The sequence below is a fragment of the Streptomyces arenae genome, assembly GCF_022343545.1.
In the GTDB taxonomy this organism is placed as follows: domain Bacteria; phylum Actinomycetota; class Actinomycetes; order Streptomycetales; family Streptomycetaceae; genus Streptomyces; species Streptomyces humi.
The window spans coordinates 55,750-112,240 of the sequence record NZ_JAKQYH010000089.1 but is presented as its reverse complement, the minus strand read 5'-3'; the positions used below and the strand labels follow the sequence as shown (position 1 = coordinate 112,240).

52 protein-coding genes and 1 pseudogene (2 of these 53 running past the window's edge) are annotated in these 56,491 nt (G+C 72.6%); 27 read left to right on the top strand and 26 right to left on the bottom strand.

Going from position 1 to position 56,491, the window contains the following annotated elements:
* The 3 genes in view from MB828_RS41915 to allB are tightly spaced (at most 52 nt apart) and all read right to left on the bottom strand, a layout consistent with a single transcriptional unit that may run on beyond the window.
* Positions 1-440 carry the 5' portion of an AIM24 family protein gene (locus MB828_RS41915; RefSeq protein ID WP_133026339.1) on the bottom strand. Its footprint begins 373 nt before the window's first position, so the window shows 440 of its 813 coding nt (coding positions 1-440); it begins with the start codon at positions 438-440; its stop codon lies beyond the left edge, outside the window.
* 44 nt (positions 441-484) lie between these two features.
* Positions 485-1,597, bottom strand: a complete 1,113-nt coding sequence (alc, locus tag MB828_RS41910; RefSeq protein WP_301652744.1) for an allantoicase — start codon at positions 1,595-1,597, stop codon at positions 485-487.
* A 52-nt stretch (positions 1,598-1,649) separates the two neighbouring features.
* Positions 1,650-2,990 carry an allantoinase AllB gene (allB, locus tag MB828_RS41905; protein ID WP_301652743.1) on the bottom strand — a complete coding sequence of 447 codons (1,341 nt, stop codon included), beginning with the start codon at positions 2,988-2,990 and terminating at the stop codon, positions 1,650-1,652.
* Between the two features lie 275 nt (positions 2,991-3,265).
* Between allB and MB828_RS41900 the strand changes: the two genes are divergently transcribed.
* Entirely contained in the window at positions 3,266-4,057 is a 792-nt protein-coding gene (locus MB828_RS41900; RefSeq protein WP_301652742.1) for an IclR family transcriptional regulator, read from the top strand.
* A gap of 110 nt (positions 4,058-4,167) precedes the next feature.
* Here the strand turns inward: MB828_RS41900 and MB828_RS41895 are convergent, their stop codons facing one another.
* On the bottom strand, positions 4,168-4,482 hold the full coding sequence (locus tag MB828_RS41895) for a DUF5955 family protein (RefSeq protein WP_301652741.1): 315 nt from the start codon (positions 4,480-4,482) through the stop codon (positions 4,168-4,170).
* Between the two features lie 157 nt (positions 4,483-4,639).
* On the opposite strand from MB828_RS41895, the gene MB828_RS41890 reads away from it, so the two are divergent.
* Both MB828_RS41890 and aceB read left to right on the top strand, forming a co-directional pair.
* Positions 4,640-5,239 (top strand): nucleotidyltransferase family protein, encoded by a 600-nt coding sequence (locus MB828_RS41890; RefSeq protein ID WP_301652740.1) that lies wholly within the window; start codon positions 4,640-4,642, stop codon positions 5,237-5,239.
* A 185-nt stretch (positions 5,240-5,424) separates the two neighbouring features.
* Positions 5,425-7,047: a malate synthase A gene (gene aceB / locus MB828_RS41885; protein WP_301652739.1), complete on the top strand. Its 1,623-nt coding sequence runs from the start codon at positions 5,425-5,427 to the stop codon at positions 7,045-7,047.
* A 172-nt stretch (positions 7,048-7,219) separates the two neighbouring features.
* Here the strand turns inward: aceB and MB828_RS41880 are convergent.
* From MB828_RS41880 to MB828_RS41855, 6 genes and pseudogenes are all read right to left on the bottom strand, one after another.
* A pseudogene (locus tag MB828_RS41880) lies at positions 7,220-7,508 on the bottom strand (SelT/SelW/SelH family protein).
* The gene (locus MB828_RS41875; RefSeq protein WP_301652738.1) at positions 7,505-8,422 is read right to left on the bottom strand and encodes a HipA family kinase; all 918 of its coding nucleotides are present in this window, start codon (positions 8,420-8,422) and stop codon (positions 7,505-7,507) included. The pseudogene MB828_RS41880 and the gene MB828_RS41875 overlap by 4 nt, the downstream one beginning before the upstream one ends.
* Positions 8,416-9,807, bottom strand: coding sequence for an MFS transporter (locus MB828_RS41870; protein ID WP_301652737.1), 1,392 nt, complete (start codon positions 9,805-9,807; stop codon positions 8,416-8,418). Before MB828_RS41870 ends, MB828_RS41875 begins: the two co-directional genes overlap by 7 nt.
* A gap of 26 nt (positions 9,808-9,833) precedes the next feature.
* Complete coding sequence (locus MB828_RS41865; RefSeq protein ID WP_301652736.1) at positions 9,834-11,081, bottom strand: acyltransferase family protein; 1,248 nt, start codon at positions 11,079-11,081, stop codon at positions 9,834-9,836.
* Positions 11,082-11,124: 43 nt separating this feature from the next.
* Positions 11,125-12,813, bottom strand: coding sequence for an FAD-binding oxidoreductase (locus MB828_RS41860; protein ID WP_301652735.1), 1,689 nt, complete (start codon positions 12,811-12,813; stop codon positions 11,125-11,127).
* A 475-nt stretch (positions 12,814-13,288) separates the two neighbouring features.
* Positions 13,289-14,359, bottom strand: coding sequence for a VOC family protein (locus MB828_RS41855; protein WP_301652734.1), 1,071 nt, complete (start codon positions 14,357-14,359; stop codon positions 13,289-13,291).
* Positions 14,360-14,784: 425 nt separating this feature from the next.
* Here MB828_RS41855 and MB828_RS41850 point away from each other — a divergent pair, with 425 nt between their 5' ends.
* The 6 genes from MB828_RS41850 to MB828_RS41825 all read left to right on the top strand — a co-directional run bounded on the left by MB828_RS41850 (position 14,785) and on the right by MB828_RS41825 (position 19,741).
* The gene (locus MB828_RS41850; RefSeq protein ID WP_046734646.1) at positions 14,785-15,228 is read left to right on the top strand and encodes a MarR family winged helix-turn-helix transcriptional regulator; all 444 of its coding nucleotides are present in this window, start codon (positions 14,785-14,787) and stop codon (positions 15,226-15,228) included.
* Positions 15,229-15,679: 451 nt separating this feature from the next.
* Entirely contained in the window at positions 15,680-16,936 is a 1,257-nt protein-coding gene (locus MB828_RS41845) for a sedoheptulose 7-phosphate cyclase (protein ID WP_301652733.1), read from the top strand.
* Complete coding sequence (locus MB828_RS41840; RefSeq protein ID WP_301652732.1) at positions 16,933-17,850, top strand: cupin domain-containing protein; 918 nt, start codon at positions 16,933-16,935, stop codon at positions 17,848-17,850. The genes MB828_RS41845 and MB828_RS41840 overlap by 4 nt, the downstream gene beginning before the upstream one ends.
* Positions 17,847-18,233 (top strand): cupin domain-containing protein, encoded by a 387-nt coding sequence (locus MB828_RS41835; RefSeq protein WP_301652731.1) that lies wholly within the window; start codon positions 17,847-17,849, stop codon positions 18,231-18,233. Before MB828_RS41840 ends, MB828_RS41835 begins: the two co-directional genes overlap by 4 nt.
* Before the next feature lie 14 nt (positions 18,234-18,247).
* Positions 18,248-19,156 carry an NADP-dependent oxidoreductase gene (locus MB828_RS41830; RefSeq protein WP_301652730.1) on the top strand — a complete coding sequence of 303 codons (909 nt, stop codon included), beginning with the start codon at positions 18,248-18,250 and terminating at the stop codon, positions 19,154-19,156.
* Between the two features lie 108 nt (positions 19,157-19,264).
* Positions 19,265-19,741 (top strand): MarR family winged helix-turn-helix transcriptional regulator, encoded by a 477-nt coding sequence (locus tag MB828_RS41825; RefSeq protein WP_301652729.1) that lies wholly within the window; start codon positions 19,265-19,267, stop codon positions 19,739-19,741.
* Between the two features lie 42 nt (positions 19,742-19,783).
* Here the strand turns inward: MB828_RS41825 and MB828_RS41820 are convergent, their stop codons facing one another.
* Complete coding sequence (locus tag MB828_RS41820; RefSeq protein ID WP_301652728.1) at positions 19,784-20,392, bottom strand: TetR/AcrR family transcriptional regulator; 609 nt, start codon at positions 20,390-20,392, stop codon at positions 19,784-19,786.
* Between the two features lie 86 nt (positions 20,393-20,478).
* Between MB828_RS41820 and MB828_RS41815 the strand changes: the two genes are divergently transcribed.
* Both MB828_RS41815 and MB828_RS41810 read left to right on the top strand, forming a co-directional pair.
* Positions 20,479-21,246 (top strand): SDR family oxidoreductase, encoded by a 768-nt coding sequence (locus MB828_RS41815; RefSeq protein ID WP_301652727.1) that lies wholly within the window; start codon positions 20,479-20,481, stop codon positions 21,244-21,246.
* A 97-nt stretch (positions 21,247-21,343) separates the two neighbouring features.
* A complete protein-coding gene (locus MB828_RS41810) occupies positions 21,344-21,736 on the top strand; it encodes a hypothetical protein (protein ID WP_301652726.1) in 393 nt (130 codons plus the stop codon).
* A gap of 93 nt (positions 21,737-21,829) precedes the next feature.
* On the opposite strand, the gene MB828_RS41805 is transcribed toward MB828_RS41810, so the two are convergent.
* Complete coding sequence (locus MB828_RS41805; protein ID WP_301652725.1) at positions 21,830-23,356, bottom strand: IucA/IucC family protein; 1,527 nt, start codon at positions 23,354-23,356, stop codon at positions 21,830-21,832.
* A 94-nt stretch (positions 23,357-23,450) separates the two neighbouring features.
* On the opposite strand from MB828_RS41805, the gene MB828_RS41800 reads away from it, so the two are divergent.
* The 3 genes from MB828_RS41800 (at position 23,451) to MB828_RS41790 (ending at position 27,166) form a co-directional block, all read left to right on the top strand.
* A complete protein-coding gene (locus tag MB828_RS41800) occupies positions 23,451-24,956 on the top strand; it encodes an IucA/IucC family protein (protein WP_301652724.1) in 1,506 nt (501 codons plus the stop codon).
* Positions 24,957-25,103: 147 nt separating this feature from the next.
* Entirely contained in the window at positions 25,104-26,369 is a 1,266-nt protein-coding gene (locus MB828_RS41795; protein ID WP_301652723.1) for a VWA domain-containing protein, read from the top strand.
* Positions 26,369-27,166, top strand: a complete 798-nt coding sequence (locus tag MB828_RS41790) for a hypothetical protein (RefSeq protein ID WP_301652722.1) — start codon at positions 26,369-26,371, stop codon at positions 27,164-27,166. Before MB828_RS41795 ends, MB828_RS41790 begins: the two co-directional genes overlap by 1 nt.
* Positions 27,167-27,220: 54 nt before the next feature.
* On the opposite strand, the gene MB828_RS41785 is transcribed toward MB828_RS41790, so the two are convergent.
* The gene (locus tag MB828_RS41785; protein ID WP_133026362.1) at positions 27,221-27,847 is read right to left on the bottom strand and encodes a winged helix-turn-helix transcriptional regulator; all 627 of its coding nucleotides are present in this window, start codon (positions 27,845-27,847) and stop codon (positions 27,221-27,223) included.
* An 81-nt stretch (positions 27,848-27,928) separates the two neighbouring features.
* On the opposite strand from MB828_RS41785, the gene MB828_RS41780 reads away from it, so the two are divergent.
* From MB828_RS41780 to MB828_RS41765, 4 genes are all read left to right on the top strand, one after another.
* Positions 27,929-29,137, top strand: coding sequence for a pyridoxal phosphate-dependent aminotransferase (locus MB828_RS41780; RefSeq protein ID WP_301652721.1), 1,209 nt, complete (start codon positions 27,929-27,931; stop codon positions 29,135-29,137).
* A gap of 559 nt (positions 29,138-29,696) precedes the next feature.
* Positions 29,697-30,311 (top strand): histidine phosphatase family protein, encoded by a 615-nt coding sequence (locus MB828_RS41775; RefSeq protein WP_301652720.1) that lies wholly within the window; start codon positions 29,697-29,699, stop codon positions 30,309-30,311.
* Positions 30,312-30,685: 374 nt separating this feature from the next.
* Complete coding sequence (locus MB828_RS41770) at positions 30,686-31,306, top strand: hypothetical protein (RefSeq protein WP_133026365.1); 621 nt, start codon at positions 30,686-30,688, stop codon at positions 31,304-31,306.
* Positions 31,307-31,377: 71 nt separating this feature from the next.
* Positions 31,378-31,800 (top strand): acyl-CoA thioesterase, encoded by a 423-nt coding sequence (locus MB828_RS41765; protein ID WP_133026366.1) that lies wholly within the window; start codon positions 31,378-31,380, stop codon positions 31,798-31,800.
* 38 nt (positions 31,801-31,838) lie between these two features.
* On the opposite strand, the gene MB828_RS41760 is transcribed toward MB828_RS41765, so the two are convergent.
* Positions 31,839-32,240, bottom strand: coding sequence for a winged helix-turn-helix transcriptional regulator (locus tag MB828_RS41760; RefSeq protein ID WP_301652719.1), 402 nt, complete (start codon positions 32,238-32,240; stop codon positions 31,839-31,841).
* A gap of 133 nt (positions 32,241-32,373) precedes the next feature.
* On the opposite strand from MB828_RS41760, the gene MB828_RS41755 reads away from it, so the two are divergent.
* Positions 32,374-33,807 (top strand): MFS transporter, encoded by a 1,434-nt coding sequence (locus MB828_RS41755; RefSeq protein WP_430381506.1) that lies wholly within the window; start codon positions 32,374-32,376, stop codon positions 33,805-33,807.
* 34 nt (positions 33,808-33,841) lie between these two features.
* Here the strand turns inward: MB828_RS41755 and MB828_RS41750 are convergent, their stop codons facing one another.
* On the bottom strand, positions 33,842-34,696 hold the full coding sequence (locus tag MB828_RS41750; protein WP_430381505.1) for an SDR family NAD(P)-dependent oxidoreductase: 855 nt from the start codon (positions 34,694-34,696) through the stop codon (positions 33,842-33,844).
* A gap of 102 nt (positions 34,697-34,798) precedes the next feature.
* Here MB828_RS41750 and MB828_RS41745 point away from each other — a divergent pair, with 102 nt between their 5' ends.
* Positions 34,799-35,674, top strand: coding sequence for a helix-turn-helix domain-containing protein (locus tag MB828_RS41745; RefSeq protein ID WP_301652717.1), 876 nt, complete (start codon positions 34,799-34,801; stop codon positions 35,672-35,674).
* Here MB828_RS41745 and MB828_RS41740 read toward each other — a convergent pair.
* The 8 genes from MB828_RS41740 to polX form a co-directional block, all read right to left on the bottom strand.
* On the bottom strand, positions 35,589-36,917 hold the full coding sequence (locus MB828_RS41740) for a nucleobase:cation symporter-2 family protein (RefSeq protein ID WP_301652758.1): 1,329 nt from the start codon (positions 36,915-36,917) through the stop codon (positions 35,589-35,591). The genes MB828_RS41745 and MB828_RS41740 overlap by 86 nt on opposite strands.
* Positions 36,918-37,191: 274 nt before the next feature.
* Complete coding sequence (locus tag MB828_RS41735; RefSeq protein ID WP_133026370.1) at positions 37,192-38,568, bottom strand: 8-oxoguanine deaminase; 1,377 nt, start codon at positions 38,566-38,568, stop codon at positions 37,192-37,194.
* Between the two features lie 114 nt (positions 38,569-38,682).
* Complete coding sequence (gene pucL / locus MB828_RS41730) at positions 38,683-39,576, bottom strand: factor-independent urate hydroxylase (protein ID WP_301652716.1); 894 nt, start codon at positions 39,574-39,576, stop codon at positions 38,683-38,685.
* A 7-nt stretch (positions 39,577-39,583) separates the two neighbouring features.
* Positions 39,584-39,979 carry a hydroxyisourate hydrolase gene (uraH, locus tag MB828_RS41725; RefSeq protein ID WP_301652715.1) on the bottom strand — a complete coding sequence of 132 codons (396 nt, stop codon included), beginning with the start codon at positions 39,977-39,979 and terminating at the stop codon, positions 39,584-39,586.
* A 4-nt stretch (positions 39,980-39,983) separates the two neighbouring features.
* Positions 39,984-40,496, bottom strand: a complete 513-nt coding sequence (gene uraD, locus MB828_RS41720; RefSeq protein ID WP_301652714.1) for a 2-oxo-4-hydroxy-4-carboxy-5-ureidoimidazoline decarboxylase — start codon at positions 40,494-40,496, stop codon at positions 39,984-39,986.
* Between the two features lie 116 nt (positions 40,497-40,612).
* Positions 40,613-40,981, bottom strand: a complete 369-nt coding sequence (locus MB828_RS41715; protein WP_133026374.1) for a helix-turn-helix domain-containing protein — start codon at positions 40,979-40,981, stop codon at positions 40,613-40,615.
* Positions 40,978-41,232: a hypothetical protein gene (locus MB828_RS41710; protein ID WP_133026375.1), complete on the bottom strand. Its 255-nt coding sequence runs from the start codon at positions 41,230-41,232 to the stop codon at positions 40,978-40,980. Before MB828_RS41710 ends, MB828_RS41715 begins: the two co-directional genes overlap by 4 nt.
* Positions 41,233-41,279: 47 nt before the next feature.
* Positions 41,280-43,019: a DNA polymerase/3'-5' exonuclease PolX gene (gene polX, locus MB828_RS41705; RefSeq protein WP_301652713.1), complete on the bottom strand. Its 1,740-nt coding sequence runs from the start codon at positions 43,017-43,019 to the stop codon at positions 41,280-41,282.
* A 134-nt stretch (positions 43,020-43,153) separates the two neighbouring features.
* Between polX and MB828_RS41700 the strand changes: the two genes are divergently transcribed.
* The 3 genes from MB828_RS41700 (at position 43,154) to MB828_RS41690 (ending at position 45,567) form a co-directional block, all read left to right on the top strand.
* Positions 43,154-44,002, top strand: a complete 849-nt coding sequence (locus MB828_RS41700; protein ID WP_301652712.1) for a TIM barrel protein — start codon at positions 43,154-43,156, stop codon at positions 44,000-44,002.
* 41 nt (positions 44,003-44,043) lie between these two features.
* Positions 44,044-44,934, top strand: a complete 891-nt coding sequence (locus tag MB828_RS41695; RefSeq protein ID WP_301652711.1) for a 2-hydroxy-3-oxopropionate reductase — start codon at positions 44,044-44,046, stop codon at positions 44,932-44,934.
* Between the two features lie 387 nt (positions 44,935-45,321).
* Positions 45,322-45,567, top strand: coding sequence for a hypothetical protein (locus MB828_RS41690; protein ID WP_046726847.1), 246 nt, complete (start codon positions 45,322-45,324; stop codon positions 45,565-45,567).
* A gap of 207 nt (positions 45,568-45,774) precedes the next feature.
* Here MB828_RS41690 and gcl read toward each other — a convergent pair whose 3' ends face one another.
* Positions 45,775-47,559: a glyoxylate carboligase gene (gcl, locus tag MB828_RS41685; RefSeq protein WP_301652710.1), complete on the bottom strand. Its 1,785-nt coding sequence runs from the start codon at positions 47,557-47,559 to the stop codon at positions 45,775-45,777.
* A gap of 199 nt (positions 47,560-47,758) precedes the next feature.
* Here gcl and MB828_RS41680 point away from each other — a divergent pair, with 199 nt between their 5' ends.
* Complete coding sequence (locus MB828_RS41680) at positions 47,759-48,430, top strand: hypothetical protein (RefSeq protein WP_301652709.1); 672 nt, start codon at positions 47,759-47,761, stop codon at positions 48,428-48,430.
* A 62-nt stretch (positions 48,431-48,492) separates the two neighbouring features.
* Here the strand turns inward: MB828_RS41680 and MB828_RS41675 are convergent, their stop codons facing one another.
* Together MB828_RS41675 and MB828_RS41670 are read right to left on the bottom strand one after the other, a co-directional pair.
* Positions 48,493-50,109 (bottom strand): AMP-binding protein, encoded by a 1,617-nt coding sequence (locus tag MB828_RS41675; protein WP_301652708.1) that lies wholly within the window; start codon positions 50,107-50,109, stop codon positions 48,493-48,495.
* The gene (locus tag MB828_RS41670; protein WP_301652707.1) at positions 50,106-51,779 is read right to left on the bottom strand and encodes an AMP-binding protein; all 1,674 of its coding nucleotides are present in this window, start codon (positions 51,777-51,779) and stop codon (positions 50,106-50,108) included. The genes MB828_RS41675 and MB828_RS41670 overlap by 4 nt, the downstream gene beginning before the upstream one ends.
* 128 nt (positions 51,780-51,907) lie before the next feature.
* Here MB828_RS41670 and MB828_RS41665 point away from each other — a divergent pair, with 128 nt between their 5' ends.
* The 3 genes from MB828_RS41665 to MB828_RS41655 form a co-directional block, all read left to right on the top strand.
* Entirely contained in the window at positions 51,908-52,741 is an 834-nt protein-coding gene (locus tag MB828_RS41665) for a helix-turn-helix transcriptional regulator (RefSeq protein ID WP_301652706.1), read from the top strand.
* 235 nt (positions 52,742-52,976) lie between these two features.
* Positions 52,977-55,784 carry a helix-turn-helix transcriptional regulator gene (locus MB828_RS41660; RefSeq protein WP_301652705.1) on the top strand — a complete coding sequence of 936 codons (2,808 nt, stop codon included), beginning with the start codon at positions 52,977-52,979 and terminating at the stop codon, positions 55,782-55,784.
* 204 nt (positions 55,785-55,988) lie between these two features.
* Positions 55,989-56,491, top strand: the 5' portion of a protein-coding gene (locus MB828_RS41655; RefSeq protein WP_046726840.1) for a S1 family peptidase. 289 nt of this gene lie beyond the right edge of the window; the window shows 503 of its 792 coding nt (coding positions 1-503); its start codon is at positions 55,989-55,991; its stop codon lies beyond the right edge, outside the window.

The window sequence follows — 56,491 nt, the reverse complement described above, 5'->3', positions numbered from 1 at the left end:
CCGGTGCGGCCGCCGGCGAAGGCGATGCCGAACTCGACGCTGGACTCGGCGGCGACGAAGGCGTCCTTCTCCGCGAACCACGCGCGCGTGCCGTCGAGTTCCAGCGCGCGCATCTCGCCGGGGAGCACGCCCGCGAAGCCGACGGTGCCCTCGCCGCCCTGGGAGGTGAAGTACTGGAACGCCAGGGACTCACCGGCGAGCATGCGCTGGCCGACCTGCATGGCGGTGCCCATGGCCTGGCGGAGCATGCCGCCCATGCCGCCGCCACCGCCCTGCGGCTGGCCGCCGTTGCCCGACGGGCCGCTCAGCCGCGTCTCCATGGTCACGTTCGTCGTCTTGAACAGGAACTTGCCGGCCTCGCAGTAGACGGTCTGGCCGGGGTGCAGGTTGACGACCGCCATCTGCATGGCGTTGCCGACGATCTCTTGCTGAAGGGTCACGGGTGAAGAACGTAGCCGACGGCCCGCCGGTTCCCTCCGGCCGGTCAGGACAGTTCGCGGTACCCGACGGCGAGCACCGCAGCCCCGGCCTCCGTCGGCGAGCCGAACAACCGCAGCCGCGAGATCCCGCCGTCCGGGAAGATGTCCACGCGCGCGTGCGTGCCGACGGCGGGAGAGGCGAGTACGAACCGGTGGTTCGTGTCGGGCTGGAGCCGGGTGCGCGGGAGGATCTCCGTCCAGGCGCCGTCCTCGCCGTCCCGCACCGACACCGAGGCCCAGCCCGCGCTGTTGCCCTTCAGGTAGGCCGTGTCGATCTCCAGCGCACGGATCTGGGACTGGGTCACCAACCGGTAGCGGATCCAGTCGTGGCCCTGGTCGCGGCGGCGGCGTGTCTCCCAGCCGTCGTCCATCTTGCGGGAGCGGCCCGGCTGGATGGTGTTGGTGGCCGGTGAGTAGAAGAGGTTCGAGGCGTCCTCGACCCGGCCGCCGTTCTCCAGCGCGGCCACGTCGAAGGTGCCGAGCGCGGCCAGCCACCCGGGGTCCGGCACGACGTCGCCGTACACGCGCAGGCGCGCGATGCCGCCGTCCGGGTGCTGGTTGACGCGCAGGTGCGTGAAGCGCTGTTCGACGGAGACCGCGAAGCCGTTCGCCGCGTGGCCGCCGACGGGGGTGCGGGGGACGAGCGTGGTCCACTTCACGTCGTCGCCGAGGAGTTCCGCGGGGGACGGCGCACCGGCCACCGACGTGCCCTCGACCGACACCGCCTGCGGGTAGTTCCCGCGGAAGTGGGCCGTGTCGACGACGATCCCGCGGACCACGCCGGGGGCACCGAGGCGTACCAGCGCCCAGTCGTGGTCCTCGGCCGCCGGCCAGGGGTGCTCGGCCGAGACACCGCGCCGGCGGCGGGTCTCCCAGCCGTCCATGACCTTGCCCTTGTGCCCGAAGTGCTCGGGGTCGAACTCGGCCCGCCCGGCCACCAGCAGGTTCTCCCGCTGGGCGAAGAACTCGTCGTTGGCGGCGACGACCCCGGCGCCGAGCCGCCGGTCGGCGAGGTCGACGTACTGCGTGAAGGGGAAGTCGGCGGTGCGGTAGTCCGCGTACGGGTCGCCGCCGGAGTAGGGGTGCGCGTCGCCGGTGAAGGTCGGGATCGCCGTCAAAGAAGGTCTTCCTTTCGGGTGTCGGCCGGTGCGGGTGCGGATGACAGGTGGATCAGGGGGTGCGGGTGAGGAGGCGGCCCCTGGGGGCGGTGAACTCGCCGTCGGCGAGGATGCGTTCGCCGCGCAGCCAGGTCGATCTCACGACGCCGTGCAGGGTCCTGCCCGCGTACGCGGTGACCCGGTTGCGGTGGTGCAGCCCCGCCGGGTCCACGGTGAAGGTCTCGTCCGGCGCGAGGACGGCGAAGTCGGCGTCCCGGCCCACCGCGATGGCTCCCTTGCGGCCGTCGAGGCCGACGAGCGCCGCCGTCCGGGCCGACATCCAGCGCACCACGTCCTCCAGACCGTGACCGCGCCCGCGGGCCTCGGTCCAGACCGCGGCGAGGCTGAGCTGGAGGCCGGAGATACCGCCCCACGCGGTCGCGAAGTCGGCGGTCTTCAGGTCGGCCGTGGACGGTGAGTGGTCGGTGACCACGCAGTCGATCGTGCCGTCGGCCAGCGCCCGCCAGAGCAGGTCCTGGTTGGCCGCCTCCCGGATGGGCGGGCAGCACTTGAACTCGCTGGCGCCGTCCGGGACCTCCTCCGCGGTGAGGGTGAGGTAGTGCGGGCAGGTCTCGACGGTGATCCGTACGCCGTCCCGTTTCGCCTGGGCGATCAGCGGGAGCGCGTCGGACGAGGACAGGTGCAGGACGTGCACGCGCGCGTCGAGGCGTTTCGCCTGGGCGATCAGCTGGGCGATCGCGGTGTCCTCCGCGTCGCGCGGGCGGGAGGCCAGGAAGTCGGCGTACTTCGGACCGCCGTGCTGCGGGGCGGCCGCCAGGTGGTGCGGGTCCTCAGCGTGCACGATCAGCAGGCCGTCGAAGGTGGTGATCTCCGCCAGCGACCGGGCGAGCCGCTCCTGGTCGAGGTGCGGGAACTCGTCGACGCCGGAGGGCGACAGGAACGCCTTGAAGCCGAAGACGCCGGCCTCGTGCAGCGGGCGCAGGTCCTTGACGTTGTCCGGCAGTGCGCCGCCCCAGAAGCCGACGTCGATGTGCGCCTTGTCGGCGGCGACGGCCTGCTTGACCCGGAGGTGGTCGACCGTGGTGGTCGGGGGGAGGGAGTTGAGGGGCATGTCGACGAGGGTGGTGATGCCGCCGGCGGCCGCCGCGCGGGTGGCGGTCCAGAAGCCCTCCCACTCGGTACGGCCCGGGTCGTTCACGTGCACGTGGGTGTCGACCAGGCCGGGCAGCAGGACGTCGTCACCGAGGTCCTCCAGGCGGGCGCCCTGCGGGAGCGGGGCGTCGTGGGGCAGTACGGCCGTGATCGTCCCGGCGGACACGGCGACCGAGGCGGCCCGTGTCCCCTCCGGGGTGATGACGCGCGTCGAGCGCAGCACCAGTTCAGCGTCGGACACCCGGACCCCTCTCTCTGCCGCCGTTTTTACTTCCGGGAAACGGGATTTACACCCATGTAACGGAATTCAACGTTCTGTTGAAGGAGTCTTCACTCCCGCCCCCGCGCCGTCAAGGGCACACCGCAATCCGGGGCGCGCTCAGGCGCCCACTCTGGACGTTTCCACAAGGCGGAATTACAATTCCGGCAAGCAGAACGTAGCTACGTACAACCAGGGAGTCAACCGGCAGCCGGGTAGGCTTCTGCTCTTCCCGTCAGTCCCGAAAGGAACGCGCCGTGCCGACGTCCAGCGCCAGCACCTCCGGCTCCGCCAAGTCAAACGGCGGCGGGGTCCAGTCCCTCGAGCGCGCCTTCGATCTGCTGGAGCGGATGGCGGACGCGGGCGGCGAGGTCGGCCTGAGCGAGCTGTCCGCGAGCAGCGGGCTGCCGTTGCCGACGATCCACCGGCTCATGCGGACGCTGGTCGCCTGCGGCTACGTACGGCAGCAGCCGAACCGGCGGTACGCGCTCGGGCCCCGCCTGATCCGGCTCGGGGAGTCGGCGTCGCGGCTGCTGGGCACCTGGGCGCGGCCGTACCTCGCACGGCTGGTCGAGGAGACCGGGGAGACGGCGAACATGGCGCTGCTCGACGGCGACGAGATCGTGTACGTGGCGCAGGTGCCGTCCAAGCACTCGATGCGGATGTTCACGGAGGTGGGGCGGCGGGTGCTGCCGCACTCGACCGGGGTGGGCAAGGCGTTGCTGGCGGGGGTGCCGGACGCCGAGGTGCGGGCGCTGCTCGCGCGGACCGGGATGCCGGCCGCGACCGAGAAGACGATCACCACTCCTGAGGGGTTCCTGAACGCCTTGGCCGAGGTGCGGCGGCTCGGTTACGCCGTGGACGACAACGAGCAGGAGGTGGGGGTGCGGTGCCTGGCGGTGTCCGTACCGGACTCGCCCACCGCCGCGGCCATTTCGATCTCCGGGCCCGCGGGGCGGGTCACCGAGGCGGCGACGGAGAAGATCGTGCCGGTGTTGCAGCAGGTGGCTGTCGAGTTGTCCGAGGCGCTGGCGAGTTCTGGCGCCTGAGGGGTGGGGCCGACAGGAGCGTGGGCGGGTGCGGGTACGTGAGGGCTGGTCGCGCAGTTCCTCCCCCAGCCTTCGGCCGGGGGTACCCCCAGCGCCCCTTCGGGGCGCGCTCACGTGCGCGGGGTTTCGCCGAACAGGTCCACTGCCTGGCGCACGCCCGACAGGCCGTGTGACAGTGCGCTGACCGAGCCGATCGCGCCCGCGATCAGTAACAGGGAGCTGCGCAGGCGGGGGATCTCCGGGATGCCGCCCGTGGCCATCGCCGCCAGGGCCGCCAGTTCGTCCTCGGCTATCGCGCGGTCCGGGAACTCGGCCGGGTGCGCGGCCAGTTCGCGGCGCAGCCGGGAGACCGCCGTGCGTAGTTCCGTGATCCTCGGATCCTCGTCGCTGCCGGTCACTGGCCTCTGCCCCAAGCTCCGCAACACAGCTCTCCCCCCCCTCGCCAGGTGTCCCGTGGCGCTGGTCGGGCGTCCGGGGACGCGGGTCAGTAAACGCCCTTCCGCACGGAAAGCGCTACAGCGCGGACCGAAATTCAGCCCCGCGGAACCGGCCGTCCGACCCGTCGTCGGGTATGCAGGACGCATGACGGACACGCATCACCAGATCGCCGGGCTGCTGCTCGCCGCAGGCGGCGGCAGACGGCTCGGCGGGCGGCCCAAGGCACTGCTGACGCACCGGGGACGGCCGCTGGTGGAGCACGCGGTCGGCGAGCTGCGCGCGGGCGGCTGCGGGCCGGTCCACGTGGTGCTGGGGGCCCGTGCGCACGACGTCCGGGAGCGGGCCGCACTCGACGGCTGCGTGGTGGTGGAGAACCCGTGCTGGGCGGCGGGCATGGGGTCCTCGCTGCGGGTCGGGCTGGAGTCGCTGGCCGGAACCGGGGTACGCGCCGTACTGGTGGCGCTGGTGGACCAGCCGGGGATCGGGGCGGCGGCGGTGGCACGGGTCGCCGCGGGGTTCCGGGACGAGTCGTCGCTGGTGTCGGCGGCCTACGCCGGGGTGCGCGGGCATCCCGTGCTGTTCGGCGCCGGACACTGGGCCGGGATCGCCGCGAGCGCCACCGGGGACCGGGGCGCCCGCGCCTACCTCAAGGCCCATGAGGCGGCGATCGCGCTCGTCGAGTGCGGGGACGTCGCCGCGCCGTACGACATCGACACCGAGGCCGATCTGAGCCACCTCGAGTGAACGGGGCGACACTGGGCGCCACCTTCGCTCGACTCGAAGAATCTCGACGTCAACAAACCATTGAACTTCCACAATGAGGAAACTAGTATCCACTGTTCAGAAGCACCCGGCCCCCTGATCGGGTGTGCTTCGCTCCACCCGGAACGACTGGCACCCGGTGCCACCGCTGAAGGAAGTGACAGCTCATGTCCGCACCAGCGCCGTCTCCGCCGGCCATCGTCGACGCCACGCCCCTGCCCCGGCAGGAGGAGGTCCTCACCGACGCGGCGCTCGCCTTCGTCGCCGAGCTGCACCGGCGGTTCTCGCCGCGCCGTGCCGAACTCCTCGCCCGCCGCGCCGAGCGCCGCGCCGAGATCGCCCGCACCTCGACGCTCGACTTCCTCCCGGAGACCGCCGCGATCCGCGCGGACGACTCCTGGCGGGTGGCGCCCTCCCCCGCCGCCCTGAACGACCGGCGGGTCGAGATCACCGGACCCACCGACCGCAAGATGACCATCAACGCCCTCAACTCGGGCGCCAGGGTCTGGCTCGCGGACTTCGAGGACGCCTCCGCGCCGACCTGGGAGAACGTCGTCCTGGGCCAGCTGAACCTGATCGACGCCTACACCCGGAACATCGACTTCACGGACCCGGCGAGCGGCAAGTCGTACGCCCTGCGTCCGGACGAGGAGCTGGCCACGGTCGTCATGCGGCCGCGCGGCTGGCATCTGGACGAGCGGCACATCGAGGTCGACGGCGAGCAGGTGCCCGGCGCCTTCGTGGACTTCGGGCTCTACTTCTTCCACAACGCCCGTCGGCTGCTCGACCTCGGCAAGGGACCGTACTTCTACCTCCCGAAGACCGAGTCGCACCTCGAAGCCCGGCTGTGGAACGACGTGTTCGTGTTCGCGCAGGACCACCTCGGCATCCCGCAGGGCACCGTCCGCGCCACCGTGCTCATCGAGACGATCACCGCCGCGTACGAGATGGAGGAGATCCTCTACGAACTCCGCGACCACGCCTCGGGGTTGAACGCCGGACGCTGGGACTACCTGTTCTCCATCATCAAGAACTTCCGTGACGGCGGACCGAAGTTCGTCCTCCCGGACCGCAACGCGGTGACGATGACCGCCCCGTTCATGCGGGCGTACACCGAACTCCTCGTCCGCATCTGCCACAAGCGCGGGGCGCACGCGATCGGCGGCATGGCGGCCTTCATCCCGTCCCGCCGGGACGCCGAGGTCAACAAGGTGGCCTTCGAGAAGGTCCGCGCCGACAAGGACCGCGAGGCGAACGACGGTTTCGACGGCTCCTGGGTCGCCCACCCCGACCTGGTCCCGATCGCGCTGGAGTCGTTCGACCGGGTCCTCGGCGAGAAGCCGAACCAGAAGGACCGGCTGCGCGAGGACGTCCACGTCGAGGCCGCCGACCTGATCGCGATCGACACGCTGGACGCCAGGCCGACCTACCCCGGTCTGGTCAACGCCGTTCAGGTGGGCATCCGTTACATCGAGGCGTGGCTGCGCGGACTCGGCGCGGTGGCCATCTTCAACCTCATGGAGGACGCCGCGACCGCCGAGATCTCCCGCTCCCAGATCTGGCAGTGGATCAACGCGGGCGTCGAGTTCGAGAACGGCGAGAAGGCCACCCCCGAGCTGGCCCGCAAGATCGCCGCCGAAGAACTCGCCGCGGTCCGCGCGGAGATCGGCGAGGAGGCCTTCGCGGCGGGCCACTGGCAGCAGGCCCACGACCTGCTGCTCCAGGTCTCGCTCGACGAGGACTACGCGGACTTCCTGACCCTGCCCGCGTACCAGCGCCTCAGGGGCTAGGGCCTGTCTGACAATTCGCGTCGTCGCCCGAAGGGCGGCCGCGCGGCGTCAGGTGCGTGCTCTCGGCATGCCGGCCCCAGGCCCTCGTACTGGGCGTACTCGGGTCTTGGGGCCGGTGCGGCGAGAGTGCGTGCATGGCGTCGCGCGGCAGACGCCAATTGTCAGACAGGGCCTAGGGAGCGGCTGGTCCGTCCGAGTGGCCCAGGGGCTTCCCCGGGGCCACTCGGTCGCGTACGGCCTGCTTGACGGCCGTGGGCTCGGGGAAACCCTGTTCGCGCCGGTCCCACACCACCTCGTCACCGACCCGGACGACGAAGACGCCGCCCTTGCCGGGGCCTGAGCGCCAGTTCGGTCAGCTCGGTCTCGAACGTGGTCAGCAGTTCCTGCGCCAGCCAGGCCGCCCTCGGCAGCCAGCGGCACTGGGTGCAGTACTCGATCTCGACGCGCCGGCTGTCGTTCATCCGAGGTGCACCGACCAATCCTGTTGGGCCGCGGGTTTTCCGTGCAGGTCGGGCACCTGCTTCAGCCAGGCCGGGCGGCCCTGCCGGCTCCTGGCCGCGCGGGCGGCCTCCTCGGACGCGAGCTGGTCGCGGCCCGGGAAGTCGGTGGGGAGCCAGCCGGCCGAACTCCGCACCCGTGCCAGCAGGTAGCCGACGTATGCCTCGCGGGTCTCGTCGGGGGTGCCGAAACCGGAGTCGGAGTCGGTGAGCCAGGCGTCCGGCACCTCGTCGAGGATGTCCCTGAGCAGCCGTTCGGTCACCCGCGGCGCGAGTTCGGCGTCGGCCGCCCGGGTGTCGGGGCCGTACCGGCCGAGGGCGTGGTGGCGGAAGTCGTACGCCTTCTCCGGCGTCGAGGTGTCCCAGCGGTGGTGGAAGACGAGGGCGGCACCGTGGTCGATGAGCCACAGGCGGGGCGGCGCGATGCCGAGGGTCGGCCAGACCATGAGGTTCGAGCTGTGCACCGTACGGTCGACGTTGACGGTGAGGGCGTCCAGCCAGACGATCCGGCCCGCCTCCACCGGGTCCACGGGGAAGATCTCGGCGATCTCCGGGGTGAAGTCCTGCGCACCGGGCAGGAAGTCCATGCCGAGGTTCACTCCGGCGCTGGAGGCGTGCAATTCGCGCACCTCCTGGTGCGGCTCGTGCGCGGCGACGGCGGGGTCGAAGCGCACCGTCACCAGTTCGGGGAAGCGCAGCCCGAGCGCTCGCGCCAGCTCCCCCACGACGACCTCGGCGACCAGCGCCTTGCGCCCCTGCGCGGACCCGGTGAACTTCACGACGTACGTCCCCAGGTCGTCCGCCTCCACGACCCCGGGCACGGAGCCGCCGGAGTGCAGGGGCGCGACGTAGCGAGTCGCCGTGACCTCTCTCAGCATGCCCGCCCCTCCCTTCCGGTCCCCGGCGTGAAGTGACCATGGTAACCGCGCGTGACAGCCGGCGGGGGCGCCCGGTGCCGGGGGCGGTCGGCCGGGTCCGACCGCCCCGCGCGCACTGCCCCGTCCCGTTCCCGGTCCGCTGCCCCGCTCCGACGCCGGCGGCCCGGCGTGGCCAGGGCGAGCAGCAGGGCGGCCGCGGTCAGGGCGGCACCGGCCGCGGCCACGGAGGGCACGGCACGGCCGTGTGCCAGCAGGACCCCGCCGAGCCAGCTGCCGAGCGCGATACCGACACAGAACGCCGAGTTGTTGACGGTCAGCGCCATGGTCGGCGACGACGGACCGGCCGCGGCCACCATCTGGGTGTTGAGGGCCGGGACGGTGGCGAAGTAGGCGGCTCCCAGCAGGCAGAACAGACCGGCCACGGCCCACTTCCCGGTGACCGGCAGGCCGAGCAGCAGCAGGCCGGCCGTGGCCGCGCCCAGTGTCACGAGCACGGTCCGGCGGGGGAAGCGGTCGGCGGCCCGGCCGCCGGCCGTGTTGCCGGCGATGCCGCCGGCACCGTAGAGCAGGAGCAGCACGGTGACGGCCCGCGGCCCGAAACCCGCGGACTCGGTGAGGTACGGCGAGGCGTACGTGTAGAGAGCGAACACCCCTCCCGTGCCGAGCACGATCACCAAGGCGACGAGCAGCATCGGCCCCGCCGCCCCGAGCCACCCGCGCGCTCCACGGTTCACCGCGCCGCCGCGCGCTCCACGGTCCGCCGCCCCGCCGTGCCGTCCGCCGGCCGCCGTCTCCCCGTGGGGGACGGTCGCCGCGGGGGCGGCGGCCGGGGGCGGTGGGGCGTCGGGCACCGTGCTCAGTGTCAGCAGCAGCGCGGCGGCCAGGCTCAGCGCGGCCAGCGCCCAGAAGGTGGCGCGCCAGCCGAAGGCGTTCCCGATCAGGGTGCCGGCCGGGACGCCGGCCACGCTGGACAGTCCGATGCCGAGGGTGATCTTGGCCCCCCAGGCGGCCCTGCGGTCCGCGGGCGCCATGTCCCGTGCCGTCGCGACGAAGGCGGCGATGAGCGTGGAGTGCACCACCGCGCTCGTCACCCGGCCGGCGACGAGCCAGCCGAAGCCGGGGGCGAGCGCGGCGAGCGCGTTGCCGAGGACGAACACGCCCATCATGCCGGGCATCAGCAGACTCCGGCGGAACCGTGCCGTGACCGCCGTGACGAACGGGCCGAGCAGCACCACCGCGAGGGCGTACACGCTGATGAGCATGCCGACGGCGGTCAGCGAGACACCGGCGTCCCGCGCGATCGCGGGCAGGATGCCGGCGACGACGCTCTCGGCGGTGCCGATGCAGAAGGTGCAGAGCATCATCGCGAAGACGGGCAGCGGCATGGTGGCGGTCTCCTTGTCGGCGCGGGTCAGGTCGTGCCGACGGTGACGGCGCGGTCGCTGTCGTCCCGCGGCGGCCGGGAGGGGTCCGGAGTCGCCGTGGCGGACGCCTGCCGCGCCGTCCGGGCGCGGCGCGCCCATGCCCGTACCGCGGGCCGCTCGACGCCGACGAACAGCAGCCAGGCCAGCAGCAGGCTCACCGCAGCCACGAGGGCGGCCACGCCGACGGCCACGGCGGGCGAGTGGGCCGTCCGGAAGCCGAACCGTTCCTGCGTGACGGACAGCAGGATCTGGTGCACCAGGTAGAAGGCGAACGACACCTCGCCCAGCCACACCCAGACGCGTCCGCTCACCGCGGTCCCCCGGCCCTGCGCGTCCCGTGCCGCGGCGGCGGAGATCAGCAGGGCGAACGGGACCACGACGACGGCGTTCAGGGAGAAGAGGAAGGGGACGTACAGGCTCGCCGCGTACGCCGCCACCGTGAGCGCCAGGGCCGGCAGCACTCCCGGTCCGACCCACCGGCCCGCCAGCACGATCCGCGCCATCAGGATGCCGAGCAGGAAGTCGAGCACCCGGACCGGCGGGAAGATGTACACGAGCCACATCTGGGTGATCGAGTGCCCGTACAGCGGCGAGTTGGCGTGGTGCGGCCCGAACGTCTGTCCGGTCGGCAGCAGTTGCACGACCAGCGGCAGCAGCACGATCGCCGCACTTGTCCCGGCGGCCCACCACCACAGCCGTTCGGCGCGGATCCGGCGGACCGCGCTGTTCAGGGCCGGGAAGAGCAGGTAGAAGACGAGTTCGCAGGAGAGCGACCAACTGGGGTTGTTGATGCTGAAGAACACGTCGTCGCGCGGTATCCAGGCCTGTAGCAGCAGGAAGTTGGGGATGCCCCGCCCCCAGGTGGCCGACACGTAGGCGTAGGAGGCCAGCGCGAGGAAGAAGGTGACGACGTGGTTGGGGTAGATCTTGACCAGTCGGCGGCCCCAGAACGCGCGGGAGGTGTCGTTGTCCCTGGCCGACCAGGTCAGTACGAAGCCGCTGAGGATGAAGAAGAAGGTGACACCGGCCCAGCCGCCGTTCTTCAGGGCGGAGGCGAACGGGCCGTGGCCCTCGCCGGTGGTGGAGTAGGCGTCGAGCAGCGACAGGTGGAACAGGAAGACCAGGAAGGCGGCGAAGAACCGCATCCCGGTGAGCGAGGGCAGCCGGGACGCGCGCCCCGGCACGGCGGAGGCGGTGGATCCGGCGCCGGCGGATTCGGCGGGAGCAGTGGACACGAGGATCACCTCGGTGTGTGAGAGGGGGCTGGGGTGGACGGGGTCACGCGGGCCGCACCGACTGCGCGTGCCGGAAGAACCCGGTGGGGTCCCAGGTGGCCTTCACCTTCTGGAGCCGCCGGTAGCCGTTCTTGTAGTAGAGGTCGTGCCACGGCACGCCCGAGGTGTTCCAGCGGGGATCGGCGAGGTCGACGTCGGCGTAGTTGACGAAGCAGCCGTCGTTGGTCTCGTTCGGCACCGGCACACCGCCGGTGGCGGCGAACATGTCCCGGTAGCACTCCCGGACCCAGGCGATGTTGGCCTCGTCGTCGGCCGCGTCGTCCCACAGAGAGACGACCTGGTACTTGAGCACGGAGTCGCGCTGCGGCACCGCCGTGTCGTCGGGGGCGACCCGGTTCACGTTGCCGCCGTACGAGGCGATCATGAGCAGCGCGCCCGGGTTGTGGAAGTCGTCGCGGGTCAGGTGCCGGTACGCGGCGGCGATCTGGACGTCGGAGTAGGTGCGTCGGGCGTAGACGGACTTGCCCTTGAACCTGACCGTGGGGTCCGGACCGGTGAAGCCCGGCCACTGGGTGGCGTGCAGCCACGGCACCCGCCGGTACTGACGGACCTCCGGCGTGACGCCGACCCCGGCACCGACCTCGGACACGTAGTTCTGCAGCAGCCGTTCGGCACTGGGGGCGCCGGCGTCGATCAACGAGTCGAGCACGACCGCGCCGGCCGACTTGTGGAAGGGCTTGAGCTGGCTGAACAGGGCCGTGTACGGGGAGTCCGGCGCGCTGTTGCGGGTGTGCCAGTCGCCGTGGTTCCACATCAGCCGGGTGAAACGGGCCTCGGTCAGCTGTTCCCAGGGCCAGGCGACCTCACTGAGCCACACCTCTCGCGGGGGCGTGGGGAGTTGGGCGGCGGGATCGCTGCCGGTGGCGTCCGGGGAGCGCAGCCAGTAGCGGGTGACCACACCGAAGTTGCCGCCGCCGCCTCCGGTGTGGGCCCACCACAGCTCCCGGTTGGGGTCGTCGGGTTCGCGGGTCGCGGTGACCGCGCGGGCGGTGCCGTCCGTGTCGACGACCACGACCTCGATGCCGTAGAGGTGGTCGACCGCCAGTCCGTCGCGCCGGCTCATGGCACCGTAGCCGCCGCCCTGGATGTGTCCCCCGGCCGCGACGGTCGGGCAGTTGCCGGCCGGGAGGTAGACGCCCCAGCCCTTGTAGAGGCGGTCGTAGACGCGGCCGAGTTGGGCGCCGGGCCGGACCGAGAACGCCCGGCGCCGCGTGTCGTAGGAGATCTCGTCCATCCGGGAGAGGTCGAGGACGACGGTGATGTCCTGGTCAGTGGTGAAGTTCTCGTAGCAGTGGCCGCCGCTGCGGACGGCCAGTCGCCTGCCGGAGTCGGCCGCCTGCTGCACGGTCCGCACCACGTCGGCCGTGGATGTGGCCAGCACGATCCGGTCCGGGCTGCCGACCCAGCGCTGGTTCGTACCGCGCCGCAGGTCGGCATAGCGCCGGTCCGCCGGGCGCACGGTGACGGGCTCCGGGTCCGCGGCGGCGGGGGCTGCCGGGTGGTCCGTCCCGGCCGCTACGGCGGGCGTCAGACCGGCCGCGGTGACCGCGAGCGCACCTCCCGCGGCGGCGGTGCCGGAGAGAAAGGTCCGACGGTGCACGCGCCGGCTCACCGGGACGGCGGCGAGGGCGGTGGGGGCGGAGTCGGGGGGTGTGAGTTCGGGCGAAGACATGAGCGAGTCCTTGCGGTGATGGGGTGGTGACGATGGAAAGGCGCGCGGAGGACTGCGCGCGCGGTTCGTACACGAGGCCCGTCGAGGCGAGCCCCGTTCGTGCGGAGTTCGTACACGGGGCCCCTGGGCGCGGGCTCCGTTGGTGCGGCGTTCGTACACGGGGCTCTGGGCGCGAGCCCCGTTCGTGCGGGGTTCGCTCGCGGGATCCGTACGTGCTGGGTGCGTGTTCGCCGGGTCCGTCCGGGGGCCGGCGGCGGCCCGCGTCGGCATGCCGTGCGGGGCCGAGCTGGGTGCGGCCGGTGCCGGCCCGGCCGGGAAGGTTCCGGCGTGGCGGGGACCCGGTTCCCCGCGGGTCGGTCGCGGGTGGGGGCGGCGGTGATGCCGTGCCGGGCGGCCGGCCCTGGCCGGTCAGGGGGTGTCGGGGCCGTACGAAGAAACGTTTGCCCTTAGGGTGCGCGGCAGTTGGGGCCCGGCGTCAGGGGCGGTCGTGCCAGCGCAGGCCGCCGGGTGTGGCGCGGCGGGCCGTGGTCAGGGTCTCGTACGGCAGTGTTCCGTCCGGCATGTTGATGATCTCCATCTGGATGCCGATCGGGGTGCTGAAGTACAGCCAGCGGTCACCCGCGATGGGGCCCTCGGTGATGGTCTCCGGGTCGCCCATCAGCCGTACGCCCCGCTGCTCGCGGAGATAGGAGGCGGCCGCGTCCACGTCGTCCACGTAGAAGGCCAGATGATGGCCGCCGACGTCGCTGTTGCCCGGCGGCCGGGACCGCAGCGCGCCCGTCCCGCTCTGGGTCAGTTCGCAGTTGGCGGTCGGCCCGGTGCGCAGCAGCGTCCGCCGGGACCGCTCGGCGCCGGGCGGCCAGTGCCCCTCCGCCCCGTCCGTCGCACCCTCGGTGTGCTCCACCGGTTCCGCTCCGAGCACGTCGGTGAAGAAGGCGGTGGCGGCGTCCAGGTCGGCGACCGTGTAGCCGACGTGTTCCACGCCGAGCAGGCCCAGCGACCGCTGGACGGCGTTCGCGTACCGCGCCGGACCGGGCACGAAGCCCCCGTGGGAACGCGGCCCGGGGCCACGCAGCGAGAGCAGCATGCCCCAGGGCGTCAGGAACCAGCGCCGGGCCCCGTCGAGGGCGTCCGGCGGACCGAGGCGGACGGTGCCCGCCCGGCGCAGGTGCTCCTCGGCCAGGTCCGGGTCCGCCACCGCGAGGGCGAGGTGGTGGCCGCCCACGTCGCTCGGGCCGGGCGTCGCGACCGACTGGCCGGGGGCGGTGTACTGGAAGAGCTCCAGATTGCTGTACGGGCCGAGCCTGACCAGCGCGACCTGGGCCGTGGCCCGTGGATGGACGCCCAGTTTGCGGGTCATCCAGTCGCCGACGGGGTCCTCGACCGGCCCCTCCCGGTAGCAGAGTTCGCCTCCCAGCACACCGGTGACGTAGGCGATGGCCTCGTCGAGGTGCGGCACCGTGAAGGCGTAGTGGTCCACGGCCCGCGCCGTGGGCAGGCCGGAGAGCACCGGTGTGGACGACGACGCCGTGCCGGTGTTGAGCATGGTTCCCCCTTGGAATGGTGCGCCGGGTGCTGGGCACCGCACGGCAACACGAATGCTCGGACTGCGGCCACCTGCTCGCGACCAGGGGCCGGCCGAGGGCGACAGTATGGCAATGTCGATGCGCGCGCAAGGAACAAAGGTGCCGACCGAGCTGGGGTCGACCACCCCGCATGGCATCTCATCTGGGGTTTTCCCATGCAGAAGTTGCTCGTCGAATGGTCACCGGCTCAAGGAACCATGAATCTCTTTGTGCGGGCATGTAAAAGCCGGATGGCAGGAGGGTTTCCTTGGTTGCCACCGCCTCGTACCCTGGGTACGGCCTGCCCGTCCCGGCCGCCCCGGGACCGAGCCTGCCCCTCCCTCACCGTGCCCGGAAGGTCCTCCGGCGGACGGCGGAACCCTCGGGCACCCCGAAAGGCGACATCATGCGAACGCGCAAGGAAGACAGCGTCGAACTGTGGAGCCAGTTGTCGGTTCTCGTCGCCGAGGTCGGGACGACGCTGGACCGCAGGCTTTCCGAGGACTTCGACCTGGGCCTCACGGACTTCCTCGCGCTGCGGGCGCTGAGCAACGGCGACCCGGCGGGCATCCGCATGAACGAACTCGCCCAACTCCTCGGCCTCAACCAGTCGTCGGCCACCCGTGCCGCCCAGCGCCTGGAGACCCGGGGCCTCGCCCAGAAGGGGGCCCACGGGACGGACCGCAGGGGCGTGGTGGTGCGCATCACGGACGCCGGCCGGTCCACGGTCGCGGACATCGGCAACCTCTTCCGCCGTGAGGTCGGCATGGCCCTGGAGGTGGCGTCCGTGGACAGCCGGACCAGTTCGGTCGTCGCGCGACTGCGGTACGCCCCGACCCTCGACCAGTAACCGCCGCCGGCCAGGCCCCCCGTCGAACGAACGGGGGGCTTTTCACGTCCCAGCCGGCACGCCACCTCCGGACGCACCGCCGCACCGCCGCACACTGCCGCACCGACACGAGGCGGACGACCTCATTCCTTGCGGAAGCATGCATGCGTTGATCACTTCAAGCCATCCCGGATCTCCGCATCCGGTCAATTCACGCAGACAGAGACGCATTTATCCACACCTCCGGGTCGGCTTTCGGCCGCCCAGCCCGTCGAAATCCACATCATGTCCTTGCGTGCGCATCGAACGTTGTGTCAGGGTCGACACGGCGACGGGGGGCAGGCCACGGTGAGGTGGCCGGATCCGGCGCACGCGGCCCTGAGGGCTTCGCGGCGCGGATCATCGAACGAACTGCCCCGACCGGATTCGCGACGAACCCGAACCGAGACTCTTCGTCGGAGGCGGAAGCCTGATGCAGCAGGAAACCCGGACCACACGTGACAACGACGGCCTTTTTGCCGTGGGCAGCCCGGTCACTCACTGGTCGGTGCAGACCAGCAACCCGGTGCAGTACGAGATACGGGCCTGCGAGAACCTGCTCGACCCCGAGAACACCACTATCCTGGAGGATGCCCCGAGCAGTGGCGGCCAGCGGCGCTTCGTCGTCACCGACCGCGTGGTCGACGAACTCTACGGCGACCGGATCCGCGCCTACTTCGACCACCACGGGGTCGGCCACCGGGTGCTGGTGCTGGACGACGGCGAGACGCACAAGTCGGTGAACGCGGTGCTGCACGTGGCCGAGGCCCTCGACGCCTTCGGCATCGACCGCCGCCGTGAACCCGTCATCGCCATCGGCGGCGGCGTGCTCATGGACATCGTCGGCTTCGCCGCCAGCCTCTACCGGCGCTCCACTCCGTTCATCCGCATCCCCACCACCCTGATCGGACTGGTGGACGCCGGAGTCGGCGCCAAGACCGGCGTCAACCACAACGGTCACAAGAACCGGCTCGGCACCTACTTCCCGGCCGACCGCACCCTGCTGGACCGGTCGTTCCTGGCCACGCTCGACGCACGGCACATCAGCAACGGGCTGGCGGAGATTCTCAAGATCGCGCTGATCAAGGACGCCCGTCTGTTCGACCTGCTCGAACAGCACGGCGCCGATCTGCTGAGCACCAAGCTGCAGAGTCCGGCGGCCGTCGGCCCCACCCCGGCCGACGTACCGGTGGACCAGCGGCTCGCGGCCCGCGGACTGCACCTGGACCCCGCGACCGAGGTGGTCGAGCGGGCGATCCAGGGGATGTTGGAGGAACTCCAGCCGAACCTGTGGGAGAAGGTCCTGGAACGGGTGGTCGACTACGGGCACACGTTCAGCCCGACCATCGAGATGCACGCGCTGCCCGCGCTGCTGCACGGGGAGGCCGTGGCCGTCGACATGGCGCTCACCACGGTCATGGCCGAGCGCCGCGGACTCGTCAGCGCCTACCAGCGCGACCGTGTCCTCGAGGTGATGGCCCGCCTCGGGCTGCCCGCCTGGCACCCCCTGTGCACGCCGGAGGTGCTGGTGGACGCGTTGCGCGACACCGTGCGGCACCGCGACGGCAAGCAGCGGCTGCCGCTCCCGGTCGGCATCGGCAGCGCCGTGTTCGTCAACGACGTCACCGAGGCCGAACTCGGCGCGGCGGCCGAGGTGCTCGGCACGCTGGTCTCGGGAGTCTCCCGGTGACCAGCCCGGCCACCACCACCCCCGAACCAGCCACCGGCACCTCCGAACCGAGCACCGGCATTCCCGAACCGACCGCCGCTGCCTCCGAACCGGCCACCGACCCCCGGCCGACCACCGCTGCCTCCGAACCGGCCACCGACCCTTGGCCGGCCCCCGGCCCCGAACCGGTCGGCGGTCGCCCCCGTGCCTTTCGTTCGATCGGGACCGTGGCCGGCGCCGCGACGGTCTACGGCGTGCACGGCGCCGCCGGGCGCACGCACTGGAAGTGCTTCGCGGGCCGCCGCCAGCTCCACTCCGCGACCGAGGCCGTCGAATGGGCCTCCATCCCGCCGGGCGGACTCAGCGGGGAGCACCGCCACACCCGTACCGAGGAGATCTACCTCGTCCTGCGCGGACACGGGGAGTTCCTCTTCAACGGCGCCACCCACCCCGTCGGGCCGGGATCGCTCGCCCTGACGGCGCCCGGGAACATCCACGGGCTGCGTAACACCGGGGCCGTCGACCTCGACTGGTGGGTCATCGAAACACTCGCACCCGGCACCGACGCCGTCCTGTCCGGAGCCGATCTCAGCCACCCGGGAGTTCCCCCTATGGGCGACGCAGTCATCCACGACCTCTTCCGTGAAGGGACCGTCGGCACGGACGGCGTCTTCACCGGCCCGCTGCGCCAGGTGGCGTCCGTCGAGCTGGACGCGGGTGAACAGACCCGGCTGGGCTCGCCCGACGCGGAACTCGCCGTCTTCGTGCACGACGGCACGGGCCGGGCGACCGCCGACGGCACCACGGCCGACCTGGCACCGGACACCTGTGTCACCCTGGCCGCCGGTTCGTCCACCGCGTTCGAGGCCGTCACCCCGCTGCGACTGCTGGTCGTGACCCTCGCCCTCCCCGGGCACCGGGCGGAGGCGTCGTGATCATCTCGACCACCGCCGAGGCGGTGCTCGCCGACGTGGGCGACGGTCCGGCGGGAGCGTGGACGTGCCTGGTGCGCCGGGGAATGCTGCACAGCGAGTGCGAGGCGGTGGAGCACTGGCGGCTCCCGCCCGGCGCGGCCCTCGCGGCGACCCCGGAGCACGGCGTGGAGGAGGCGGTCCTCGTGCTGGAGGGTGACCTGCTGCTCGGTACATCCACCGGCGAACGTGCCGTGCGGGCCGGGCAGTTGGTGCTGGTACCGCACGGCCGGCGGGCCCGGCTCACGGCGGCCGGGGGCCCGGTACGGCTGCTCACCGTCCGCACCCTCGCCGCCTCGGTCACCGACCGGCTCCCCGCCCGTGTCCCCGAGTTGGTCCCCTCCTGAAAGCGAACAGGCAGATGCGTGCTGTGGTCCTGACCACCTATGGCGGCCCGGACCGGCTCGCCGTCCACGAGGTACCCGAACCGGCCCGTCCGGAACCGGACGGCGTGCTGATCCGGACGGCCGCGGCCGCGGTCAACCCCGTCGACCTCCAGACCCGCGCCGGCCTGCACGCCGGACACAGCGCCGTCCGACCACCCATGGTGCTCGGCTGGGACGTGGCGGGCACCGTCACCGCGGTGGGCGCCGAGGTCACGGGGTTCGCGGTCGGTGACCCCGTCGTCGCGATGTCCGCGCAGATGGCCACCGGACGCGGCACCTACGCGGAGACGGTCGCCCTCCCGGCCGGCATCGTCGCGCCCGCCCCGGCCTCGGTCGCGCTGTCCGCCGCGGCCGGGCTGCCGCTGGCCGGGCTCACCGCCTGGCAGGCACTGGAGGTCCTCGCCCTGCCGGCCGGTGCCTCGCTGCTGGTCACCGGCGCGGCCGGCTCGGTCGGTGGGCTGGCGGTGCAGCTCGCCCGGCTGCGCGGGCTGACGGTGGTGGCCCAGGTCCGGTCCGCCCGGGACGCGGACGAGGTGGTGGCCCTGGGCGCGGACCGGGTGGTGCACGACGTGCCCGCCTCCGGGACCGACGTCGACGGCCTGTTGGAGACGGCAGGCCTGCCCGGGGCGATCGGGGCGGTACGGGACAACGGGAGCGCGGTCTCCATCGTGCCCACCCGGCTGCCGGTCGCGGAACGCCGCATCAGGGTCGGTGTCTCCCACGTGGAGCAGGACGGCTCGCGGCTGGCCGCGCTCGGCGCCCTGGTCGACCGTGGGGAGCTTCGGCTGCGCACCGCTGAGGAGTTCGGGTTCGAGGAGGCGCCCGAGGCACACCGGCTGCTGGCCGCCGGCGGGGTGCGGGGCAAACTTCTGCTGCTGCCCTGACCTGGCCGCCGGACGTCCGGCGGCAGGGGCCGCACGCAGACCCGACACCGGGGGACGGAAACGGAACGCCGGGCCCCCCGAGACATAAGGACCGAGGACAGCGACGCCGTGGCAGAGCCGCACGACGATGACGACCGGGCCCGGGACACCGAGAGCATCTCCCGGCTGTGGGAGCGGGTCGTACCCATGTTCTCCCTGTTGCAGGGGCGGATGGACCGTACGCTGACGCACCGTCACGGGGTCGGCGTGGGGCCGCTGATGGCCTTGGGCGTGCTGGTCCGCGAGCATCCGGAGTCGGTGACGGTGGGCGGGGTCGCCCGGCGGCTGGGTCTGAGTGTCTCGGCGGCCAGCCGGATGCTCGCCCACCTGGAGCGCGCGGGCTGGACGGTCCGGGTGGCCTGGCCCTGTGACCGGCGTACCAGCCGGGTCGCGGTCACGGACTCCGGGTTGCGGCTGTGGAGCCGGGCCAGCGAGACGCTCGACCGCGAACTGGACCACGCCTTCGGGACGTTGCGGTTCGACGAGAAGTACGCGCATGTCGTGGCCCGCCTGTGCCGGGCGCACGAGGACCCGCCCGCACGCTGACCGCGGGGCGGCGGGCGGCAAGGCGGCGGGGCGGCCCTCACCTCAGGAGGACGGGTCAGGCCAGACCGCCATGGCGTACGCGGCCACGCGGCGCAGCTCTTCGGTGGTCGCCCCGTCCCGGGCCTGCTGGGACAGGCCCTGCACGACCGCGGCGAAATAGACGGCCAGGGCCCGGGTGTCGGTCCCCGTGGGGAGCGAGCCCAGGGCCTTGGCCTCCTTCAGGCGCTCCTCGAAGGACCCGATGTTCGCCGCCCTGCGGGTGCGCAGGTCCCGCTCGACGTCGGCGGTCCCCGGGGAGTAGTTGGTCGCAGCGGAGATGACCAGACAGCCCGCCGGGTGCGTGGGATCGGTGTAGGACACCGCCGCCTCGTCCAGCATCCGGGCGAAACCCGTACGGGCGTCGCTCTCCTCGGCCAGCGCGTTCCCCATGAACGCGCCGAAGGTGCTGCCGTACCGGTCGACGACCTCGGTGAAGAGGGCTCGCTTGTCGCCGAAGGCCGCGTACAGGCTCGGCGGCGAGACGCCCATGGCGGCGGTCAGGTCGGCGACGGACGTGCCCTCGTAGCCGTGCTGCCAGAAAAGCAGCGTGGCCTGGACGAGTGCGACCTCGCGGTCGAAACTCCGCGGCCTGCCGCGCTTGGTCGTAGTCATGCCTGGATTTTACAGCGATCGCTAAAAAATGCGTGTAGGCTAAATACGTAGTCATCGCTACAGAATTCCGGGACGAAGGGAAGACCATGGGCACGCTCACGGGGAAGACGGCACTGGTGACGGGAGGCAGCCGCGGGATCGGACGGGCGATCGCCGAGCGGCTCGGCGCCGAGGGAGCGCTGGTGGCCGTGCACTACGGGCGCAACGGCGCGGCCGCCGAGGAGGTCGTCGAGGCCGTCCGGGCCAAGGGCGGCAGCGCCTTCGCGGTCCAGGCCGAACTGGGCACCCCCGGCGACGTGGCGGCCCTCTGGGAGGGCTACGACCGCCAGGCCCTTGAGCACTCGGGCAGCACCGACCTCGACGTGCTGGTCAACAACGCCGGCGTCACCCCGCGCGGCGAGATCGAGGACACCACGCCCGAGGCGTTCGACGAGGCCGTCGCCGTCAACATGCGCGCGCCGTTCTTCCTCGCCCAGCAGGGGCTCAAGCGGCTCCGGGACGGCGGGCGGATCGTCAACATCTCGTCGGGCGCGACCCGGATCGCCCTCACCGACATCATCGCGTACGCCATGACCAAGGGCGCGATCGACGCCTTCACGCTCACCCTCGCCAAGGCGGTCGGCGGCCGTGGGATCACCGTCAACTCGGTGGCCCCCGGCATCGTCGACACCGACATCAACGCCTCCTGGCTGCGGGGCAACGAAGCGGCTCAGCAGTCCGCCGCCGAGCTCTCGGCGCTGGGCCGGGTGGGGCGCCCCGAGGACATCGCCGACGTGGTCGCCTTCCTCGCCTCCGACGACGCGCGCTGGGTGACCGGGCAGGTCGTCGACGCCACCGGCGGCTCCCAGCTCTGACCGGCGGCCGCCACCGGCCGGGACCGAAGCCATGCACGGGTGTCAACGGGGACACCGCGATCACACGCACGACCGACACTCTGCAGCTGGAGGCCCCATGCACGTCGTCATCGCCTGGTGGGACAAGCGACGCACCACCGCGGCCGGCACCGCCCGGCCGTGCCCGTCCGGACCGGCGGGCAGCCGCCCGGCGGGCACCCGTCCCGCGGGCACCCGTCCGGCGGCCCCCGCGTTCGGCGGCGCACTCCCGGGTGAGTTCCCCGGTCTGCGGAGCGGCCGGTGGATCACCGATCCGACGGCCGACCTGCAGGGCCTCGCACTGATCTGGGACTCGGCGGCCAGCGCGGACCTCTTCCTGCCCGCCCTCTCCGAGCGGACGTTCGGCTGCGCGCCCTCCCACCGGTGGGTCTTCGAGGTGCGCGACGCGGCGTCGCCCGACGAGGGTCCCGAGGGGCTGCCGGGCGAACTGGAGCTGCTGCTCCACGCCTGACCGGCACCCGGCCCGCCGGCCGCGGACGACAGTGGCCGGCGGGCCGGGTGGCAACCCCGGCAGGCCGGGCGGGAGCGGTCGGCCGACGCGGTGTCAGGCCAGCGGGTTGGGCAGGGGCAGGTAGCGGGCGTCGGCGCCGTCCGCGCCGGTCCAGCGCAACAGCAGGTTGGTCTTGCCCGGCAGGGTCGGTGCCGCCAGCAGCTCGGCCGCCTCCGGGAGCGGGTGCCGGGCCAGCTCGCGGCACGCCGCGGGCCACGGGTCGAAGCCGGGGTGCCGTTCGGCGAGCGCGGCGGCGACCTCGGTGAGGTGGTTGACGACCAGGCAGTACACCAGCCGCTCCCAGCCGGCGGCGCGGGGCACGTCGGGGAGCAGCTTGACCCCCTCGGCGTCCCGGAACAGCGCCTGCACCGGCAGCCCGTCCGCGTCCACGGCGACCAGGGTGTTCTGGAGGTGCGCCTCCAGTACGACGCCGTGGTCGGCGAAGGCCGTGAGGACGGGGGGTACGACCGCCCGCAGGTACGCCTCCCACCAGGCCCCGGGATCGGCCGCGGCGGCCAGCGGGTCGCCGTCGAAGCCCTCCACCAGACCGGCGGCGAGCAGCGGGGTCGCCCCGGGCAGCAGCGGTCCGCGCAGCCCGTCCCGGACGATGACCGCGAGTTCCTCGAAGGCGAAGCGGGCGGTGCGGTAGCCGCGGTCGCCGAGCCAGCCGGCCGGCCCCGGCGACGCGCCGAAGGCGGCGGTCACCGCGCTGTCCGTGCGGAGCAGTCCGCGCAGGTCGTGCGCCCACAGCCGGCGGATGTCGTTGGTGATGCGGACATCCAGGCTGAACTTCAGGAAGAGATCGCGCACCGGCTCGTACACCGTACGGATCGCGGCCGTCGGCCAAGCCGTGAAGTCGCTCTCGCCGAGGCGCAGCAGCCGGCCGTCCGCGAAGGCGGGGGCGAGGTCGTGGGCGACCAGGTCCAGCTGCCAGGGGTGGGCCGGCAGCAGCCGGTAGCCGGGCGGTACGGCGGCCAGCCGGTCCAGCGCCGCCGTGTCGCCCTCCTCCGCCACCTCGTCCTCGCGCACCCCGAGCAGCACCAGCGGGAACCGGGCGTGCGCCTCGGGGGCGTACGGCAACCAGGCGGTGACCGGGCCGCCGCCGCGCGCCTTGGGGGCGGGGTGGTAGGGATGGCCGGTGATGAGGGACTGCTCCGAGCGCAGGTACGGGTCGTCGGGCGCCGTCGCCCCGGCGCGTGCCGTGAGCAGCGCGGCGACCGCGTCCCGGCTGTCGATCATCTCGGCCGGCAGGTCGCCGTTGGAGAGCCCGGTGTGCCTGCGCAGCTCCTCGCTGACGAGTTTCACCAGTTCGGCGTGGCCGAGGCGGTGCCAGGCGCCGTCCGCGTACACCTCGGGGGCGGCGGGCCGCCGCTCGCCGCGCACCCGGAGCAGCCGCCCGCCGCCGGGCAGTCGATAGACCCGCGACGCCCCGTCCGCGACGCCGTCCGCGATGTCCGCCGCGGTGTCCGTGAGCGGCTGGGCCACCTCCCGCAGCAGGCAGTTGAGCAGGGGGGCGGCGGCGTACGCGTCGGCGCGCTCACCGACGGCGTCGCTGGGAGGCATGAGGTCCACGCGTTCCATTCGTTCTCTACGTCCACACAGTCCGATCACGATCAGTATGTCTCTCGACAACGGCCATCATGACCGTCGTACCCGTCCTCCGAGGAGTCCTCCCGTGCACCGTCCCTCCCCCATCGAGAACCGGCTCGCCGCCGAGCTGGCCGAGGCGCGGCCGGATCTCGTCGACCGGTACCTGGCCGAGTTGCCGGGTGCGCGGGCGGCGGTGCTGACCCGGCTGTGGCGGGCGCTGGCGCACGAGCCGCTGCCGTGGGTGGTGCGCCGGGTGCGCGGGGCGCACAGTCTGGCCCTGCGGCTGGCCGACGGACGCGCGCTGCACGGCCCGCCCGCGGACCCCTTCGCCACCGACGCGTATGCGACGGCCGTGCGTCTGGACGGGGTGGCCCACGACGATCCGGCGCGGCTGATGACCGATCTGGGGTGGCCGCACTCGGCGGGTCTCGCAGCCGAGCTCGGGCACAGCGCGGCCTCGTTGGCGCTCTCGCGGGCCGGTCAGGAGGCCGGTGCCGGGGAGTGGCCCGGGTCGGACTGGGAGTGGGAGCAGCGGATCGTCGACGGGCATCCCTTCCACCCCAACTGCCGTTCGCGGCCGGGCTTCTCGGTGGTCGAGCAGCTCGCGTACGGGCCGGAGCACCGGCCCGTCGTGCGGCTGGAGACGGTCCCGGTACCGGCCGGGGAGTGCCTGCTGACCGGTGACTGGCCCGACGAACTACGGGACGGGGTAAGGCTGTTGATCCCGGTGCACCCCTGGCAGGCCGCCCATGTCCTCAAGGGCGGCGGCGCTGGGCCGTGGCGTACCGCGCACCCGCTGATGTCGCTGCGCACGCTGGCGCTGCCGGACGGACCGCACGTCAAGACGGCGCTCAGCGCCCGGCTGACCTCGTCCGTGCGGGACATCTCGGCGTACTCGGTCGGCGCGGCGGTGACCTTGTCGTCGTTCGCGACGGACCTGGCGGCGCGCACGGACGGCCTCCTGCACGTCACCCGCACGCTGGGCGCGGCCACCGCCGACTCCCCGGACCTGGCGGCCGTGCTGCGCGAGTCGCCGGAGGCGTACGCGGCACCGGGTGAGCGGGTTCTGCCGGTGGCGGCGCTGGCCACCACCACGCTCCCCGGATCGGCCTCCTGGCTGGCCGAGTTCACCCGGCTCGCGCTGACGGTGGGGCTGCGGCTGCTGGACCTGGGCGTGGCCCTGGAGGCGCACGGCCAGAACCTGCTCGTGGTGCTCTCCGAGACCGGGGCGCCGCTGCGTCTGGTCTACCGGGACCTGGCCGACATCCGGCTCAGCCCCGCCCGGCTGGCCCGGCACGGCATCACCGCGCCGGCTCTGCCGGACCGGCAGGTCACGGATGACGAGACGACTCTGCGCCGGAAGCTGTTCGGCTCCCTGGTCGCGGGCGCACTGGCCGGCACGGCGGGTTCCGGGCCCATCCTGGCCACCGCCCTGGAGACGGCCGTACGGGGGCTGCCCGCCTCCCCCGACCTGACGGCCCTGCTCGAAGGTCCGCTGCCCGCGAAGGCGTTGACGCTGATGCGGCTCTCGCCGGAGGTGCCCGGGGACCAGTGGGCGGCCCTGCCGAACCCGCTCGCGGGCACCCACTGACCTGATATGACCGCCCACGGCCCGGTGTTGGCCCTTCGGCCGCACCCGTCGGGCCGCCGACCACCCGTGTTGTCCTTCCGGCCACCCGGGGTTCGGTGGACCGGCCTCGTTTTGGAGCGCGGCGCCTCTGATCAATAAGATCCGCCGATGATCAGAACACAACGGCCGGCGGCGGCAGTCTGCGCGCTGCTCGCCGCCCTGGCCGCCGGGATCGCGTTCCCCGGCCCGGCGGTCGCCGACGAGACCGACCAGGCCGCTCCCAAGGTGGAGCTCGTGCTCGACGTCAGCGGGTCCATGCGGACCGCGGACATGGACGGCGGGACGCGGATGGCCGCGGCGAAGCAGGCGTTCAACGACGTGCTGGACGCGACGCCCGAGGAGGTCCAGCTCGGCATCCGGACGCTCGGTGCCAACTACCGCGGCAACGACCGCAAGGCGGGCTGCAAGGACACCGCGCAGCTCTACCCGGTCAGCACGCTCGACCGCACCGAGGCGAAAACGGCCGTCGCCACGCTCCAGCCGACCGGGTGGACGCCGATCGGCCCCGCGCTGCTCAAGGCCGCCGACGACCTGCAAGGCGGCGCCGGCACCCGCCGTATCGTCCTGATCAGCGACGGCGAGGACACCTGCCAGCCGCTGGACCCGTGCGAGGTGGCCCGCGAGATCGCCGCCAAGGGCATCGGGCTGACCATCGACACCCTCGGCCTGGTCCCGGACGCCAAGACCCGCGACCAGCTCAGCTGCATCGCGGACGCGACCGGCGGCACCTACACCTCCGTGCAGCACAAGGAGGAACTGACCGACCGGGTGGGGCAGTTGGTGGACCGGGCGGCCGATCCGGTGGTGACGCCGGTGGCGACCGAGGGGACCGGCCAGTGCTCGTCCGCTCCCGCGCTGAAGTCCGGTCTGTACACGGACCGTGAGGAGTTCGGCCAGCAGCGCTGGTACAAGGTGGACGTCAAACCCGGTCAGGAGCTGCGGACTTCGGTGAGCGTCGCCGCCGACCGGGCCGTCGGCGCCAACTACGGCGTGCTGCTGCGTGCGGTGACCGTGCACGGCCGTGAGATCGTGCGCGGCGAGGCCTCGGGGACGGGCCGTACGGACGTCATCTCGACCGGGTTGCGGTACCCGAAGGCCGAGAGCGACGACGACGAGGACACCACCCCGGAGACCGTCTGCCTCCAGCTGACCAACTCGTTCTCGGCCGCCGCCGGGGTGAAGACCAGCCCCGGTCTGCCCGTCGAGCTGACGGTCGACGTGGTGGACGGCCCGTCGAAGGCGAGCGACGTCGCCTCCTTCGGGCTCGGCCGCGGCTGGTGGCTGCTCGGCGCCCTGGTGCTGGCCGGCTTCCTCGCGGGTCTGGTGTGGGGCTGGGTGTCGCGCTGGCGGGTCGCGGTCTGGAGGACCAACTGATGTGGATCACACGAGTGTTGAGCACCGCCCTGCTGGCGGTGGGCCTTGCGGCGGGTCCGGCGGTGGCCGACTCCTCGCCCTCCCCCAGCGCCTCCGCGGACAGCGGTGCGCCGACCCAGGCGGGCACGTCCTTCCGTACGGCGACGGAACTCGACCAGGGGCAGCAGGGCACGGCCGGCGGCTCCACCGGCGACTACCTGTACTGGTCGTTCCCGGCGGACGCCGGCCAGCGTCCGGACGTCAAGGCGACGGTGAAGCTGCCCGACTCGCACGCGGCGCAGACCTGGCAGATCGACGTGTACGACGGTCTGCGGCGCCGGCAGTCCTGCCAGTACGGCGCGGCGACCCGCACGGCCGCGCAGGGGGCCGGCACGGTGGAGCTGGCCTGCGTACTGCGTACCGTGCGCGCCTGGTCCGAGCCGTGGGCCGACGATCCGCTGCCGGGTACGTACTACATCCGGCTGACGGTGCTGAACCTGAGCTCGGCCGACCTCGGTCAGCCGGTGAGCGCCGAGGTGCGGGCGGACTCCAAGGACATCGGCGGCTCGGCGGCCGTGGACGGCTCGCTGGCGAAGCCGCTGGTGCCGGGGATCGCGGTCAAGTCGGAGTCCGGTGACGGGGACACGAAGACCGCGGTGCTGTCCAGCTTCGGTTCCGACGGTTGGTCCTCCGGCTGGTGGACGGACCGCTGGGTGTGGACCGGCATCGGCGGCGTGCTGGCCGCGCTGGCGGGTATCGGCGGGTACGCGTTGACGCGCGGGACGGGACGGCCCTCCCGGGTGCCGCCGGGCGCCTGATCCGGCCGGACCCACCGACCGGGCTCCCGTGCGCGGGGGCCCGGTCGCTCTTTTTCAGGCCTCCCGCAGCGCCTTGGCCACCGCCCCGTCGCCGGTCACCGTGACCCGGCCGGTGCGCACCGCGTCCGGCAGCGCCAACTCCCCCCGGGCCAGGGCCGTACAGGTCTCCGTGTCCAGCAGGAGCCGTGCGTCGGGCTCGGCCGGCGCCGGGCCGTCGCCGTACACCGGGCCGTCCTCCGCGCCGACGCGCAGGTGGAACTCCCCTTCCTCCAGCCGGACTTCCACCACGCCCTCGCCCTCGACGGCGCGCAGCAGGGGCAGCGCGAACCAGTGGGCGCGGGCCGCGTCCGTGGGGCGGCGCTCGCCCAGCTCGGGTTCGCCCCACCGCCCCAGGGCCTGCAACACGGGGAGCAGGTCCCGCCCCCGCGCGGTGAGTTCGTAGACGTATGCCGCGCCCGGCGGTGGCAGCCGCCGCCTGCTCGTGAGCCCGTCCCGCTCCATGTCCTTCAGCCGGGAGGCGAGGACGTCCGTGCTGACCCCCGGCAGATCCGCGTGCAGGTCCGTGTAGCGGCGGGGGCCGCCGAGCAGTTCCCGGACGATCAGCAGGGTCCAGCGGTCGCCCACCAGGTCGAGGGCGCGGGCCGCGGAACAGTACTGGTCGTAGCTTCGGCGAGGTGACATGCGACGCAGTGTAGACAAGATGTTGGACTTTCCAAGCTCCTACTTGGTAAAACCAAGCAACACGAGTTCCCGGAGGGGCGCATGGAGTTCCGGCAGTCCAACAAGCTCAGCGAGGTCTGTTACGAGATCCGCGGACCGGTGATCGAGCACGCCAACGCGCTGGAGGAGGCGGGCCACAGCGTGCTGCGCCTGAACACCGGAAACCCCGCGCTGTTCGGCTTCGAGGCGCCGGAGGAGATCCTCCAGGACATGATCCGGATGCTGCCGCAGGCGCACGGCTACACGGACTCGCGCGGCATCCTCTCCGCCCGCCGGGCGGTGGCGCAGCGCTACCAGACGCTGGGCCTGGAAGTGGGCGTCGACGACGTCTTCCTCGGCAACGGCGTCTCCGAACTGGTCTCCATGGCCGTACAGGCGCTGGTCGAGGACGGCGACGAAATCCTCATCCCGGCCCCGGACTTCCCCCTCTGGACGGCGGTGACCACGCTCGCCGGCGGCAAGGCGGTGCACTACCTCTGCGACGAGCAGGCCGAGTGGTACCCGGACCTGGCCGACATGGAGTCGAAGATCACGGACCGCACCAAGGCCGTCGTCATCATCAACCCGAACAACCCGACCGGCGCGGTGTATCCGAAGGAGATCCTGGAGGGCATCCTCGACCTGGCCCGCCGGCACGGCCTGATGGTCTTCGCCGACGAGATCTACGACCAGATCCTGTACGACGACGCCGTCCACCACTCGACCGCGGCCCTCGCCCCCGACCTGGTCGTCCTCACCTTCTGCGGCCTGTCCAAGACCTACCGCGTGGCCGGCTTCCGCTCGGGCTGGCTGGTCGTCACCGGTCCGAAGCAGCATGCGAAGGACTACCTGGAGGGCCTGACCATGCTGGCCTCCATGCGGCTGTGCGCCAACGCGCCCGCCCAGTACGCCATCCAGGCCGCGCTCGGCGGACGCCAGTCCGTCCGCGAACTCGTGGTGCCCGGCGGCCGGCTGTACGAGCAGCGCAACGTGGCCTGGCAGAAGCTCAACGAGATCCCCGGCGTCTCGTGCGTCAAACCGAAGGGCGCCCTCTACGCCTTCGCCCGCATCGACCCCAAGGTCCACCCCATCCACGACGACGAGAAGTTCGTCCTGGACCTGCTCCTCCAGGAGAAGATCCAGGTCGTCCAGGGCACCGGCTTCAACTGGCCCGCCCCCGACCACTTCCGCATCCTGACCCTGCCGTACGCGGAGGACCTGGAGACCGCGATCGGCCGGATCGGAAGGTTCCTGACCGGCTACAGGCAGTAGGACGGCGGCGGGGCGCCCCGCGCGGGAGCCCGGCCAGGTGACCCGGGCGCCGGAGGCACCACGCGGGAGCCCGACCGGGCAACCCGGGCGCCGGAGGCACCACGCGGAAGCCCGACCGGGCAACCCGGGCGCCGGAGGCACCACGCGGAAGCCCGACCGGGCAACCCGGGCGCCGGAGGCACCACGCGGAAGCCCGACCGGGCAACCCGGGCGCCGGAGGCACCACGCGGAAGCCCGACCGGGCAACCCGGGCGCCGGAGGCACCACGCGGAAGCCCGACCGGGTAACCCGGGCGCCGGAGGCACCACGCGGAAGCCCGACCGGGTAACCCGGGCGCCGGAGGCACCACGCGGAAGCCCGACCGGGTGACCCGGGCGCCGGAGGCACCACGCGGAAGCCCGACCGGGTGACCCGGGTGGCGGGGGCACCGCGCGGGAGCCCGACCGGGTGACCCGGGTGGCGGGGCGGCCCCGCGTTACTCCTTCCGGCCGACCCACGACACCGTCCACGGGCGCGTGACGGCACCGGACCGGAGGGGTTGGCTCTTAGCCTCTGACCCATGGGTGATGTCCTTCTCGTCCGGCACGGTGAGACCGAGTGGTCGCGGTCCGGGCGGCATACCGGGTGGACCGACCTGCCTCTCACCGAGCACGGCAGGGCGGAGGCCCGGCGGCTGCTGCCGTTGATCCGTTCGCACCGCATCGGCGCCGCCTTCGTCAGCCCCCTCCAGCGGGCCCGGGAGACCGCCGAGCTGATCGGGGTGCCCGGCGCCCGGGTCGACGCCGACCTGCGGGAATGGGACTACGGCGGCTACGAGGGCGTGACCACCGTGGACATCCAGCGCACCCGGCCGGGCTGGTTCCTGTTCACGGACGGGGTCGCGCCGGGGCCGCCGGAGCACCCCGGGGAGAGCCCGGAGCAGGTCGGGGAGCGCGCCGACCGCATGCTGGCCAAGGTCGAGGCGGCGCTCGCCGACACGGAGGGGGCGGTGCTGCTGGTGGCGCACGGCCACTTCCTGCGTGTGCTGACGGCCCGCCGCCTCGGCCTGCCGCCGTCCGCCGGCGCCCTCTTCCAGCTGGCCACCGGCACCCTGTGCCGACTTGGCACCGAGCACGCCCGGCCGGTGATCGCGGGATGGAACATCCACCCGGACGAACCGACGAACCCGAGCTGAGCGGGACGGGGCAGGGCAAGGCGGGGCAGCCGACGAACGCAGGCCACCGCACCTCAGCCTCTGCGCGCGCAGCCCTCAGCCGCCCCGGCTGCCTGCCCGTACGGGGCCTGGCCGGGTGGGGCCTGGCCGGGTGGGGTCCTTCGGTTCGCGCCGGTGTGAAGGCCGTTGTCACCCGGGCCGCCCACCCGCCCTGCGAGGCCTGCGCGTACCCGGCCTGCCCGTACGGGGCCTGCCCAGCGGGGGGGCTGTCGGTTCGTGGCCGGGGTCCGGGGTCGGCCGGGGGCAGGGGGCCGTTGGTTGTCAGTGGGGGGTCGTAGCCTTCGGGGTGTGGATCCGTGCGGCCCGTGCGGGTCGACGTCGGAGAGGAGTACGCCGTGAGCCGGCCGCCCACCGCCGCGCAGCGGCGGGTCATCGACGCCGCCGACCCGGTCACCGGGCGGCTGCGGGGCACGGAGGCGCAGCTCGCGGCGCTGGTGAGGCTCGGGCTCGCCTTCCGGCACCCGCGGCCGCCGCACGACCACTTCCTGACCTCCGCCGGACACCGCACCCGGGAGGCCGCGGAGCCCCGGGCCGACGCGGAGCCCGCGCCCGCGGACGGCGGGTTCGCCGCACGGGTCGGCGGGGAGGAACGGGCCGACACCGGGCCCGCCCGGGCCCGTGAGGTGCACAGCGCCTGGCAGGGCCTGCTCGAACTGCGCCGGATGACCAACGCCGACGGCGCCACCGACCGGCCCTGCGGCTGGGAGCGCACGCACCTGGTGCGGGCCGCCGCGCTCGCCCTGGAGGCGGCCGGACACCCGCCGGAGGGACCGGGCGGCCCCGGCTACCGGGTCCGGGCCACCCCGCAGCCGGAGGCGGTCGCCGTGTACGCGCCGGACGCGGAGGCGCTGCGGGCGTGCGCGGCCACTCTGGAAGGGGCGGGCTGGCAGACCGGCGAGTACACCGAACCCCGGACCAGAACGCGCTATCTGCTGGCATCGCCACGCCGGGTGTGACGCCCGTGCCAGGATGCCGGCAAAGGATCAGTGCGTCGTACACGAGAAGTCGTACACGAGAAGGGGAAGTCGTGAGCGAACCGTATTCCGTCCGCGTCACGGTCCGTGGCTACGAGACCGACGTCCAGGGCCATCTGAACCAGGCGGTGTACATCAACTACGCCGAGCACGCCCGGTGGTCGCTGCTCCAGGCCGCCGGGATCACCCAGGCCCAGCTGGTCGGCCGGGGGGTGGGTCCGGTGGCCCTGGAGACCACCATCCGGTACAAACGCGAGCTGCTCGCCGGTGACGAGGTCGATGTGACCTGCGCGTTCGACTGGAGCGGCGGCAAGACCTTCCGGGTGCTCCAGTCGATCGTCAAGGCCGACGGCACGCAGGCAGCCGAGATCGAGGCGGTCGGCGGACTGCTGGACCTGAGGGCCCGGAAGCTGGTCACGGATCCGAGCGAGATCTTCCGGGAACTCGCCAAGGAGCCGGAGCTGTTCGGCTTCTGAGGTCCGGGCTCGCGAAGTCCGGGCCCCGTCCCGCCGGCCTACGCGTCGAGCAGCTCCGGCTGGTGCTCGGCGTCGTAGGCCGCCCGCGCCTCGGCGACGTACTCGCGGTTGCGCTCGGCCCAGTCGGTCAGCCTCAGCAGCGTCTCGTGCAACTCGACCGCCACCGGGGTGAGTTCGTACTCCACCTTGGGCGGCACCGTCGGATGGACGGTGCGGGTCACCAGCCCGTCGCGCTCCAGGTTGCGCAGGGTGAGGGCCAGCATCCGCCGACTGATGCCCTCGATACCGCGCTCCAGTTCGGTGAAGCGGATCGGGCCGTGCGCGGCCGCGACCAGGATCTGCACGCTCCATTTGCCGGCCACCCTGTCAAGAACCTCGCGGACCGGGCACGCGTGGGCGTTCACCACCTGGGTGGTAACACCGGTGTTCCTCTGGGACATCGAACTGCCTCCTTACGCCGTCCTCCGATGGTCACTCACCATGAACCCCGTTACAAGTCGTGCACCTTGCGCACGATCGGTTCCTGTTGGTGTCCCTGACGACTTCCAGGGCGATTACGGAGGCCAGAAGGCCATGTCGAGCATGACCGGCACACCGGCCGCACCGGTGACTCCTGTCCGAACATACCCGCGCCGGGCGTCCCTCGCCGTGCTGTGCGCGGGTGCGCTGATGACGATCCTGGACGGCACCATCGTCACGGTGGCGATGCCGGCCGTCCAACGCGACCTGGGCTTCAGCGGTCCGGGGCTGGCCTGGGTGGTGAACGCATATCTGATCCCGTTCGGCGGTCTGCTGCTGCTGTTCGGCCGTCTGGGTGATCTGCTGGGGCGCAGGCGGATGTTCGCGGCCGGGCTCGCCGTGTTCACCGCGGCCTCCGTGGTCTGCGGGCTGGCGACGAACCAGGGTGCGCTGATCGCGGCGCGGGCCGTACAGGGCGCCGGCGGGGCGATGTCCTCGGCGGTGGTCCTCGGCATGCTGGTCGCGCTCTACCCGGAGCCGCGCGAACAGGCACGGGCCATCGCGGTGTTCAGTGCGGTGGGGGCGGTGGGCGCCACCCTCGGCACGTTCCTCGGCGGGGCGCTGACACAGGCGCTGAGCTGGCACTGGATCTTCCTGATCAACCTGCCGATCGGGGTGGCCGCCTGGCTGGCGGCACTGCGCGTCCTGGCCCGCGACTCCGGCGCCGGGCTCGGCGCCGGCGCGGACTGGCCGGGCGCCGCCCTGGTCACCGGCGCGCTGATGCTCACCGTGTACGTCATCGTCGGCGCCGGCGACCGGGGCCCGGCCGCCACCGCCGGGCTCGCCGCCCTCGCCCTCGCGCTCCTCGTGGCGTTCGCCGTCCGTCAGGCACGGGCCGACCGCCCGCTGCTGCGGCTGCGGCTGCTGCGCTCCCGGGTGTTGAGCGGCGCGAACGGCGTGCAGGTCCTGATGGTCGCGACGATGTACGGCTTCCAGTTCCTCGGCGCGCTCTACCTCCAACGCGTCCTGGGTTTCGGGGAGTTGCACACGGGGCTGGCCTTCCTGCCGGCGCCGCTCGCGATCGGCGTGCTGATGCTCGGGCTGTCGGCGCGCCTCACCGGCCGGTTCGGCGGGTACCGGGTGCTGCTCGCCGGACTGGTGCTCATCACCGTCGGGATGGCCCTGCTGAGCCGGGCGCCCGCCGACGGCTCGTACGCGGCCGACGTGCTGCCGCCGATGCTGCTCATGGCGGCCGGGTTCGCCGCGGCGATGCCCCCGCTCACCGGGCTGGCCATGTCCGGCGCCCGCCCGGAGGACGCCGGACTGGCCTCCGGTCTCTTCAACTCCACGCAGGTGGTGGGTGGTTCGCTGGGGCTGGCCGTCCTGTCCACGCTCGCGGCGAGCCACACCGGCGGGCTGCTGCACCGGGGTACCGAGCTGGTGCCGGCCACGGCGGAGGGCTATCGGCTGGCGTTCCGGGTGGCGGCGGTGATCGCGGCGACGGCCCTGGCGCTGGCGGCGGTCACGCTCCGCCCGGACCCCGAGTGAGCCTCACCCCGCCCCCAACAGGCTCCGGTCGCCCTCACCCCGCCTCGAACAGGCTTCGGTTGTCCTCGGCCCAGGTCCGGAAGGACCGGGCCGGCCGGCCCAGCACCCGGGACACGTCCTCGGTGACCACCGCGTTGCCGCCGGCCCGGACGAACGCCACCCCCCTCAGCACCCCGTCGGCCCGGGAGCCGTCCATGCCCCAGGCGGTGCGCAGGAAGTCGCGCGTCCCGTCCGGGGTCAGGTCCCGGGTCGGGACCGGGCGGCCCAGGACCTCGGCGAGGACGGCGGCCTGGCCGGGGACGCTGATCGCCTCGGGACCGGTCAGGGTGTACGTCCGTCCCGCGTGCCCGGCGTCGAGCAGGGCCCGCACCGCCACCTCGGCGATGTCGCGCGGGTCGATCACGCCCGACGCGCCGTCCCCGGTCATGTTGGGCACCGGCTCGCCCGCCCGCAGCGCCTGGACCCAGGTCAGTGTGTTGGAGGCGAACGAGGAGGGCCGCAGCACCGTCCACTCGGCCCCGCTCTCCCGCAGCGCCCGCTCGCCCGCCACGTGCCAGAGCGCGGAGGGCCCGACGGCGGTGTCCCCGGTGCCGATGGCGGAGAGCTTCACGAGCCGCCGCACGCCCGCCGCCCGGGCCGCCGTGACCAGTGCCGCGTCCTCCCCCGCGTCGGGACCGGGCGGCCGGAGCAGGAAGGCGGCCGTCGCCCCGGCGAGCGCGGCGGCCACGGACTCCGGGTCCGTGAGGTCCCCGCGGACCGCCTCCACCCCGGCGGGCGTGCGGGCCCTCGCCGGGTCCCGGGTGAGCGCGCGCACCTTCGCACCCCGCGCGGCCAGCTGTCGTACGACGTCGCTCCCGATGGTGCCCGTGGCACCCGTCACCAGAATCATGCCGTCCACGGTGGGCCCGCCGGGCCGCCCGGCTCTTGGAAATTCCGGCACGGCCGGACCGCCCGGACGACCGTGCCGGGCGCTTACGGTGGAGGGGTGCCGATGACCACCACCGAGCCGCTTCCCACCGCACCCGAGGCGCTGCGCCCCTGGATCGCCGGGGTGCGGACCATGTCCTTCGCCGAGCCGCCCGAGGGGACGTTCGTGCAGCTGCCGGACGCGGTGACCAAGGTGGTGCTGCGGGTGACGGGGGACGGACGGCGTGACGTGCTGGCGGTCGGGCCGCGGGTGCGCGCCACCTACCACGAGGGGAAGGGGCACATCGCGTGTGTGGAGCTGCGCCTCGCACCGGGAACGGCCGTGCCCCTGCTGGGAGTCGCGGCCGCCGGGCTGGTCGGCCGGGTGGTGCCGCTGGACCGTCTGCCGGGCGCGGCGGCACACCGGTTCGCGCGTGCGGTGCGGTGGCTGGATCCGCTGGAGGCGCTGCCACGGATCGCCGAGGTGCTGCCCGGCCTGCTCGCCGAGCAGGCGGATCCGGCCCGGACGGCGCTGCTGCGCGCGGGCGTGGCCGCGCTGTCGGTACGGATGGACCGGGCGCCCGCGCGGGTGCGTGAGGTGGCCCGCGAACTGGCCGTGAGCGAACGGCAGTTGCGGAACCTGTTCACCGAGGGGGTGGGTGTCTCCCCCAAGCACTACGCCCGGATCGACCGTGTCCGCGCGGTGGCCAGCCGGGCGGGCAGCGCCCGCTGGTCCGAACTGGCCGCCGCCACCGGCTACTTCGACCAGTCGCACATGACGGCCGACTTCCGCACCCTGATGGGCGTGCCGCCCCGCTCCTACTTCACCGGGCGGCTGCCGGCCACCACCCCGTGCCAGGCGGTCCGCGCCTCGGTCACGGGATCGACTGGGGGGACGGGAGGGGCACGGCGGCCGCTGCCGCGCCCCGCGCCGACGCGGGCCGCCGGCCCAGGTGGTTGAAGACCAGGTTCAGCAGTACGGCCGTCACGCACCCTGTCGAGATGCCCGAGTCGAGGACGATCCGGGCGGTCTCCGGGAAGGCGTGGTAGAAGTCCGGCGCGGTGATCGGGACGATGCCGACGGCCAGCGCGACCGCGACCACCAGGATGTTGTCCCCCTGGTCGAGACCCGCCCTGACCAGCGTCTGGATGCCGCTGACCGCCACCGAACCGAACAGGACCACGCCCGCGCCGCCCAGCACCGGGCGGGGCACGACCGCGATCAGCGAGGCGGCCGCCGGGCACAGGCCCATCAGCACCAGGAAGCCGCCGCCGGCCGCGACCACGAAGCGGCTGCGGATCCGGGTCATCGCGACCAGGCCGATGTTCTGTGCGAAGGCGCTGCACATGAACCCGTTGAAGAGCGGGCTGATCGCCGAGCCCAGGGTGTCGGCGCGCAGCCCGGCCGCGATGGTCCGTTCGTCGGCGGGGCGTTCCACGATCTCGCCCAGCGCCAGCATGTCCGCGGTCGACTCGGTCATCGAGACCACCATCACCACGCACAGGGAGAGGATCGCGGCGAGCTGGAACTGCGGGGCGCCGAAGTGGAAGGGGGTGGGGAAGCCGACGAGGCCGGCGTCCGCGACCGGGGCGAAGTCCGTGACGCCGAACGGGATCGCGACCAGGGTGCCCGCCACCAGGCCGATCAGTACCGCGATCTGCTTGACGAAACCCCTGGTGAACCGGCGCAGCAGCAGGACGGCGACGAGGGTCGCCGCGGCCAGGCCCAGGTACTCGGCGGAGCCGTAGTCGGGCGCCGTGGGGTCGGGTCCCTGGGCCCAGCCGAAGGCCACCGGGAGCAGCGAGAGGCCGATCAGCGTGATGACCGACCCGGTGACGACCGGCGGGAAGAAACGCACCGCCCTGCTGAAGAAGGGGGCGGCGAGGAAGCCGAGGAGGCCCGCCACGATCACCGCGCCGAAGATGACGGGCAGGGCGTCGGACTTGTCGTGGGTGGACGCGGCTATGGCGGTCATGGGGGCGACACCGGCGAAGGTGACGCCGTTGACGAAGGGCAGCCGGGCGCCGATCTTCCAGATCCCGAGGGTCTGGAGGAAGGTGGCGAGGCCCGCGGTGAAGAGGCAGGCGCCGGTCAGGAAGGTCAGTTCGGTGCCGGTGAGGCCGATGGCGGCGCCGACGATCAGGGGCGGGGCGACGACTCCGGCGTACATGGCGGCGACGTGCTGGAGGCCGGTGGTCGCCATTTTCAGGGGCGGGAGTTTCTCGTCGACGGGATGCACTTCTTGCACAGCGGCTCTCCTCCGGTCGGTTACGCGGCGGCTCTGGCGCGGGTGTCAGGGAGGTGGTGCGTGAATCCAGGTCGTGCGGGACCCGAGAGGAGGACGGGTGCCGTTCCCGGGCGCGCGCGAGGAAGCGCGCGCCCGGGAGACGGCTGCCGTGGAACCGCGGGGGTCCACGGCCACCGACCGGGAGCCGTCCCTCCCGGTCGGAGCTCAGGTGACGTGACCGGCGGTGCGGTTACCGGCCGGCCAGGCGCGCCAGCCGCTGGGCCTCGGCGCGGGTGGAGCGGGCGATCCGGTCCTCGTCCACGTGCAGCAGCCGGTTGTCCGCGACGATCTGACGGCCGTTCACGAAGGAGGCGGTGACCGGCGCGGCCGCGCCGAGGACCAGGGCGGCCACCGGGTCGGCGATGGAGGCGTGGGCGAGGGTGTCCAGCTTCCAGAGGACCAGGTCGGCGAGCTTGCCGGGTTCGAGGGAGCCGATCTGGCTCGCCCGGCCCAGGACCTGGGCGCCGCCGTAGGTGCCGAGGCGCAGGGCCTGGCGGGCGGTCAGGGCCGCTTCCCGGTGCGCGCCGAGGCGGTTGACGAGCAGCGCGTTGCGCAGCTCGGTGTGGAGTTCGCCCGACTCGTTGGACGCGGTGCCGTCGACGCCCAGTCCCACGGGGACGCCCGCCGCCAGCATGTCCGGCACCCGGGCGATGCCCGCCGCCAGCCGGGCGTTGGACGACGGGCAGTGGGCGACACCGGTCTTCGTGCGCCCGAACGCGGCGATGTCGGAGTCGTTCATGTGGACGCAGTGCGCCATCCAGACGTCCTCGCCGAGCCAGCCGGTGGACTCGAAGTAGTCGGTGGGCCCCATGCCGAACAGCTCGTGGCAGAACTTCTCCTCCTCGACCGTCTCCGAGCCGTGGGTGTGCAGCCTTACCCCGAGGCGGCGGGCCAACTCGGCGCCCTCGCGCAGGAGTTCGGTGGAGACGGAGAACGGGGAGCAGGGCGCGACGGCCACCTGGGTCATCGCGTCGAAGGAGTCGTCGTGGTACTCCTTGACGGTCGCCTCGGTGGCGGTGAGGGCGCCTTCGAGGGTCTCGACGGCGAAGTCCGGGGGCAGGCCGCCGTCCTTCTCGCTGCGGTCCATGGAGCCGCGGGCGAGGGTGAAGCGGACGCCCGTCTCGTGGGCGGCGCGGATGATCGCGCCGGACAGGTCGCCGGAGTCCTTCGGGTAGACGTAGTGGTGGTCCATCGCGGTGGTGACCCCGCCCCGGGCCATCATCGCGAGCGAGCCCTGCGCCGCCGCGTACACCATCGGTTCGTCGATGCGCGCCCAGGTCGGGTACAGGGCGACCAGCCAGTCGAAGAGGTTGTGGTCGGTGGCGAGGCCCCGGGTGATCCACTGGTAGTAGTGGTGGTGGGTGTTGACCAGGCCGGGGGTGACCAGGTGTCCGGTGGCGTCGATGCGGCGTTCGACGTCCGCCAGGCCCTCGGGGGCCGGGCCCGCGCCGAGGGACTCGATGCGGTTGCCGGCGATCACGACGTGTCCGTCCGGGTACTCGGTGTCGTGGGCGTCGACGGTCGCGATGGCACAGTTCTCGATGACGATGCGCCGGTCTGCTGCCATGGTTTCGTCCTTTTCGCTCAGTGGACTCGTTAAGGGGGCACGGCAGGACCCTGGGGATTTGAGTGCCGCGGCCGGGGAGCCGAGTTCCCCGGCCACGGGTGCCGAAAGGGTGGTTCAGAGGTTGCTGAGGTCCACCGGGATCCGCGGCTCGCAGCCGTCCCGGACGACGGTCGCCTCGATCAGGCCGTAGGGCCGGTCCGCGGCGTAGTACACCTCATTGTCGTTCTTGAGGCCGAACGGCTCCAGGTCGACCAGGAAGTGGTGCTTGTTCGGGAGCGAGAAGCGGATCTCGTCGATCTCGTCCCGGTGGTCGATGACCCTCGAGCCCATCTGGTAGAGGCTCTGCTGGAGCGAGAGGGAGTACGTCTCGGCGAAGGCCTGGAGCAGGTGTTTCCTGGTCTGCTCGTAGGACTCGTCCCAGTCGGGCATCCGCTGTTCGTCGTCGGTCCAGTTGAACCGCCAGCGGCCGGACACCTCGGTGGCCAGGATGCGGTCGTACGCCTCGGGCAGGGTCGTGTACTTGTCCTTGACGTAGCCCCAGAACTCGGAGTCGGTCGAGTTCATCACGACGAGGTCCTTCAGACCGGAGACGACCTCCCACGACGTGCCGTCGTAGGTGATCTGGGCGAGCCTGGTCTCCTGGCCCTTGCGGACGAAGGAGTGCGCGCCCTTCCCGGCGTGCTCGATCCGCTCCCAGGCGTACTCCTCGACGCGGATCCGGGCCCGGTGGATCGGCTCCTGCGAGGTCACGAAGTGCCGGGCGAGGTGGATGCCGAACTGCTCGGGCGACGCTATGCCGTGCTCCTTGGCGAACGCGTACACCGTGTTCTTGGTGGTGTCGGTCGGCAGGACGCTGGCGTTGGAGCCGGAGTAGTGGACCTCGTCCATGTCGCCGGAGAGCGAGACGGAGACGTTCAGGTCCCTGATGTGGTGGGTGGCGCCGTCCCGAGTGATCTTCACGACCCGGTTCTCGGCCTTGCCGTACTGGTTCTGTCCCAGGATGGGCATGTGTCTGCTAGCTCCCTCGGTAAACGGAGTAGCCGAACGGGTTGAGCAGCAGCGGTACGTGGTAGTGCTCGCCCGGCACGACGGCGAACGTGACCGCCACCTCCGGGAAGAACACGGCCGGTCCGCTGTCCCGGTTCGCGGGGGCGTCCTGCTGCGCATCGGCTTGCTGATGGGTGAGATACGGCTCCACGGCGAAGTCGAGCCGTACGTGTGCCGTCCCCTCCGGCAGGTCCGGAAGGTCCTTGCACCGGCCGTCCGCGTCGGTCGCGGAGCCGCCGAGCGCCTGCCAGTCCGCGCCGTGGCCGGTGCGGGCCGCGAGCCGGACGGCGACGCCCGCGGCGGGGCGGCCGGCGCTGGTGTCCAGGATGTGGGTGGACACGGAGGCGGTGGTGCTGGTGCTCATGGTGTCAGGCGTCCTCTTCGACGAGTCGGGCCAGCCGGATACGGTTGATCTTGCCCAGCTCGGTGCGGACGATCTCCCGCTCCCGCTCGGGCGGGTTGCCGATCCGCTCCCTGACCGCGTCCCGCATCTCCTCGCCGCTGCGGCCGGTGGCGCAGATCAGGAAGACATGGCTGAACCTCTCCTGGTAGGCCAGGTTGAGTTCGAGCATCTCCGCCTTGAGTCCGTCGGCGGCGCCGGCCATGCCGGACTGCTCACGGGCCGAGGTCGGGTCGCCGGGCCTCGGGCGCCCGATGGGCGGGTGTCCGGCCATGGCCTCCGCCAGGTCCTCCGTGGTCAGCTCGGCCATGGCGGCGTCGCTGGCGGCGTAGAGGGCCTCGGGGGCGGCGTAGGGGCGCTCGGCGAGCAGCTGCCGGGCCCAGGCCGTGGAGGCGCACGCCTCGTGGAGGACGGCCAGGGCCGCGTGCTCCTCCAGAGCGTTGAACCGGGCCAGACCCGGGGGCGTGGAAGTCGACGTCACGGGAGCCTCCGTGGCCGTGGGCGGCCTTCGTGCTGAACGGGCTGCGGTCAGCTAACGCCCTCCGGAACACCGAGTCAACACTTTGTTGAAAATTCCGCGTAACCACTCCGCGCGGTTCAGCTCTCCTTGTCGCGGTTCAGGTAGTTGTAGACGGTGAAGCGGCTCACGCCGAGCGCGCTCGCCACCGTCTCCACGCCATGGCGGACCGAGAAGGCGCCCCGCGCCTCCAGGACGCGCACCACCTCCTGCTTGGCCTTGCGGTCCAGGTCGGCGAGCGGCTTGCCCTGCTTGCGCTCCATGGCGGCCAGGATGTGGTCGAGCGAGTCGGCGAGCTGCGGCAGCCGTACGGCGACCACGTCGACGCCCGCCCAGGCGAGCACGACGTCGTCGGCGCCCGCCTCGTCGGGCGGGAGCATCTCCCCGCCCATGGCGTCGACCAGCGGCTTCACGGCCGTGATGAAGGGCTCGTCCGCGCTTCCGGTCACTTGTCGCCGCCCTCCCCCACCACGTTGACCTGGAGCGAGATCCGGGTGGCCCCGGCCTCCAGGGCCCTGCGCAGCAGCGCGTCCACGGCGGTGAGCACGGCCTCGGAGCCGCCCTCCGCCGTGTTCCCGAACGGCCCGACGTCCACCGCGTCCAGCTGCGCGCCCTCGATGACGTCCCGGGCGACCAGCGCGTGCGCGGGGGCCTCGTCGAGGTCGAAGGGCTCGGTCGTGAACTCCACTCTCAATCGCACGGGCTCAACCTAACGCGCGGCACGGTTCTTCGGGCAGTCTTCCCGGGTCACCGGCCCTTGCGCAGAAAGCTCCGCAGCCGCCGCTCGGGCCAGGTGTTGATCACGTCGTCCCCGGTGAGCCAGCCGCGCCGGGCGGTGCCGATGCCGTACCGCATGTGGGCGAGGTGCGGGACGGCGTGGGCGTCGCTGTTCACGGCGAACCGCACGCCGTGCCGGCGGGCCCGCAGGATGTCCTCGTCCCGCAGGTCGAGCCGGTCCGGGTGGGCGTTGATCTCCAGCGCGGTGCCGGTGCGGGCGCAGGCCGCGAAGACCGCGTCGAGGTCGGCGTCGATGCCCGGGCGCTTGCCGATGATGCGGGTGGTGGGGTGGCCGATGATGTTCACGTACGGGTTCTCGCAGGCCCGCACGAGCCGCCGGGTCAGCTGCTCGCGGCTCTGTCCGAAGTGCGAGTGCACCGAGGCCACGCACAGGTCGAACCCGGCGAGGAAGTCGTCCGGCCAGTCCACCTCGCCCTCCGGGCCGATGTTCAGCTCGGTGCCGTGCAGCAGCCGCAGCCCGCCGCGCCGGCCCTTGGTGGGGTAGGTGCCGTCCAGTGCGCGCACCCGCTCCCGCTGGGCCAGCATCCGCTCGTCGGTCATGCGCTGCATGGCCAGGTCGGGCGCGTGGTCGGTGATCGCGTAATAGGCGTAGCCGCGCGCCGCGGCGGCCTCGGCCATCTCCTCCAGGGGTGCGAGCCCGTCCGTGAGGTCGGTGTGGGTGTGCAGGTCGCCCCGTAGATCGTCCTCGGCGACCAGCTCGGGCAGTTCGTCGCGCAGTCCGGCCTCGATCTCCCCGCGGTCCTCGCGCAGGGCCGGCGGGATCCAGGGCAGGCCGAGCCGCTCGTACACCTCCTCCTCGGTCCCGGAGACGATCCGCTCGCCGCTCTCGACGTCGAAGAGGCCGTACTCGGAGAGCTTGAGCTTCTGGTGCACGGCCCGCTCGCGGGTGCGGATGTTGTGGGCCTTGGAGCCGGTGAAGTACTGGAGGGCCGCGCCCCACGAGTGCGGCGGTACGACCCGCAGGTCGACGTCGAGACCCTGGCTGGTCCGCACGGAGGTCTTCGTCCCGCCCTGTCCGATGACCTCGGTGACGTACGGCAGCCCGGTGAACGCCTTCATGACCGGCGCCGACTCCTCGGCCGCCGCGAGGATGTCGATGTCGCCGATGGTCTCCCGCATCCGGCGCAGCGAGCCGGCGTGGGCGCAGCGCTCGCAGCCGGGCACCGCGGAGAGCACCCGGACGATGTCCTCGGCCAGTTCCATGGCCACGTCGATGTGCACCCGGCCGCCGGAGGCGCGCAGCAGTTCGATGCCGTGGAGGATGTTCTCCTCGGTCTTCGGCCCGAAGCCCTTGAGGTCGCGGAGCCGTTCGTCGCGGATGGCGTCGGCGAGTTCCGCCACCGACGAGACGCCCAGTTCCTCGTAGACGGCCATCGCCTTCTTCGGGCCGAGGGTGGGGATGGCGGTGAGCCGGCGGACCCCGTCCGGAATCCTGGACCGCAGCTCCTCGACGGCGGCGACGGTGCCGCTTCCGAGGTACTCGCGGACCTTCTGGGCGATCGACTTCCCGACGTTCGGGATCTCCTGGAGCCCCTTGAGGTCGAGAGCGGCGACATCGGCGTGGTGACCGCCGACCGAACGGGCGGCCTTCTCGTAGACGCGCGCCTTGAAGGCGTCTCCGCCGGTGATCGAGATCAGGTCGGCGTACTCCTGGAGCAGCGCGGCGACCTCGTCGTTGGACCGGGCCATGTCTTCAGGGTAGGGCGCGGGTTTTGCGCGGGCGCTCTTGACATCCCTCGCCGACGACAGGCAGTCTTCCGTTAAGCAGAAGTCAACTTCCACAATACGGAATTACGAGCGAACGGAAGGGAGCGTCGGCCCCCATGCCGGGTTCTGAATGGAGCACAGCCGCAGAGCAGCGCTTCACCGTCAACCTGTCGATCCTCTTCACGGAGCTCCCGCTCCTGGAGCGCCCCGCGGCCGCCGCCGCGGCCGGCTTCACCGCGGTCGAGCTGTGGTGGCCCTGGGTGGAGACCCCCACGCCCGAGCGGTCCGAACTCGACGCGCTGCGCGAGGCGATCACGGCCGCGCGCGTCCGGCTGACCGGCCTGAACTTCTACGCCGGTGAGCTGCCGGGACCCGACAGGGGCGCCCTGTCGGTGCCGGGCGCGGAGTCCGAGCGGTTCCGCGCCAACATCGACGTGGCGGCCGGCTTCGCCCGCTCCCTGGGCTGCCGGTCGCTCAACGCCCTGTACGGCAACCGCGTGCCCGGCGTGGACCCGGCCGAACAGGACGCGCTGGCCCTGGAGAACCTGGTCCTGGCGGCGGAGGCGGCCGACCGCAACGGCGCGACCCTGCTGATCGAGGCGCTCAACGCGCCGGAGTCGCCGCGGTACCCGCTGGTGTCGGCGCCGGCCGCGGTCGCGGTCGTCGACAAGGTGAACGAGACGTCGGGGCTCGGCAACGCCCGCTTCCTGATGGACCTCTACCACCTGTCCATGAACGGCGAGGACCTGCCGGCGGTGATCGAGCGGTACGCGCCGAGGACCGGCCATGTGCAGATCGCCGACAACCCGGGCCGCGGCGCCCCCGGCACCGGCTCCCTCCCCCTGGAGGACCTCGTCGAGCGGCTGCGGAAGGCCGGTTACGACGGCTGGATCGGCCTGGAGTACAAGGCGGGCGACCGCCCGAGTGCCGAGGCCTTCGACTGGCTCCCGCGCACAGCGCGCTGAACTCCCCGACCCCGCCGAGCAGTCAGAGAGGCACCACCGATATGAGCACCCTTCCCAAGATCGCCTGGATAGGTCTCGGCATCATGGGCTCCCCCATGTCCGAGAACCTCCTCAAGGCGGGTTACGACGTCACCGGCTTCACCCTGGAGCAGGACAAGCTGGACCGGCTGGCCGCGGCGGGCGGCACCGCGGCGGCCTCGATCGCCGAGGCGGTCCGCGACGCCGACGTGGTCATCACGATGGTGCCCGCGTCGCCGCAGGTCGAGGCCATCGCCTACGGCCCGGACGGCATCCTCGCGAACGCCCGCTCCGGCGCCCTGCTCATCGACATGTCGTCCATCACGCCGGGGACCTCCGTCGACCTGGCGAAGGCGGCCGCTGACCAGGGCCTGCGGGTACTGGACGCGCCCGTGTCCGGGGGTGAGGCGGGCGCCGTCGAGGGCGTGCTGTCCATCATGGTCGGCGGCGAGCGGGCCGACTTCGACCACGCGAAGCCGATCTTCGAGGCGCTGGGCCGGACCATCGTGCTGTGCGGTCCGCACGGCTCCGGCCAGACCGTGAAGGCGGCCAACCAGCTGATCGTCGCCGTGAACATCCAGGCGTGCGCCGAGGCCGTGGTCTTCCTGGAGAAGTCCGGCGTGGACCTGGCGGCCGCGCTGGACGTGCTGAACGGCGGCCTGGCCGGCTCCACCGTCCTGACGCGGAAGAAGGACAACTTCCTGAACCGCGACTTCAGGCCGGGCTTCCGCATCGACCTGCACCACAAGGACATGGGCATCGTGACCGACGCGGCCCGCACCGTCGGCGCGGCCCTGCCGGTCGGTGCCGTGGTGGCGCAGCTGGTCGCCTCGCTGCGCGCGCAGGGCGACGGCGGCCTCGACCACTCCGCGCTGCTGCGCGCGGTCGAGCGCCTGTCCGGCGCGCCGGTCTGAGCGCCGCCCTGAGACTTCCGGGCGGCGTCACCGCTGACATCTGTCCTGTCGCGCCCAGGCGGTGGCGCCGCCCGGAAACCACTTCGACGCATCGTCGACGCCCAGTCCGGCCGCGGCCGGGACTGAGCACACAGGCGGCCCGTGACCGCCGGACGGCCCCGCTGAGGGGTGGCCGCCCGGACCGGTGCGCGGGCGGGGCGAGGACCGCGGCGGTGTGCGAGCCAGTGCGGTGGTGAAGGAACCGGACGCCCTTCCCGGCCAGAGGGAAGGACACCGGACTCCGTCGCACCCGCCGCGGTCCCAGCCATGACGTGCGCCGGACACGGGCACCACCCGTGTCCGGCGCTTCGGCGTGCGTTCGCGTCCCGGCCGCAGGAGCCTTGAGACATGACAGCAGCACACCCACCGACGGAGTTCCCCCGCATCGTCGTGCACGCGCCCGCCCTGGACGGGTCCCGCCGGGTCACCGAGGGGGCGGTGACCCTGGGGATCGCCTCACATCTGGACGACGTCATCGAGATCCTGCGGATGGCCGACCTGGACCGGATCGAGGTCGAGGAGAGCGACCTCATCGAGTGGCAGGGCGGCGGCCCCGACGACTGGCCGGGGCTGTCCGAGCACCCCGAACCCTGACGTAGCGGGACGAACGCACCGGCCGATGCTCAAATTATGCTCTGAACGTCGTTCAGCATGTTCCAACCGCCGCGGTCGGCGGGCATGTTCAGCGCACACGGAGCCCGCCGGCACGGGGGCGGCGGGCCCCGTGTCACCGGCATCGCACGGCGGGCGGCCCATCCCTCGGACGGGCCGCCCCCCGTCGTCTGCGTCGCCCGCGCCGGCTCAGACCTTCAGCGTCCTGATCGACGTCGGCGCATGGCCCGGCTCGGTGGCGAGTTCCTCGAACTCGACCACGTTCGAGATGTCGTTGGTGGTCGACATGGAGATGTCGGTGACCCGCTCCAGGATCGCCTCCACCACGACCGGCACCCGGTGCTCCGCCGCCAGCTTCTTGGCCTGCTCGAAGGCCGGCCCCAGGTCCGCGGGGTCGAGCACCCGGATCGCCTTGCAGCCCAGGCCCTCGGCGACCTTGACGTGGTCGACGCCGTAGACGCCCAGCTCGGGCGAGTTGATGTTCTCGAACTCCAGCTTGACCTGGAAGTCGATGTCGAACGCCCGCTGGGCCTGCCGGATCAGGCCCAGGTAGGCGTTGTTGACCAGCACATGCACGTACGGGATCCGGTGCTGCGCGCCGACCGCCAGCTCCTCCAGCATGAACTGGAAGTCGTAGTCGCCGGAGAGGGCGACGACGGACGCCTCCGGGTCGGCCTTGGCGACGCCCAGCGCGGCCGGGATGGTCCAGCCGAGCGGGCCCGCCTGGCCGCAGTTGATCCAGTGCCGGGGCCCGTAGACGTGCAGCAGCTGGGCGCCGGCGATCTGGGAGAGGCCGATCGTGGAGACGTACCGGGTCTCCGGGCCGAACGCCTTGTTCATCTCCTCGTAGACGCGCTGCGGCTTGATCGGGATGTCGTCGAAGTGGGTACGGCGCTGGAGGGTCGCCTTCCGCTGCTGCGCGGAGGCGGCCCAGGCGGCGCGGTCGGGCAGCCCGCCCGCCGCCTTCGACTCGCGTGCCACCTCGACGAACAGCTCCAGTGCCGCCTTCGCGTCGGAGGCGATGCCGTAGTCCGGTGCGAAGATCCGGCCGATCTGGGTCGGCTCGACGTCGACGTGGACGAACGTCCGGCCGGCCGTGTAGACGTCCAGCCGGCCGGTGTGCCGGTTGGCCCAGCGGTTGCCGATGCCGAGGACGAAGTCGGACTCCAGGAACGTCGCGTTGCCGTAGCGGTGGGAGGTCTGCAGGCCCACCATGCCGGCGTTCAGCTCGTGGTCGTCGGGGAGCACACCCCAGCCCATCAGGGTCGGGACGACCGGGGTGCCGGTCAACTCGGCGAACTCGACGAGCAGTTCGGCGGCGTCCGCGTTGATGATCCCGCCGCCGGCGACGATCAGGGGGCGTTCGGCCGCGTTGAGCATCCCGAGCGCCTTCTCGATCTGGGCGCGGGAGGCGACGGGCTTGTAGACGGGCAGCGGCTGGTACGTCTCGGGGTCGAACTCGATCTCGGTGAGCTGGACGTCGACCGGCAGGTCGATGAGGACCGGACCGGGGCGCCCGGAGCGCATCAGGTGGAAGGCCTGCTGGAAGACGCCGGGCACCTGGGCGGCCTCCAGCACGGTGACCGCCATCTTCGTCACCGGCTTGGCGATGGCGGCGATGTCGACGGCCTGGAAGTCCTCCTTGTGGATCACCGCGGTCGGGGCCTGGCCGGTGATGCAGAGGATCGGGACGGAGTCGCCGGTGGCCGAGTACAGGCCGGTGATCATGTCGGTGCCCGCCGGTCCGGACGTGCCGACGCAGACGCCGATGTTGCCGGGGCGGGCGCGGGTGTAGCCCTCGGCCATGTGCGAGGCGCCCTCGACATGGCGGGCGAGGGTGTGGGTGATGGAGCCGGAGGCCTTGAGCGCCGCGTAGAAGGGGTTGATCGCCGCGCCGGGCACCCCGAACGCGTCGGTGACGCCCTCGCGCCTGAGGATCTCAACTGCCGCGCGGGCAGCGGTCATACGAGCCATCGAGAACTCCTGCTTTCGACTGTCGGATGCCTGCTCCCGTCGCGCCCCGCGGTGAGCGGAATTCCGCATTGTGGAAAATTACTTCTACTATCTGGAATCAATGTAGGTCGAGGGGCGAACGTCGTCAAGAGAGGGACAACCGGGCCCCGACCGGGGCACCATGGGACGGCTGAACCGACGCGACGCCTGAGGTGGGGCCATGTCCGAGAGCGTGCCGGTGCGCTGTCCGGCCTGTCGGCGCGAGCACGTCTACACCGCGCCCTCGTACCCCTGCGCCTGCGGTGCGCCGGTCACCCCGAGCCTGGACGGCACGGCCGAGGCGACGGCGGTGGCGCACCGGGACTGGGACGCGGACTGGGTGACGGTGAGCTGCGGCTCCTGCGGCCGCCGGGACCAGTGGCCGCGGCCGGAGGTGGGCTGCCCGTGCGGAGCGGTGCTGCGGGTCCCGGTCGCCGGCACCGTGTCCGCGCCCGGTCCCGATCCCGAACCGCGGGCCGCCTTCCGTCCCGTGACGATCCGCACCGCCCGGGACGCGGTCACGGCCGCCGCGCTCTACCTGCGCTGGCTCGGGTACCGGGACATCCGCCGCGCCGACCAGCGGCCGCCGTCCGGGATCGGGCTGGCCGCGCGCGGTCTGGTGGCCCAGGTGGACCCGACCGTGCGGGCGGCCTCGCGACGGGACGTCGAGTGCCTGTGGCTGACGGCGATGACGGAGGACTCGGGGTGCGTGTACTTCTCCCTCGCGGGGTACGCCGACGATGCGCGTGAGCAGGCCGACGCCTTGAGGGTGCCGTTGTTCGTGCTGGACCTCACGGGGACGCCGCAGGCGGTGAACGGGGTCGCCGATGAGCTGCGTGCGTCAGGTGCGTGAGGATCTGCCGGTGCGTGTGGGCTGGTCGCGCAGTTCCCCGCGCCCCTACGGGGCGCTGGCCCTTACGGGGTGCTGTACCGATCCCGTAGTTCTATCTTCCGTACCTTGCCCGAGACCGTCATCGGGAAGTTCTCCAGGATCTGGATCCTGGTCGGCACCTTGTAGTGGGCCAGGCGGCCCGCGCAGAACGCGCGCAGGTCCTCCAGGGTCGGCGGGGCGGCCGGGTCGTGCGGGATGACGCAGGCCAGGACCTCCTCGCCGTACGTCTCGTGCGGGACGCCGACGACCTGGACGTCGCGGATCCCGGGGTGGCCGTAGAGGAACTCCTCGATCTCGCGCGGGTAGACGTTCTCGCCACCCCGGATGATCATGTCCTTGATCCGGCCGACGATCTCGACGTACCCGTCCTCCCGCATCGTCGCCAGGTCGCCGGTGTGCATCCAGCGTCCGGGGTCGACGGCCTCCGCCGTCTTCTCCGGCTCGTTCCAGTAGCCGAGCATCACGCTGTAGCCGCGGGTGCACAACTCCCCTGCCTCGCCCCGGGGTCGCGTCACCCCGGTGGCCGGGTCGACGACCTTGACCTCCAGGTGCGGCAGCACCCGGCCGACCGTGCCCGTGCGGTGTTCCAGGTCGTCGTCCATGCGGGTCTGGAGCGAGACCGGGCTGGTCTCCGTCATGCCGTAGCAGATGGAGACCTCCGCCATGTGCATCTCCGCGACCACCCGCTTCATCACCTCGACCGGGCAGGGCGAGCCCGCCATGATGCCGGTGCGCAGCGTGGCGAGGTCGTAGGAGGCGAAGTCGGGGAGGTTCAGCTCCGCGATGAACATGGTCGGCACCCCGTACAGCGAGGTGCAGCGCTCCCGCTGGACCGCCTCCAGGGTGGCCCTCGGGTCGAAGGACGGCGCCGGGATCACGATGCAGGCGCCGTGCGAGGTGGCGGCGAGGTTCCCCATCACCATGCCGAAACAGTGGTAGAAGGGCACCGGGACGCAGATCCGGTCCTGTTCGGTGTAGGAGACCAACTCCCCGACGAAGTAACCGTTGTTGAGGATGTTGTGATGGGAGAGGGTGGCCCCCTTCGGGAAGCCCGTCGTCCCCGAGGTGTACTGGATGTTGATCGGGTCGTCGCAGGACAACTCGGCTGCGCGGGCGGGTAGTTCCTCCCGGGCGACGGCCGTGCCGCGGGCGGTCAGCGCGTCCCAGCCGGGATCACCGATGTACACCGTCTCCCGCAACTGCGGGCAACGGCCCCGCACTTCCTCCACCATCGCCCGGTAGTCGCTGGTCTTGTGGCTGAGGGAGGCGAACAGCAGCGAGATCCCGGCCTGGTTGAGGACGTACTCGACCTCGTGGGTGCGGTAGGCGGGGTTGATGTTGACCATGATCGCGCCGATCCGGGCGGTGGCGTACTGCACCAGCACCCACTCGGCGCAGTTGACCGCCCAGATGCCCACCCGGTCGCCCTTGGCGGTCCCGCTCGCGAGCAGCGCGTACGCCAACCGGTCCACGTCGGCGGCGAACTCGGCGTAGGTCCAGCGCCTCCCGGAGGGCACGTCCACGAGCGCCTCGCGGTCGGGCCAGGCGGCCACGGCCCGGTCGAGGTCGGCGCCGATCGTGTCGCCGAGCAGGACGGTGCCGCTGGTGCCGTGCGTGTACGACAGTTCGTCGGAGGTCACCGGAAGTCCTCCTCGCGGTACTCCTCGGCCGAGCCCGCCGCGGTGGCCTCGCGCAGCTCGATCCGGCGGATCTTGCCGGACACGGTCTTGGGCAGCGGGGCGAACTCCAGCCTGCGGATGCGTTTGTACGGCGCGAGGACCTGCCGGGAGTGCTCGAAGAGCACCTTCGCCGTGTCCGGGCCCGGCTCCCAGCCCGCCGCGAGGACGACGTACGCCTTGGGCACGGCGAGCCGCAGCTCGTCCGGCGCCGGCACGACGGCCGCCTCGGCCACCGCCTCGTGCTCCAGCAGCGCGCTCTCCAGCTCGAACGGGCTGATCTTGTAGTCGGACGCCTTGAACACGTCGTCCGCGCGGCCGACGTAGGTGATGTAGCCGTCCTCGTCCCGGGAGCCGATGTCCCCGGTGCGGTAGTAGCCGCCGGCCATCGCCTCCGCCGTACGGTCGGCGTCGCCGTGATAGCCGGTCATCAGGCCCACCGGCCGCGCCGACAGGTCGAGGGCGATCTCGCCCTCCGCCGCCCCCGGCGCGCCCGACACCGGGTCCAGCAGTTCCACCCGGTACCCCGGGCTGGGGCGCCCCATGGAACCCGTCTTCAGCGTCTGCCCCGGGCTGTTGGAGACCTGTACGGCCGTCTCCGTCTGCCCGAAGCCGTCCCGGACGGTGACGTTCCAGGCCCGCCGGACCTGCTCGATCACCTCGGGGTTGAGCGGCTCACCGGCGGCCACGACCTCCCGGGGCGGGGTGCCGAGCCGGCCGAGGTCGGCCTGGATCAGCATCCGCCACACGGTCGGCGGGGCGCAGAAGGAGGTCACGCCGTGCCGCTCCATCTCGGCCATCAGCCGGCCCGCGTCGAAACGCGAGTAGTTGTGGATGAAGACCGTCGCCTCCGCGTTCCACGGCGCGAACAGGTTCGACCAGGCGTGCTTGGCCCAGCCCGGCGAGGAGATGTTCAGGTGCACGTCGCCGGGCTTGAGGCCGATCCAGTACATGGTGGCCAGGTGCCCGATGGGGTACGAGGTGTGGGTGTGCTCGACCAGCTTGGGGTGGGCGGTGGTGCCGGAGGTGAAGTAGAGCATCAGCGGGTCGTCGGCGAGGGTCGGGCCGTCCGGGACGAAACCGGCGGCGGCGACGTACGCGTCCTCGAACGGCTCCCAGCCCGCCACCGGCACCCCGCCCACCGCGATCCGGGTGTAGGCCCCCGGCACCTCGTCGAACTTGGCCGCGTCCTCGGTGCGTACGATCACGTGCTTCACCCGGCCCCGGTCGACGCGGTCGCGCAGGTCGGCCGGGCCGAGCAGCGGGGTCGCCGGGATGACGACGGCACGCAGCTTCATCGCGGCGAGGGCGGTCTCCCACAGCTCGGCCTGGTTGCCGAGCATGACGAGGATGCGGTCCTCGGGCTCGACGCCCCGCGCGCGCAGGTGGTTCGCCACCCGGTCGGAGCGTTCGGCCAGCTCGGCGAAGGACAGCTTCGTCTCGGTGCCGTCCTCCTCCACGATGTGCAGGGCGGTGCGGTCGTTGCCCTCGGCGATGACGTCGAACCAGTCGAGCGCCCAGTTGAAGTGGTCAGGACGCGGCCATTCGAAACCCGCGTAGGCGGTGGCGTAGTCCGTGCGGTGTTCCAGCAGGAAGTCCCGTGCCCTGCGGAAGTCCTCCGTCGCACTCGTCATACGCGTCTCCTTCAGTACCGGACCATTGCCGGGCGGCTCTCTGGCATCGTGTAATCCGTGATGCAGGTCTCACTACCCCCGAACGGGGGTGTGGACAGCACCGGGCCGGGGTCGAAGGGGCAATTCAGGTGGCAGCAGAGGTCGCGGGGGCGGTGGAGATACGCGGTGCGCTGGCCAGACTCCGGCGTGCCACCGGACTCCCGATCGCGTTCGGCGGGCTGGTCGAGGCGGGCCGGCCTCGGGTGCGGATCAGCGAGCTCAGCGGCACCCACACGGCGTCCCTGCGCTCCCTCGCGGTGACCTCGGGCAACGGCCTGGGCGGCAAGGCGGTGGCGCTGGCCCGCCCGTGCGCGGTCACCGACTACTCCGAGTCCCGCCAGATCAGCCACGAGTACGACATCCCGGTGGCCGCCGAGGGCATCCGCTCGGTACTCGCGGTGCCGGTGGTGGTACGGCGCCGGGTGCGGGGCGTGCTCTACGGCGCGCTGCGCACCGCCCAGCCGCTCGGCGACCGCGCGCTCGGCGCGGCGGTGGCCGCGGCCCGGGACGTGGAACAGGCACTGGTCGTCCAGGACGAGGCCCGGGGGCTGCTGGCGGCGGCGCGGCCGGAACCCGCCGCCGTGCCGGATCCGGGGGGTGCCTGGGAGCAGGTACGGGAGGCACACGCGGCGCTGCGGGCGCTGGCACCGCGGATCATCGATCCCGGGCTGCGGGCGGAACTGCTCGCGGCCTGCGGGCTGCTGACGACCTCGGCGCCGGGCTCCGGGGCCGCCCTGGCACCCCGGGAACTGGACGTCCTCGCCTGGGTGGCGGCCGGTGCGACCAACGCGGCGGTGGCCGAGCGGCTGGGGCTGCGGCCGGAGACGGTCAAGGGCTATCTGCGCTCGGCGATGCGGAAGCTGGGCGCGCACACCCGGGGGGAGGCGGTGTCGGCGGCTCGTCGGACGGGGCTGCTGCCGTAGCCCGGGCGGGGCTGCTGCCGTGGCTCGGGCGGGGTTGTTGCCATAGCTCGGGCCGGGTTGCTGCCGTAGCTCGGGCCGGGTTGTTGCCGTACCGGAGGGGACCCATTCCATTCATGCGGACGCGCTTTGAATTTCCGCCTGCGGGGGCGCTGTTATTTCCCTCACCAAGCCGTCCGGCCGAATTTCGGGGTTCCTTGCCTAGAATTTGGCTGGGACACGACACACGAGGGGAGCGGTGACCGTGCGACGGGACTTCCAGGAGCCTGCCCGATGCCACCCCGACCTGGTCATCGGCCGGGCAGAGCTGGTCACGGCGGCCCGGGAACAGCTCGCCTCCGGCGGCAGCGTGCTCCTGCACGGGCCCGCCGGAATAGGCAAGTCGACCGTCCTGCGGGCGCTGGACACGGAATACTCCGGGGCCGCCCGCACCGTGTTGCGCTGCTCGGCCACCGAGTCCGAATCCCACCTCCCCTTCCTCGCGCTCGCCGACCTCTTCGGGCTGGTCCTCGACGAGGTCGCACCGCACCTGCCCGCCGCCCAGCGCACCGCCCTGGAGTCGGCGCTCACCGGCCGCGGCGAGTCCACCCTCCAGCGCGACGGGCTCGCCCTGCGCCTCGCGGTGCTCTCCACGCTGCGCGTACTGGCCGCCGAGGGGCCCGTGCTGATCGTCGCCGACGACCTCCAGTGGCTGGATCCGGCCAGCGCCGAACTGCTCGGCTTCGCCGCCCGCCGCCTCGGCGGCACCCCGGTCCAACTGCTGTGCGCGGTCCGCACGGAGGGCCAGGAGTACGACCGGCACCTACGCGCGTCACCGCCGGACACCGTCGCCGTGCGGCTCGGCCCGCTCAACCGCAAACAGGTCTCCGAACTGCTGGACCACCGCGGCCACGTCGGTCTGACCCGGGCCGCGGTGCGGGAGATCCACCGCACCAGCGGCGGGAACCCGCTGTTCGCCCTGGAACTCGGCCGCGCCCTCGCCGAGAACCCGACCCCGCCCCGCCCCGGCGAGCCGCTGCCGGTGCCCACCTCGCTGCGCGCCCTGGTGCTCAGCCGCCTCGACATGCTCTCCGTGGAGGCCCGCCGCACCCTCCTGGTGGCCAGCGCCGGCGCCCGCCCCACCCAGGCCCTGCTGCACGCGGCCGGCCGGGAGAACGCCGAGGCCGAGTGCGCCCAGGCGGCCGAACTCGGACTGCTGGCCACCGACGCGGAGGGTCCGGCCGTACGCTTCGCGCACCCCCTCATCTCCGCCGCGCTGTACGCCGAGGCGCCCGCGCAGGAGCGCCGGGCCGCACACGCGGCGCTGTCGACCGCCGCCTCCGACCCGATCGAGCGGGCCCGGCACCTGGCCCTGGCCACCACCGGCACCGACCCCGCGGTGGCCGCGCAGCTCGCCGAGGCCGCCGCCCAGGCCCGGGACCGGGGCGCGCCCTCGGTGGCCGCGCAGATCGGGCTGCTCGCCGCCCGGCACACCCCGGGCGACAACACGCCCGGCCCGGACGAGCGCCGGCTGCTGGCCGCCGAGGACGCCACCAGCGCGGGCGAGATCGACCTCGCCCAGGACATCGCCCGCGAGGTGCTCACCCGGGCCACCCGTCCGGCGGACCGGGTGCGGGCCTGGATCCTGGTGATCGACTCCGCCGGCCACACCATGACCGAGGTGGACGCGGCCTTCCCGCACGCCCTCGCCGACGCCGGTGACGACCCGCGCCTGCTGGGCCTGGTCCACTACCAGCTGGCGTGGCGCTCGCTGATCGTGGAGGGCGACTTCACCGAGGCCCGGCAGGCGGCCGCGCACTCGGCCGGTCTGGCCGCCCAGGGCGGCGACCGGCGTACCGAACTCCTCGCGCTGTCGCTCCAGGCCCAGGTGGAGACCCTGATGGGCCATCCGGACGCGCCCGCCACCATCAAGCGTGCCCTGCGGGAGCCGCAGGACCCGAACGTGGCCTGCCACCACAACGGGGCGGGCAGCGCCAGGTTCCGCTGGCTGGTGATGGGCGACCAGCTGGCCGAGGCCCGGTCCACCGTCACCGCGCTGCTGCGCGAGGTGCGCCGGCGCGGCCAGGTGGAGAGCGAGGTGCACTTCCTGCGCGGACTCGCCGAGACCGAACTGCGCTCCGGGCACTGCGGCCGCGCCCTGGACCTGGCCCGTGAGGGTCTGAGCCTGGCCCATGACTCCGGGATCGGCGAGACCGCCTCCGCGATGCTCACCTCACTGGCCGAGGCCTCCGGCGGCGACGTGGACCGGGGGCTGGCCCTGGCCCGGGAGGCGGTGGAGCACGCCGAGCAGGACGGCGACACGATGTACCTGTCCCGGGCCCTGGGCGCCCTCGGATACGCCCAGTTGGTGGCGGGCGACCCGGCGGGCACCGTCCGCTCGCTGCGCCGGGTGCGGGAACTGGAGCAGAGCCTCGGCATCACCGACCCGGCCCGCGGCCGCTGGCAGGGCGACCTCGCCGAGGCCCTGGTCCGGGTGGGTGAACCCGCCGAGGCGCAGGACGTCATCGACGTCACCCGGGAGCACGCGCTCAGGCTCGGCCGGGAGAGTGTGCTGGCCGCGCTCGACCGGGCCGAGGCCCTGGTCCGCGCGGCGCACGGCGACCACGCGACGGCCGTCACCCAGCTGACCTCGGCTCAGGACCGGTTCGCCGGACTGGGCTACGGCCTGGAGGAGGCGCGGGCCGCCTTCGCGCTGGCCTCGCTGCGCGACCGGCGCTCCCCCGCGGCCTACGACGAGGCCGCCCGGCTGTTCCGGCGGTGCCGGGCGCTGCCCTGGCTGCGGCAGGTGGACGAGGCCGTCTCGGCACCGGAACCCGAGCCGCCGGTCGCGGCACCTGCCGAGCCGGCCGCTCTGGAGGGGCTGGCCGCGATGGAGCGTCAGGTGGCCGCGCTGGTCATGGAGGGTGCCACCAACCGGGAGATCGCCGCCCGGCTGTTCATCAGCGTCAAGACGGTGGAGGCCACGCTGACCCGGGTCTACCGCAAGCTGGGCATCCGATCGCGCGTGGACATAGTCCGTTTGGCCGCAGGGCGACGCGCGAAGTGAGAGCGCTCCCGGTTAACTGAGGCGGACCGAGGGTTTTCCCTCCCCCATCCCCCTAGGGGGTTCCCTCATTGGGAGGGTGGGGTTCCGGGTCCTAGCTTATGGATGTGCCGCTCGCCCGGGCATACGGGGGTCGGTCCCGCGACCCCCGTGCTGCACCCCCCACACCCGCGCGACCCCCACCGGCAACCCCCACTGAGGAGACTCATGTTCGGGCCACACCGCGCTAGAAAGACCGCCGCAGTCCTGGCAGCGACCGCTGCCGCCGCGGCGACCGCGCTGATCGCGTCCCCCACCGCGTCAGCCGCCCCCCAGCCGATCGTCGGCGGCACCACGACCACCACGACCGCGTACCCGTTCATGATGCAGATCACGGACGCGTCCGGCAGCCAGTTCTGCGGCGGCACCCTGGTGTCGGCCACCAAGGTGGTGACCGCGGCGCACTGTATGGAGGGCGAGTCCACCAGCAGCGTTCGCGTGGTCGGCGGCCGCACGTACCTCAACGGCACCAACGGCACGGTCAGCAAGGTCAGCAAGATCTGGATCAACCCGGACTACACGGACGCCACCAACGGCGACGACGTGGCCGTGCTGACCCTGGCGACGTCGATGTCGTACACCCCGGCGTCGTACGTCTCCGCCTCGGACACGGGCGTGTACGCGGCCGGCACCACGGCCCGCATCCTCGGCTGGGGCACCACCTCGGAGAA

Excerpts from the sequence above, each read along its gene's own strand:
- MB828_RS41750 (WP_430381505.1), bottom strand. The coding sequence starts at position 34,696 with ATGATTCTGGTGACGGGTGCCACGGGCACCATCGGGAGCGACGTCGTA.
- MB828_RS41755 (WP_430381506.1), top strand. The coding sequence starts at position 32,374 with ATGTCGAGCATGACCGGCACACCGGCCGCACCGGTGACTCCTGTCCGA.
- MB828_RS41680 (WP_301652709.1), top strand. The coding sequence starts at position 47,759 with ATGTCCGAGAGCGTGCCGGTGCGCTGTCCGGCCTGTCGGCGCGAGCAC.
- MB828_RS41855 (WP_301652734.1), bottom strand. The coding sequence starts at position 14,359 with ATGCTCAACACCGGCACGGCGTCGTCGTCCACACCGGTGCTCTCCGGC.
- MB828_RS41790 (WP_301652722.1), top strand. The coding sequence starts at position 26,369 with ATGTGGATCACACGAGTGTTGAGCACCGCCCTGCTGGCGGTGGGCCTT.
- polX (WP_301652713.1), bottom strand. The coding sequence starts at position 43,019 with ATGGCCCGGTCCAACGACGAGGTCGCCGCGCTGCTCCAGGAGTACGCC.
- MB828_RS41820 (WP_301652728.1), bottom strand. The coding sequence starts at position 20,392 with ATGACTACGACCAAGCGCGGCAGGCCGCGGAGTTTCGACCGCGAGGTC.
- MB828_RS41890 (WP_301652740.1), top strand. The coding sequence starts at position 4,640 with ATGACGGACACGCATCACCAGATCGCCGGGCTGCTGCTCGCCGCAGGC.
- MB828_RS41795 (WP_301652723.1), top strand. The coding sequence starts at position 25,104 with ATGATCAGAACACAACGGCCGGCGGCGGCAGTCTGCGCGCTGCTCGCC.
- MB828_RS41870 (WP_301652737.1), bottom strand. The coding sequence starts at position 9,807 with ATGCCGCTGCCCGTCTTCGCGATGATGCTCTGCACCTTCTGCATCGGC.
- MB828_RS41690 (WP_046726847.1), top strand. The coding sequence starts at position 45,322 with ATGACAGCAGCACACCCACCGACGGAGTTCCCCCGCATCGTCGTGCAC.
- pucL (WP_301652716.1), bottom strand. The coding sequence starts at position 39,576 with ATGCCCATCCTGGGACAGAACCAGTACGGCAAGGCCGAGAACCGGGTC.
- uraH (WP_301652715.1), bottom strand. The coding sequence starts at position 39,979 with ATGAGCACCAGCACCACCGCCTCCGTGTCCACCCACATCCTGGACACC.
- MB828_RS41785 (WP_133026362.1), bottom strand. The coding sequence starts at position 27,847 with ATGTCACCTCGCCGAAGCTACGACCAGTACTGTTCCGCGGCCCGCGCC.
- MB828_RS41760 (WP_301652719.1), bottom strand. The coding sequence starts at position 32,240 with ATGTCCCAGAGGAACACCGGTGTTACCACCCAGGTGGTGAACGCCCAC.
- MB828_RS41850 (WP_046734646.1), top strand. The coding sequence starts at position 14,785 with ATGCGAACGCGCAAGGAAGACAGCGTCGAACTGTGGAGCCAGTTGTCG.
- MB828_RS41805 (WP_301652725.1), bottom strand. The coding sequence starts at position 23,356 with ATGGAACGCGTGGACCTCATGCCTCCCAGCGACGCCGTCGGTGAGCGC.
- MB828_RS41845 (WP_301652733.1), top strand. The coding sequence starts at position 15,680 with ATGCAGCAGGAAACCCGGACCACACGTGACAACGACGGCCTTTTTGCC.
- aceB (WP_301652739.1), top strand. The coding sequence starts at position 5,425 with ATGTCCGCACCAGCGCCGTCTCCGCCGGCCATCGTCGACGCCACGCCC.
- MB828_RS41815 (WP_301652727.1), top strand. The coding sequence starts at position 20,479 with ATGGGCACGCTCACGGGGAAGACGGCACTGGTGACGGGAGGCAGCCGC.
- MB828_RS41745 (WP_301652717.1), top strand. The coding sequence starts at position 34,799 with ATGACCACCACCGAGCCGCTTCCCACCGCACCCGAGGCGCTGCGCCCC.
- MB828_RS41695 (WP_301652711.1), top strand. The coding sequence starts at position 44,044 with ATGAGCACCCTTCCCAAGATCGCCTGGATAGGTCTCGGCATCATGGGC.
- gcl (WP_301652710.1), bottom strand. The coding sequence starts at position 47,559 with ATGGCTCGTATGACCGCTGCCCGCGCGGCAGTTGAGATCCTCAGGCGC.
- MB828_RS41780 (WP_301652721.1), top strand. The coding sequence starts at position 27,929 with ATGGAGTTCCGGCAGTCCAACAAGCTCAGCGAGGTCTGTTACGAGATC.
- MB828_RS41830 (WP_301652730.1), top strand. The coding sequence starts at position 18,248 with ATGCGTGCTGTGGTCCTGACCACCTATGGCGGCCCGGACCGGCTCGCC.
- MB828_RS41810 (WP_301652726.1), top strand. The coding sequence starts at position 21,344 with ATGCACGTCGTCATCGCCTGGTGGGACAAGCGACGCACCACCGCGGCC.
- MB828_RS41860 (WP_301652735.1), bottom strand. The coding sequence starts at position 12,813 with ATGTCTTCGCCCGAACTCACACCCCCCGACTCCGCCCCCACCGCCCTC.
- MB828_RS41875 (WP_301652738.1), bottom strand. The coding sequence starts at position 8,422 with ATGCTGAGAGAGGTCACGGCGACTCGCTACGTCGCGCCCCTGCACTCC.
- MB828_RS41740 (WP_301652758.1), bottom strand. The coding sequence starts at position 36,917 with ATGGCGACCACCGGCCTCCAGCACGTCGCCGCCATGTACGCCGGAGTC.
- MB828_RS41775 (WP_301652720.1), top strand. The coding sequence starts at position 29,697 with ATGGGTGATGTCCTTCTCGTCCGGCACGGTGAGACCGAGTGGTCGCGG.
- MB828_RS41700 (WP_301652712.1), top strand. The coding sequence starts at position 43,154 with ATGCCGGGTTCTGAATGGAGCACAGCCGCAGAGCAGCGCTTCACCGTC.
- MB828_RS41735 (WP_133026370.1), bottom strand. The coding sequence starts at position 38,568 with ATGGCAGCAGACCGGCGCATCGTCATCGAGAACTGTGCCATCGCGACC.
- MB828_RS41670 (WP_301652707.1), bottom strand. The coding sequence starts at position 51,779 with ATGACGAGTGCGACGGAGGACTTCCGCAGGGCACGGGACTTCCTGCTG.